The sequence below is a fragment of the Halomonas sp. CSM-2 genome, assembly GCF_002119345.1.
Lineage (GTDB): Bacteria > Pseudomonadota > Gammaproteobacteria > Pseudomonadales > Halomonadaceae > Vreelandella > Vreelandella janggokensis.
Genome location: NZ_NBYR01000012.1, coordinates 57,672 through 115,342 on the forward strand (window position 1 = coordinate 57,672; position 57,671 = coordinate 115,342).

The following is a 57,671-nucleotide window of genomic DNA, read 5'->3' on the forward strand; positions in this document are numbered from 1 at the left end:
GTGCGAGTCAGCAATCACTTTTTTGAGGGCACCTTCAAGCTCGCGCACGTTCGATCGAATCTTCTGGGCAATAAAGAACGCCGCATCATGGGGCAAGTCGACTTTGGCCTGATCCGCTTTTTTCATCAAAATAGCCACACGGGTTTCCAACTCAGGCGGCTCAATAGCGACAGTAAGGCCCCACCCAAAGCGTGATTTCAGGCGTTCTTCGACACCACTGATTTCCTTGGGGTAGCGATCCGACGTCAGAATCATTTGCTGACCGCCTTCCAATAACGCATTAAAGGTATGGAAGAACTCTTCCTGAGAGCGCTCTTTACCGGCAAAAAATTGAATATCATCAATGAGTAACGCATCAACACTACGGTAAAAACGCTTGAAGTCATTGATGGCATTGAGCTGTAGTGCCTTCACCATATCGGCCACGAAACGCTCTGAGTGAAGGTAGACCACACGCGCATTTTCACGGCGCAACGCCAGACCATTACCAACGGCATGCATCAAGTGGGTTTTACCCAGACCAACACCGCCATACAAGAATAGCGGGTTATAGGCCCCACCCGGATTTTCGGAAACCTGGCGAGAAGCCGCGCGCGCGAGCTGGTTGGATTTACCTTCCACGAAAGTATCAAAAGTAAAGTTAGGATTTAGCCCGCTGGTATGCTTGAGCCCACCCTCAACCTGAACCTGGCGCTCGTTCGAACGCCGGTCTGAACCACTTCCCTCCTCGCGTAGCTGATCGATTTCACGCTCGTCAGCAATATCGCCCCGTGGCGGCGTATGAACAGCCGCCGACGCACGCGGTGCCGGAGAGGCCGAGACCGGATTACCCAGATCACGGGGTTGGGGGGCAGGTGCTGCTGGCCGTCGACTACCTACCGTGAGGCTAACCTTGGGAGGTTTCGAAGGGGCAAGCTCGCGCATCAGTTCGCTAATCCGCTTGGCGTACTTGTCACTCACCCAATCGCGCACAAAGCGGTTAGGCGCCAACAAGCGCAGCTCGTTAGCCTCACTATCTTCAGCCTGCAGTGGACGTATCCACGTGTTGAACTGCTGCGAACTCAGCTCGTCCTGCAGGTAATCCAGGCACTGTTGCCAAAGCGCGAGTGACACACATCTCACCATCGGTTGAAAAAGGCCGACCATTGTAGCGTCCAACGGCGTGGTTATCCACACAGGACTGGGGCGTTTTAATAAGCTGTGGAAAACTTTTCAGGTGTCGAATTGATAGATATTCCAAGTGCTGATCGACAGCTTACTGTTCATTATCGCTGGGCATTAACTCACAGTTAATCAACCACTTATCATCGTCTTTTCCGCAACTTATACACAACCTCATCTAGCTTTTATATAGTTGAATTTAAAGAAAAATATAAAGTTGTTAACAAAATGTATCCCCACTATTAGCCACAAGGCAGCAGAAGACCAATGGCTGGACGCCGGTGCACTTCCCGGCAAGCACCATTGCGTGCTCCCTGACAGGCACCTGCGTGGACAGGCGGTATTTTTTACAAGGAAAAAATTGCACGTAACCCGGGAAGCCTCTACAATTTCCGGTCTTGAATTGAATCTCCCGGCTAGTTCCTCACTGGACCGGGTCTTTTGGAATTTATTTTCCGTCCTAACCACGTGGGAATAACGAGTTATGAAACGCACTTTTCAACCTAGCGTTCTCAAGCGCAAGCGCGCGCATGGCTTCCGTGCTCGTATGGCAACCAAAAATGGCCGCGCCATTATTTCGCGTCGCCGCGCCAAAGGCCGTAAGCGTCTGAGCGCCTGATCTCGGATTGCGTGTGCCACATCAAGGGTTTCCCCGGTGTTTTCGGTTACTTAACGCCGGGGATTACCGCTACGTTTTTGAGCAAGCAGATCTCAAGGTACATGGTAAAGGGATTATGGCGTTAGCACGCCGGAATACCCTCGGGCATCCCCGCCTTGGCCTCGTGGTCAGCAAAAAAAATGTGAAGCTCGCCGTTGATCGAAATCGCTTCAAAAGACTCGTTCGAGAGTCAGTCAGGCTACGTCAAGACCAGCTTCCCGCAGTGGATATTGTGGTACTTGCTCGGCGTGGCGTTCAGGACATGGACAATGACGTTTTATATCGTCAGCTCCATGGCATGTGGAAACGGCTTCGGCGCGACAGCCAGGCAGACAAGGCGCTACCTGCAAGCTCAAAGCACATTACTTGATGGGCACCTCATCGCTCGACCTCGGCCTGCCGCCTGGCAGGCTTTCGTGTGTCATGGGTCGAGTAATTGATACTGCGTCATTAGCATGTTCACCACCCAGCGGGCAGAACCCTCATGGACGTAAAACGACTTATATTACTGATTCCACTTGCCATTCTGGCCTATCTACTGGTTGTACAGTGGAATCAGGATTACGGACAGACGTCTTATCAACCGTCGTCCGAGGTATCGCAAGATCAAACACGCGATAACAACGCATCGTCGGGAAGTGGCGGTACGTCTGGCAATGACGACGCGGAAAACTTGTCGGTTCCCGGAGATAGCACTGCCGCTTCGCAGGACGCGCTAAACAGCGACGAAAGTGATAGCGACAGCCGTGACTTCATCGCGGTGACCACCGACGTGCTGGATGTTCGTATTGATCCACACGGTGGCGATATCGTGTATGCCGCCTTGCCGCAGCATAAACAGGCGCTCGAGTCGGATCGCAGCTATATTCTGCTTTCCGACAATCAAACGCGCAGTTACGTCGCACGCTCGGGCTTGCAACTTAACGGGGAAGCAAATCGCATTGCCTTTACCCCTGAGAAAAGCGAATACCTGCTGGGTGATGACGAAGAACAGCTTGAGGTCAACCTCACCGCCGAGATAAACGGCATTGAGGTCATCAAGCGGCTGACCTTCGAACGCGGCAATTATGCTGTTGACGTCAATTACTACTTGGCCAATAACACCGATGAGCCCGTTAGCGCTCGTTTTATCGGCCAGCTCGCTCGGGATAACAGCCCTGACCCGTCAAGCGGCGTCAGTATGGGCATGAATTCCTACCTGGGTGCGGCGTTTTCGACGCCTGAAGAGACCTACGGAAAGATTGATTTTGACGATATACAAGGCGGCAACTTCAATAATCGAGAGGCACAAGGCGGTTGGATTGCCATCATCCAGCACTACTTTGTCTCGGCCTGGGCGCCTTCCCAGGATCAGCAGAACCTTTACTACGTCTCGACAGACTCGCGCGACCGCAATGTCGTCGCCTTTGCTGGCCCCACCAGTGAGCTGGCGCCGGAAGAAGAAGCTTCCTTGGGCGCCACTCTCTATATGGGTCCCAAGGTCCAGGATCATCTTGAGGAAGTAGCGCCTAACCTTCGCCTGACGGTCGACTATGGCTGGCTGTGGTTCCTGGCAAACCCGCTCTTCTGGCTGCTTGACAAGATTCACGACATTGTCGGCAACTGGGGTTGGTCAATCGTCCTGTTGACGGTGTTGGTGAAAACCATTCTGTTCCCACTTTCTGCCAAGGCTTACAAGTCGATGGCACGGATGCGCAAGCTTGGCCCCGAGATGCAGCGTCTCAAGGAGATGTACGGCGATGACCGCCAGAAAATGTCTCAAGAGATGATGAAGTTCTACCAGAAGGAGAAGATCAATCCTCTGGGTGGCTGCTTGCCGATTCTGGTACAGATGCCCGTCTTTATCGCCTTGTACTGGATGTTGCTGGAATCCGTTGAACTGAGACACGCTCCCTTCATCTTCTGGGTGCAGGATCTGTCGGTGAAAGACCCGTACTTCATACTGCCGATTCTGATGGGCCTTTCGATGTTCGTGCAGCAACAGCTTAACCCCACGCCGCCTGATCCCATGCAGGCGAAGATCATGAAGATGCTACCCATCATCTTTACGTTCTTCTTCCTGTGGTTCCCGGCGGGCCTGGTGATCTACTGGGTGGTCAACAACATTATCTCAGTGGCGCAGCAGTACTTTATTACGCGCAAAATCGAGCAGGACCCAAGTATCGGCAAAGGCATGAAAACCAAAAAATAAAGCCGATACCTTGAACACCCAGACCCCCGCCCTTGCGGGGGTCTGGTGTTTCAGGGGGCAAAAACTCACACTACGCTCACTTGCCACCTGCACCTAAAAGAGAAACGCCATGGCAGACCGACTCTATACCCAAGACACCATCGCCGCCCTGGCCACGCCTCCCGGTCGTGGTGGCGTCGGTATTATTCGTGTTTCTGGCCCAGCCTGCCGCGACATTGCCGTCGCCATGCTAGGCCACTGCCCAGACCCCCGCTACGCACACTATGGCGCTTTCATGGGCGCAGAAAGCAGTATCGATGAGGGGATCGCTATACTGTTCCCGGACCCTCACTCGTTCACCGGTGAAGATGTGCTCGAACTGCAAGGCCATGGCGGACCGGTGATCATGGATATGCTGCTTGAGCGCTGCGTCCAGTTAGGCGCCCGTCTGGCAAGGCCAGGAGAGTTTTCTGAGCGTGCTTTTCTGAATGACAAGCTTGATCTGGCCCAGGCCGAGGCCATTGCCGACCTGATAGATGCCACCTCCCGCTCGGCCGCCGAAAACGCGGTGCGTTCGCTGCAGGGCGAGTTTTCCAATCGGGTAGCCGCGCTGGTAGAGCGGCTTATCGAACTGCGCGTCTACGTCGAGGCGGCGATTGATTTTCCCGAGGAAGAAATCGACTTTCTGGCTGATGGCCACGTGGCGAGCCTGCTGGACGAGGTAAACCGTGAGCTTATCGACGTTCGGTCTGCTGCTGGCCAGGGCGCCTTGATGCGTGAGGGCATGAGCGTTGTCATTGCCGGGCGTCCCAACGCGGGTAAGTCGAGCTTGCTCAACGCCCTGACCGAGCAGGACACCGCCATCGTCACGGATATTGCCGGTACCACGCGGGATGTGCTGCGCGAACATATCCACATCGACGGGATGCCGCTGCATGTGATTGATACCGCAGGGCTGCGCGATACGCCGGATGCCGTTGAGCAGATCGGCGTCGCACGGGCCTGGGCAGAGATCGAAGGCGCCGACCGCGTGCTGCTCCTGGTCGATGCGTCAACGACCGATGAAACCGACCCCATGGCAATCTGGCCTGAATTTGTCGCCCGGCTGCCGGACCAGCAGCGCCTGACGCTGGTACGTAATAAAATCGACACCAGCGCCGAACAGGCCGGCATAGACTTATCCACAACCCCACCCACGGTGCGTCTTTCTGCAAAGACAGGGATGGGTGTGGATAACTTGAAAGCGCACCTGAAAGATATCATGGGCTTTTCAGCGACCACCGAGGGGCGTTTTTCGGCCCGCCGCCGCCACCTGGATGCGCTTGACCGGGCAATGAACGCCCTTGAAACCGGCCGCCGACAGCTCGAAGGCAATGGCGCCGGTGAATTGCTGGCGGAAGATCTACGCGATGCGCAGCAGGCGCTAGGTGAAATCACCGGTGAATTCAGCGCCGATGATCTGCTGGGTGAAATTTTCGGTAGCTTCTGTATCGGCAAATAAGCTCTCCCAGACAGCGCTACTCCCCTACCAACCAAGACGCGCAATAGCGGCTCTGTGTGCCCAGCAGTGGTGTCAGCTGGGCCATCGCGCCGGCCAGGCGTTCGTCCAACCCCCAGGGCGGGTTGATCACCAACATTCCACTTCCGTACATACCGCGCTCCTGGGTGTCCGCGTCTCGCAGGCACAATTCGCTACGCCAGATTTTACGGATGCCGCTGCGCTCAAGCGCTTCCAAAAGCACCTTGTGGTTGTTGGCTGGCAGCAATGGATACCAGATCAACACCACCGCGTGACGCGCTTTCGCAAGCGCCACATTAAGGGTATCCGCCACCAACTGATACTCGTCTTTACGCTCGTAGCTTGGGTCAATCAGCACACAGACACGAGGCGTTGCAACAGGCAGACGCTGGCATAATCCCTGCAAGCCATCGCCATGAATGCGTTCTACGCTTTCTGCTAGCGCCTGATCATCGAAATGCTGGTGCTCGCCAGGGTGCAACTCAAACCCGTACAACCGCTCCCTGGCACGAAGCGCCTGGCTGATCCACCAGGGAGAGCCGGGGTAATGGGCCAATTCGTTGGGATGGCGCTGCGCACGGGACAGGGCATCCAGCCAGCTGCACAGCAGCGGGTCGGACACCGATTGAGCTGCTTCCCAGAGAGGCCAGACACCATCCCGATACTCCTTTAAGCGCTGGGTTTCTTCGCTCGACAACGGGTAAAATCCGCGACCCGCGTGGGTATCGATATATGTCACCGGTGAAGGTTTGCGCAGCAGATACTCGATGGTTGCAAATAACGTCAAATGCTTATGTACATCGGCAAAATTGCCAGCATGATATGCGTGTTGATATGACAACATGATAATTCGACAACTCATAAAAAAGCCCGCCATATCAGCATAGCGGGCATTGGGAAGGCTTCACAGCAACATTGCTTAGCCGCCTTGGCGTTGACCTTCTCCGGTGGGCGTTAAGGTAATTTCGACACGGCGATTCTGGCTGCGTCCGCTTTCAGTCTCATTACTGGCCACCGGCTGGGATTCACCATAGCCTCGAGTACTTAGACGCATTGAGGACACGCCATTCTGGTTCAAGTAGCTACCTACTGCCTGAGCCCGGCGCTCAGACAGTCGCTGATTATAGGCTTCGTCACCGGTGCTATCAGTATGGCCCGCAATGTTGATCCGGGTGTCAGCATATTCACTGACCACATTGGCCACTTCGTTTAACGAGCTGCGGGCCTGGCTGGTCAATTCAGCGGAATCAAAACCGAAAGTCACGCTGCTGGGCATATTCAGCACGATATCGTCGCCGCGGCGATCAATTTCAATGCGCGAACCTTCCAGGTTTTGGCGCAGTTGCTGCTCCTGGCGGTCCATATAAGCCCCTATGCCAGCACCCGCTGCGGCACCTACCGCCGCCCCAATCAGCGCCCGATCTCGGCGGCTGGTGCTACCATCCCCGGACAGCGCACCGGCAGCCGCGCCTACAACGGCACCAATACCTGTGCCGGTTGCCGTCGATGAGCGCTGAGTTTGACCGCCGCCGTAAGGGTCCGAGGTTGCACAACCGGCAACCAGCACAGCGGCCGCTAACGGGGTCAGTAGTCGAGAAATACGCATCGCTCACTCCTTAACATTGTCATCTACTTATGAAGTTACTCGTCGCTTATCAAAGCCAGCAACTCGTTCAAGAATAATAGACCTTGAGGCGATGCTTGCAGTCTTTTGGGCATTTCCATCAAAAGTCCTTTTTTCTCGGCATTGTGTAAACGCGCCAACAACACCTCAACCGGCAACCCCGTATGCGCTGACCACATGGAAACAGGAACCCCTTGGGTCAGACGCAGCGCATTCATCGAGAACTCCAGCGGCAGTTCGTTTGCAGCAATAGGCTGCTTGCCTGCAATAAAACCGCGCGGATCATTTACGCGTCTTAAATAGGCATCTGGCTGACGCGTTTTCCAACGCCGCTCAATATGCCATTGCCCCTGTGTATCAACATGACTCAACTTCCCGTGAGCGCCCGCCCCGATGCCCAGGTAATCGCCAAATTGCCAATAATTGAGATTATGCAGGCTCTGTCGATCAAGGCGCGCGTAAGCGGAAATTTCATAACGTTCCAGTCCCGCCTGCTGTAAACGTGAATGGCCCTGATCCTGAATGTCCCAAAGGGTTTCTTCATGAGGCAAGGTCGGTGGATGGACATAAAACGCCGTGTTGGGCTCTAGTGTCAATTGGTACCAGGACAAGTGTTCAGGTGATAACGCCAGCGCTTGCTCAATATCCGCCATCGCCAGTTGAGACGTCTGCTGCGGCAGGCCGTGCATAAGGTCAATATTGAGGTTATCAAAACCCGCCTGACGTGCCTGCCTGACGGCACTGACGGCCTCTTCACCACCGTGAATTCGACCCAATGCCGCCAGCTGTTCTGAATGAAAGCTTTGCACCCCGAGCGAAAGCCGGTTGATACCGGCATCTCGGTAACCGGTAAAGCGGCTTTGCTCAGTCGTACCCGGGTTGGCCTCAAGGGTGATTTCAATCGTCTCTGAAAATGGTAAGCGAGCACTCACTTCGCTTAAAAGGCGTCCATAGAAACCTGGCGAAAGCAGGCTTGGGGTTCCTCCGCCGATAAATATGCTCTGTATGGTTCGCCCCGCCGCCAGCTCAAGATCGCCATCAATATCCTGTAACAACGCCTTCAGGTAAGCGGCTTCTGGTAATTCGTTACGCTTGGGCTCATGGGAATTAAAGTCACAATATGGGCATTTTCGCACGCACCACGGCGTATGGATATACAGCGATAACGGTGGCAACGGCTCAGCCATGGGCCACCTTCAACACGTCGACTAACCCGCTCAGAGCACGACCACGGTGGCTCAAGCGATTTTTCGTTTCGCTGGGTAATTCCGCCACGCTTGAACTCTGATCGGGCAGCCAGAATAGTGGGTCATAGCCAAAGCCGCCCTCACCGCGCGGGTGTGCCAGCACTTCGCCTTCCCAGCTACGCTGCACAATAACGGGCACCGGGTCTTCAGGGTGTCGCAGGTAAACCAGAACACACCAATAACGTGCCGATCGCTGCCCTTCCGGGCAATCCTGCAAGGCTTCAAGCAACTTGGCATTATTACGCTGGTCGCTTTTGGGTTCGCCTGCATAACGGGCGGAATAGATGCCCGGTGCGCCCTGTAACGCATCAACCTCTAGACCTGAGTCATCGGCAAGGGCCGGTAATCCACTTTGGCGGCTCGCTTCACGAGCTTTAATAAGCGCGTTTTCCACAAAGGTCACGCCCGTCTCCGCCACGTCGTGGACACCGTAATCAGCCTGGGTACGCACATCGAACCCAAGTGGCGCTAATAATTCATTGAATTCTTTCAATTTACCAACGTTTCCGCTGGCAAGCACAAGCGTTTGAGTACTGGTCATCCGGCGAGCTCCTAGGGTGAACTACCAGTCTACGCATGCCCCTTGTTCGAAAAAAGCAATCCAAATGTAACGCGATGTATTTCCATCAAAAATTTTTCAAAGATTATGAAAATAATAAACCAATATATTCATATACTTATTCTTAAATCACCAATTAATTTCATCTTATTTGATGATTTTCTAGTAACATACGTTTACATTTAAAAACTATTAGACAACAATAAAATGGCTACCTGCTAATGCGTGATTTCTATGAGGGTCCTCCAATGCCGCAGGAAAAGGCTACAGATACGGTATTTGTCGTTACCGAAAAAAGCCCACAATCACAACTATTTGCTGAATATCTAGGGACTCATACCGAGTGCCAAGTGCATATCCAGTCACCTAATGAACGGATCACGGCCCCGTCATCGGGTAACACCCTGATGTTGATCGATAGCGATCACATAAGCGTTGATACCCTGCCAGACTGGCAGCATCAGCTCCCTGAGACGCTCAATAACGCGCCATTAGCTGCCTTTAACATCCGTGATATGGATCATGCACTTGAAGCGTTGTCCTGCGCGCAGTTGAAAGGGGTTTTCTATCGCCATGAAAGCCTGGATGTCATCTGCAAGGGCATTCATGCGCTGCTCGAGGGCGAGCTATGGATGTCCCGGGAGCTCATGACGCGGTTGATCCTGTTTTATCGCAAATATCAAAACAACGCTTTCAGGCCCGCCTGCGGTCTCACAAACCGTGAAATGGAAATTATCTCGCTGTTGAGTGCCGGGGCTTCCAACCATCAGATTGCTGAAAAACTGTTTCTTAGCGAACACACCGTTAAGTCTCATCTCTACAACATTTTTCGCAAAATCAACGTGCACAACCGTATCCAGGCACTGAATTGGATCCATCAGAATTTGGGCCCCATCCTGCCCAACATTGAAACCGCACGTAGTTTGCAGCGTCGCCACTAGTGCATGGCAAAGGGGATTGACGATGAAAGCAGTGCGCTATAAGACCGCCATCATCTGTTATTTCTTGCTATGGGCAAGTGCGACGACTCACGCCGAAGAAATGACAGAGACCGTATCACCCACTGCCAATGGGCAAGCGGCACTTGCCGAAGAACAAGCCGCAGTCGACGCTATCAACCAGCTTGCTGGCCCAGATGGCGCTAAAGCAGAACAACCCAGCAACGGCAGCGAATTAACCGGCATCATGGTGGACCGCACCATCACGATGGCGGGTAAAACCTTCTACCGCGCTTTCAGCCAGCGCGCCATGGGTAACCCGATTATTGGCAACGCCACTATCACCATCCAGGAACGCCCCGACGCCCGTTGGGGAAGCCAAGTATGGATCATGGAAGGCAATCAGATGCATTTCCGTACCCAACTCTCTCCCAGAATCAGTGAGGCTGATCGCACAGCGGGGGAAGCCGTACAAATCGTGGAAGAAGCTCTACTTCGTCAACAACTGACCTCAGCGCTATCTTCCAACAAAGACTTAGGAAGTGAGGAGTTACGATAATGAAAACACAGGCCATTCGCACCGCAGGTATCGGCTCAGCGCTGCTGGTCGGACTGTTAACGCTGCCAGTCCACGCTGGGGAAATGATTTACGAGCCGCTGAACCCTTCCTTTGGCGGGGATCCTTTTATGGGCAGCTACATGCTCAACAAAGCCCAGTCCCAGGATACCAATACCGATCCAAACACCCGGGATATTGAGCGTCTTTCATCCACCGAGCGACTAATTCAAAGCCTGGAGAGTCGCTTGATTTCACAGCTGTTGACCGATGTCGGCTCAGGCGACATCAGCGAAGGGGGCTTCGACAGCGATGAATTCAGCGTGGTAGTTCGCGATGAGGGCGGGGAACTGGTAGTACGCGTCGTCGATAAGCTGACAGGGGACGTGACCAATATCAGCGTTGGGGGTTTATTTAACCCATGAGATAGCCCATCCATCAACGCAAAGTTGTACGAACTAAAAAACCAAACGTCATAAATGATGGATAAGTCAGGGGATCATCATGAAGATTGTAGCTACATTTTTAATTGCAGGTTTGCTCAGCGGCTGCGCGGGAATGGTCGCCAATTCCGAAAATTTGGAAGGGACCCAAGCGACATTAACGCCGCGGGGAGCCACCTACCAGGATCTTGTCTCGCTACCGCCACCAGCAGGCAAAATTTTTGTCTCGGTATATGATTTCCGCGATCAAACCGGGCAGTATCGGCCTGCGCCCGCCAGTACCTTTTCCACGGCAGTGACCCAAGGTGCCGCTGCGATGTTAACCGGCGCCCTGGCAGATTCTGGTTGGTTCATCCCACTGGAGCGGGTGGGCCTGCAAAATCTGTTAACAGAGCGACGTATTATTCGTGCTGAGTTCGAGCGCTTTAATCAACCCGATACTCTCCCCTCATTACGTGCTGCTTCGGTCATGCTGGAAGGTGGTATCATTGCTTACGAATCTAATATACGAACCGGCGGTGCGGGGGCAGAATATTTTGGGATTGGGGCGTCGGGGGAATACCAGGTTGACCAAGTAACGGTTAACTTGCGAGCGGTGGAAATTTCTACGGGTGAAGTACTTGCCAACGTAACGACAACAAAGACCATCTACTCGAAAGAACTGCGCGCTGGCGTTTATCGTTTTATTGATTTTAGACGCCTTTTGGAAGCAGAAGCAGGCATCACTACCAACGAGCCAGTCCAGATGGCGGTAATGTCCTCTATTGAATCAGCGGTTATCCACTTAATTGCTCGGGGCGTAGAAAACAACCTTTGGAACCTCAGCAACGACGTTAACTTTGCAGACACGGTTCTTGCTGATTACTTGAATGCCCCCATACCCCAGTTGTAATTGGTCAAATAATGGGAAAACATAAATTATAAAATTAACAACTTATTAAGGCCATGCATACTGCATGGCTTTTTTATTTTAATACTAGAGCCCAAAAAAAGTATTAAGAATATAGTACCATAAAAGACGAATATAATTAAAAAAATCGTCTTACAAACCCTAAAACTTACGATAGCGAAGCCCGCCAAATAGTCCAAACTCAACACATAGAATACATTTGGATACAAAATGTTTCAGAGGGCTTCATCATGAAACGGCAGCGCGTCAATAAAGCATCAATGGGGATTTCCCCAGCCAAACATTCAATGTTGTTGGCAACACTATTGGCCGCCAGCATATTTACTGCCGCACCAGTTAATGCTGACGACAGTCGCATCGAGCAGTTCTTTAACCAGGTTGATATCAATAACTATCGGGGCAACTACAGCATTATTGACCAGATAGGTAATAACAATAGTGCCACGGTAAACCAATCTTACTCAGCTAGTTACCAACGCGGTAATTTTTCCAAGATATTTCAGTTCGGTAACTTTAATACCGCCAATATCGCCCAAAAGGGTGGCAACAATTTTGGTGTGATATTGCAAAAAGGCAATGCCCATGAAGCCAGCATTACCCAAGCAGGTGATGCACGGGAACTTCTAAAAGCAAATGTCTCCCAGTCTGGCAGTAATAGTTATATACAGATTTCACAATCGGGGAGTGGCTACCGCAGCATTAACGTAGAGCAAAATGCTTTCTCGGGAAATGCGCGTCCAGTCACCGTCGAAACCTACTGAGCAACACTGGTTGCCTCAGTAATAACTAAAGCAAGTAAATCGTAAAGGGGAAACACCATGAAAACTCAAATGACTGCTATCGCCGCCGCTATCGCGCTTGCCATGAGTGCATCTGCCCTGGCGCAAACATCACCAGGACCTGAATTCAACGGTTCACGCAATACCATTGATGGTATGGCTGGCCCATCCTATGACGGCAGCGGCCTGGGCAATGACTCTTTAATCGACCAGACCGGCGATTTCAACTCAACCAACGTTGTTCAGTGGGGCACGCAAGATTCCCGCATCAAGCAAATCGGTGATTTTAATACCGCCAACGTAGAGCAGGACGATGTGGTGGGTGGTTCAGGAGTGGGTGAAAACTATTCATTAATCGAGCAGCGCGATAAAGGAAACCGCGCAGACGTCTCACAAGTTGGTGACGAAAACGACTCCATTATTGACCAACGTGGTGGTAAATTCGGCGGCAGCTGGGCCTTCAACTACGCTAATGTCGTCCAAGATGGCGAGCTGAATGATTCATGGGTTGAGCAGGATGGCTACCGCAACAGCTCCAGTGTGGTACAAGACGGCGAGCTAAACGACAGCTACGTTAAGGCTGTAGGTGATTTCAACAAGACCTACACCACACAGACTGGTGACGAACTGGATAGCGATATTATCCTGTCAGGCAACGGTAACTACACTGCTGTTGAGCAAACCGGCTATGGCCACGATTCGTTCGTTCGCTCCGTCGGTAACTACAATTACAATAGCGTCAATCAGAGCGGTGCAATGGGAGATCCTTCTCAGCAAAACTTCTCTCAAATCCGCACTACTGGCTCTTTCAACTATAACTATGTTCAACAAGGCAACTAAGCGCTCATAACGCTGCCTTGATCAAAACCGCCTCTTCTCAGAGGCGGTTTTTTATTATCTGATCGACACCGTTAGCGTACCGCCCTTGCCCTGAGTAGACGAACGCGAGCGGTTGCTACCTTTCTGAATATCCACTTCCAGGCGATCACCATCGCTTAACAACTTGACCGTGCCTTCCAGTGCGGTGCCTTCAAAATTGAATTCCGCCGGTACCGTGCCGTTTTCCTCGATATGTTCGGTAGTTTCACCCTCGTGGGTAATGCGCCAATGGGCGGAGAACGCCGCGCCTTCCGACCCTTCCATGGTAATACGAATCGGATTCATCGATGGTTCCTCAAGCGATTGAGCGCTTAGCGGTAGGTGAAGGGTTAACCCCATTGCCAATAGCGTGGCGCCTGGCCACGTCCAGAGTCGTTTCATAATGGCCTCTACAACGCAAAGAGCCGCTTTTATCAGCGGCTCTTTGAGTATAGCGGAGTTTTCGTTACTTGCTGTTACATTAAGGCAAAGGCTTTCTCGGCAGCATCCAGGGTTTTTTGAATATCTTCTGGCGTATGGGCGCTGGACATGAAGCCCGCTTCGAACGCCGAGGGCGCCAGATACACGCCTTGGTCGATCATCGCGCCGAAGAAGCGGCGAAACGCTTCGGGGTCACAGGCGGTCGCCTGGGCAAAGTTATCCACACGGCGTTGGCCGGTAAAAAAGATCCCGAACATGCCGCCTGCCGATTGGGTCATCATTGGCACATTGGCGGCGTTGGCGCGTTCCTGCAGACCGGTGCACAAGGTTTCAACACGTTGAGTCAGGGCATCATGGAAGCCGGGTACCTGAAGCTTGGTCAGAAGCGCGATACCAGCCGCCATGGCCAGCGGATTGCCGGAGAGTGTACCCGCCTGGTAAATCGGCCCCATCGGCGAAATGTTCTGCATGATCTCGCGTTTGCCGCCGAAGGCACCGACCGGCATACCGCCACCCACGATCTTGCCAAGGCAGGTGAGGTCGGGGGTCACACCGTAATGAGCCTGAGCACCGCCAAGGGCAACCCGAAAGCCGGTCATCACTTCATCAAAAATCAGGATACTGTCGTGCTCGTTACACACGCGGCGCAGCGTCTCGAGAAAGCCTGGCTGCGGCGGAATGCAGTTCATGTTGCCGGAGACCGGCTCGACGATGATACAGGCAATCTGATCGCCCATTTCTTCAAAGCATGCCTCAACACCTTCGGGGTCGTTATACGACAAGGTAATGGTATGTTCGGCAAGCGACGCCGGTACGCCGGGTGAGCTCGGCTCGCCATGCGTCAATGCCCCGGACCCGGCTTTAACCAGCAGCGAATCGGAATGCCCATGGTAGTTGCCTTCAAATTTGACGATCTTGTCTCGCCCGGTGGCGCCGCGTGCCAGACGGATGGCCGACATTGTGGCTTCGGTGCCAGAGCTGGTCATACGCACCATTTCCATCGACGGAATCATTTCGCAGATCAGATCCGCCATGGTGGTTTCAACCGCCGTGGGGGTACCAAACGATAACCCGTTATCCAACCTGGCACGGACCGCCGCAAGCACATCCTGGTCTGCATGCCCGGTAATCATCGGCCCCCATGAACCCACGTAGTCGACGTAGCGATTGCCTTCAACATCGAACAGATAAGCGCCTTGCGCGCGCTCCATGAATACCGGCGGGCGATGCAGCCCCTTGAAGGCCCGCACCGGGGAGTTAACGCCACCAGGAATATGGCGGCTGGCAAGTTCAAACAATTCAGCGGAAGTCGTCATGGCGTCCTCTTCATTAATTGCGTGGCGTCATCAAATCAAAAACGTGAAGCGCGCGGGGTACGATTGGGTAAAAACTGTCCGCTTGGCGTCTCATAGCCATGTGACAAGCTTTGCCAGGTATAGTGCTGAGCTTGCTCACACGCAGTAAGTAAGCGCTCACCTACAGCCAGGCGCGCAGCAATCGCGGATGCCAGCGTGCACCCTGAACCATGAAATTGTTCAGGTAGACGCGGCCATGGCCACTGCCGGGTATTATCCGGTGAATGCAGCGTCAGTAGCACCTGATCGTCATTGCCGGGTAGCGGATCATCGGTTGCTGACACCAGCACCGCCTGACAACCCAGCGAAAGCAAGGCCACCGCCCTGGCCGTATCGTCATCCGTTGACTGACACTCAGGCGTGAGTGCTGCCAACTCGGCCCGGTTGGGCGTCAGGATATCGACCAGAGGAAGCAGCCGCTCGATATACTGTTGACGCAATTCGGGGGTCGAGAGTTCAGCACCGCCACCGGCTTTGAGCACCGGGTCGGCCACCACCGGCACACCGGGGAAACGCCGGATAATCGATATCGCCGCCTCAAGGGTTGACTCGCTGCTAATCAAGCCAAGCTTGATGGCCGCCACCGGCAGAGTCGCGATCTCATCGACCATCTGGTTGATGAGATAAGCATCCGTGGGCACCACCCGCACTACGTTATGGCAGTTTTGAATGGTCAGCGCGGTGGGCACGGTCACCGCCCAGCCGCCGCAGGCAGCAATGGATTCGCTGTCGGCGATCAACCCGGCTCCGCCGGTCGGGTCATGCCCGGCCAGTACTAATACAACAGGAGGTAATGGTTGTCGCATCAGAACGGTTTCACCACCGCCAGCAAGATAATGCCGATCAGGCCAATCACCGGTAACTCGTTAAACCAGCGGAAAAATACATGACTTTTCGTGCAACGTGCCTGGCTGAACTGCTTGAAGTAAATCAGGCAGACGTGATGGTAGGCAATTAACAGCGCAATCAGCAGCAGTTTTACATGCATCCATCCCTGGCTGAGCCAGGCGGGTGCCAGATACAAAAGCCAGCCACCGAAAATCAGCACGGCAATCATCGACGGCATCATGATGCCCCGATAAAGCTTACGTTCCATGGTCGTAAAATACGTCATCGCTTGCTGATCATCCGCATCGCGTGCCTGGGCATGGTAGACAAACAGCCTGGGTAAATAAAACATGGCCGCAAACCAGGTTACCATCGCGATTAGATGAATCGCTTTGATCCATAAATACATTGTCACTCCTTAGGCCAAGGCTCTTTGTGAGATGAATCATTATCGCGAGGATCGCTGTAATGGTAATAACGCTCGATAGCGCCCCGGGTGATGATACCTGAAATACGCTGTTGTTTCGGCCGATTACCGTGAACCACATAAAGCGCGTCCAGAGCGTCATTCTGCAACGTCAAAAAGGCTTCGGAAAGGGTCGCCTGTAGCGCGATGGGTGCCATTTCAAGCCGCTCCCCAGGTACTTCCAATAAATCGATCAATCCTTCAGTTGAGGCGTTATCGCTTGACGACTCATCGTGTTCAATCATCCAACGCGCCAGGGCAGCGGCTTTTAGCCCAAGAACCGGCTTATCAGAACTGGATCGTTCGATCACCAGCCATATCGGGTTATTTTCCAGTAAGCGGCGCGCCTGATCGGGCGTTATCATCCGCGATGTGCGAACCAGATGACGCTCCATCACCGCTGGCACCGACACCCTGGATAGCGCTTGCATCAGCGGTTGCTGTAGCGGGTGCAGCCCATAGCGCACGCTGCTGATAAAAAACCCTTCGCAACCGGTTAATTGACGCGACGTCAAGCAGGCAACCACCACTGCCAACATTCCCGGCAACATGATACCTGGCGTATGGGTTAACTCCAGCAGAGCCATAAGCGCTGCCAGCGGTGCTTGCAAGACGGCTCCCATCATCGCGGCCATTCCCAACATGGCATAAATGCCCGGGTCAGCGGCTTTGGCTTCCCATACCCAGCCCCCCAAGTGGCCACTCAGGGCGCCTGTGGCGGCTCCTATCACCAATACCGGGCCGATGACCCCGATAGGTACCCCGCCGGCAACCGTCAGGGCCGTCACGGCAAGCTTTACCGCAATCAACGCCAGAAGCACCTGAACCGCCAACTGGTTATTGAGCGCGGCGGCCACACTGTCGTAGCCAATCCCTTGCACCTCAGGAAACCAGAAGGCGGCCACACCGGTTATAAGCGCAACAACACCCAGGCGGCCCCACAAGGGCCACTGCTGAAAACGCTCCAAACGCGATAAATGAATGAACCCGCCCGCCAACAAACCAATCACCAGGCCCGTCATCACCACCCAGGGCAGGTTCATTAATGAACCAAGGGCAACGTCGGGGATATGGAACGCCGGTTGATTGCCGTAAACCACTTGCGCCACCAGCGCCCCCATCATGGACGCCAATATAACGGGCATAAAGCTCATCATCGTGTACTCCATCATCACCACTTCCATGGCGAAGATGACACCGGCAATCGGGGTGTTAAACGAGGCTGAAATTCCCGCGGCGGTGCCGCAGGCAACCAGTACCCGTAAACTGTTGTTGGGTAGACGCATCCGCTGACCAAGGCCGCTCGATGCCGCCGCCCCAAGATGAATGGCAGGCCCTTCGCGACCCGCCGAGAGGCCTCCCAGTACGGCCACGACACCCACCCACCATTGGTTGAGCCAGTTACGCAGCGGGAAACGGCCTTGGTGGTAGGTCAAGCGTTCGATGACATGGGCCACGCCAAGCTTGCGGGCCGTGGCTTTCTGGCGGTAAAGCAAGGCGCCGATCAGGCCAACAGCGATAAACGGAAGCGCCACCCGCCCCCAGGGTGCCAGTGACTCAAACGCTTCAGGATTGCCCTCGGGCATATAAAGCAACGCCCCCGCAGAGAGTAGCAAGCGAAACACGACCATCAAGGCACCGGTAATCAGCCCCGACACCAAGCCCAATACGCATAGCTGCGGCAGCGCATCGACATTGGCCAACTGGCGCCGAAAACTGTCCAGGGTGAAATCAGATCGAGAAAAAAGCGCCACAGGCAACCATCCTTGCTCTTGTGTCTATACACTCTTGTGTATCATAGCTGGATACGCATAAACAGCTTGGTATCCTATGCTTAAGCCGTTGGCGATTCGTTTTGCGCTCAAAAACTGCAAGGAGTCATTGTGATTAAGGTAGGCATTGTTGGCGGCACAGGCTACACAGGCGTTGAACTGCTTCGGCTTCTTGCCATGCACCCTCACGTCGAAGTAACAGCCATCACGTCACGTTCAGAAGCGGGCGTGAGAGTCAGCGACATGTACCCAAATCTGCGCGGGCACTACGACACGCTGGCGTTTAGCGAGCCCGACGCCAAACAGCTTGGTCGTCTGGATGCGGTGTTTTTTGCCACGCCCCACGGGGTTGCTCACGCACTGGCCAGTGAACTGCTGGATCAAGGTACCCGCGTGATTGACCTCTCCGCGGATTTTCGCCTACGTGACGCCGACGAATGGGCGCAATGGTATGGTCAGCCCCACGGAGCACCTGCCTTGCTTGGCGAAGCGGTTTATGGCCTGCCGGAAATGCACCGTGAACAGATTAAAACGGCGCGCCTTGTCGCTGTGCCAGGGTGCTACCCCACTGCCGTTCAGTTGGGTTATCTGCCATTGCTGGAGGCCGGTTTGGTCGATGCCGGCCGGCTGATCGCCGACTGCAAATCAGGCGTCACGGGTGCCGGTCGCGGGGCTAAAGTCGGTTCGCTATTGGCCGAAGCCAGCGAATCCATGAAAGCGTACGGTGCTTCCGGGCATCGCCACTTGCCCGAAATCCGCCAAGGGCTGACAGACATTCAAGCCGGTGCAGTGAGCCTGACTTTCGTACCGCACCTGACGCCCATGATTCGCGGTATTCACGCCACCCTGTATTCGACGCTCATTGAAGCACCCGGTGACCTTCAGACACTGTTTGAACGTCGCTACGCAGGCGAACCCTGCGTTGACGTCATGCCCCCTGGCAGTCACCCGGAAACACGCAGTGTGAAAGGCACCAATACGTGCCGTATTGCAGTTCACCGCCCGGAGAATAGCGACACGGTAGTGGTGCTATCGGTGATCGATAACCTGGTGAAAGGGGCTTCGGGGCAAGCCGTTCAAAATCTCAATCTGATGTTTGGCTATGACGAAGCCACCGGCCTCAGTGCCCCGGCGGTTATGCCCTAGCCTCCATTGGGTCGGTAATAGTTGACCCTTTTGCTAGGTTTTACTCATAATTAGTATCCATGCAGTCTATTCGCTTCGGGGCGAGCGTCTGTCACTAAAACGACACTCGCCCCATTCGCTCACGGGAGGTAGCCATGAGCAGCGCAGAATCCTTTGTTCCAACGCCACTGTTGTTGTCCGATAGTGCTCAAAAACGCATCAACGCCTTGATGGCAGAGGAAAACAACTCAACGCTTAAACTACGCGTTTATGTCACCGGCGGTGGCTGTTCAGGCTTTCAATACGGCTTCGATTTTGCCGATAACGTTGCCGATGACGACACGGTTATCGAATTTGGTGACGCCGCTCTGGTGGTTGATCCCCTCTCCTACCAATACCTGGTGGGCTCAACCGTTGACTACGAAGAAGGCCTTGCAGGGGCGCGTTTTCGAGTTCAAAACCCCAATGCCACCACTACATGTGGTTGCGGGGCTTCATTTATGGTGTAGCGGTTTCCCTTGAATATCGAACTGCGTCGACCCAGCGTTTATCGCAATTCCCACCCGTGACTTGACGCCCTGATGGTTTCTCGCCAAGGTTATTAGGTCAATAACAGGCTTAAGTACCAGTCGCAAAGCGGTGCACACTGCTTTGCTGGCACTTTGCCATACAAACCACGGGGAAAACCTATGAAATCGCTGCTATCAAGCACCGTACTTTCTTTATCCGCCCTGACGCTTGCGTTGGGCGGCGCTTCTGCTCAGGCGCAAGAGACGCCTAGCGTCAATGTCGCTACCGACCCAAGTTTCGTACCGTTTGAGATGATGGATGAAGACACCGGCGAGATGGTTGGCTTCGACATCGATATCATCAACGAAGTGGCCGACCGGGCAGGCTTTGACGTCAATCTCACCACCATGGACTTTTCAGGCATTATTCCTGCGGTGCAAACCGGCAATCAGGAGATCGCCATTGCCGGGATCACCATTACCGAAGAACGGGCGGAGATCGTTGACTTCTCTGACCCCTACTACGATTCAGGCCTGAGAATCATCGTTCGCGCCGATAGCGACGTTGAAGACATTGATGACCTGGAAGGCATGTCCATCGCCACCAAAACAGGCTCCACCAGCTACGATTTTCTGGAAGAAAAGTTTGGTGACGACGCCGACTATACGCCCTACCCCGGCACTTCCGACATGTACATGGCCCTGCTGGGCCGCAACGTCGATGCTGTCTTCTACGACGCACCCAACGTGGCTTATTTCTCGCAAACCCGCGGTGAAGGCCGTACTAAAGTGGTGGGTCCCCTCTACGAAGGCCAGCAATATGGCATCGTCTTCAACAAAGGCAGCGAGTGGGTAGAACCTACCAACGAAGCCTTGGCTGAAATGCGCGAAGACGGCACCTACGATGAAATCTATGAAAAATGGTTTGGTGAAGCGCCCAGCGACGAATAATTATCGCTGAACGTTATTTGACCATTTCATCAGGGCCGGGCGGCATCGCCCCCGGCCCTGTTCGTTTGTCTTCTCATCTCTCAGGAGAACGCGCGTGGAACCGAGCTTTGAGTTTAATTGGGAAGCGACCATTAACTCGATTCCCCATTTGCTACCGGGGATCCCCTACACCCTGCTGATTTCCTTTGGCGGACTCGCCATCGGTTTTTTTATCGGCATCTTTTTTGGCCTCCTGCGCATAAGTCCCCTCCGCTGGCTGCGCTGGCCCGCCATCGTCTACGTCGAGGTCTTTCGCGGCACGCCGATTCTGGTTCAGGTGCTGTTTATCTTCTACGGCCTGCCTCAGTTGTTGGGAAGCCCTATCAATGCGCTCGTTGCAGGTATTGCGGCCATAGCGGTGAACTCGGGGGCTTATATTTCCGAAATCGTGCGGGGCGGTGTTCAATCCATTGAACGTGGCCAGCGGGAAGCCTCCCTGTCGCTGGGTCTTTCACGTACCCAGTCGTTTCGTTACGTTATCTGGCCTCAGGCATTTCGCCGGATGATCCCGCCCCTGGGTAATCAAAGTATCATCAGCATCAAGGATACCTCTTTATTTTCGGTAATCGGGGTGGGTGAGCTGGTTCGTCAAGGCCAGGTTTATATCGCCAGCACCTTTACCGCGATGGAAGTCTATCTGATGGTGGCCATCATGTACCTGGCTATCACCTGGACCCTTTCAATCATCTTGCGACAGCTTGAAAACAAAGGCTTGGTAGGCCAATAAGGAGACGCACAATGAACGACAAAGCTCAGCAGATTGTGCGTATGCAGCAGCTCAATAAACACTTTGGTAGCCTGCACGTACTCAAAGACATAGATATGCACATCACACCTGGCGAAGTGGTCGTGGTGATCGGTGCAAGTGGGTCGGGTAAATCCACCCTGATCCGCTGTATCAACGGACTGGAAGAATTCCAGACCGGTTCGCTGGAAGTTGACGGTAACGAGTTGCTACCTAACGGCAAGAGTAGCCAGGCACTGCAAACCATCCGTACCGAAGTCGGCATGGTGTTTCAGCAATTCAACCTGTTTCCTCATTTAAGCGTTATCGACAATATCACCCTCGCTCCCATGAAAGTACGTGGCTGGAACCGTTCAGACGCCCTGGAAGCTGCCAAGCGTCTGCTTGACCGCGTTGGGATCTCCGACCAGGCGGATAAGTATCCCAGCCAGCTGTCTGGCGGTCAGCAGCAGCGTGTGGCACTCGCACGTGCACTTGCCATGGAACCGCGATTAATGCTGTTTGACGAGCCTACGTCGGCGCTGGACCCCGAAATGATTGGCGAGGTACTGGATGCCATGCGAGAGCTCGCTAAAGAGGGCATGACCATGGTGATCGTCACCCATGAAATGGGCTTTGCGCGTGAAGTCGCCGACCGTGTGGTGTTCATTCACCAGGGGGAAATCACCGAAGAGGGGCCTCCCGAACAGCTATTCGATGCGCCTCGACACGAACGTACGCAATCGTTTTTAGCCCGGGTACTCAAGCACTGATTTAGCCAAAAAATACGCTTGGTAACCGACATTTGATGGCCTGTGATCACCACAGGCCATTTTTTTTGCCTGTGGATAATTTATTTCTATAGGTTGTCACAACCTGCTTTTAACCTGCATCACGCCGCCTTCGAACTCGATAGCAGCGTATTTCCTTCCCTTGTTCACAGTCACGGTAACAACCCTGGTATACACGAGTGGAAAAACCGTGTCTCATCACAGCGGTGGATAAAACAAGCTTTCATCCACAGGCCCAACACGGTTTCTACTCAGTTAATCCGCCGTTTAATCATGTAGAAGTCAACAACATAACGTATTGATAAAAAAGATATAAAATCGCTTATCAACAGATTTTGTCCACACCAGTAGTAACAACATCAATAGAACTTCTCTTATATAATATTTATGTTGTTATTAGTAAGCGCTGCTGAACAAACGGGGTGTGGAAAAAACTGACGGTTACCCACAAGGGGTTTATACTGGCGGGCTTATTGAATTAAGGTGCGCATGCACCGACTCAACTCATCCGTGCCTGATGGCACAAGACGAGGTGTCTCTTGAATTACCCTGACCGCTTTGATGTCATTGTCATCGGCGGTGGCCATGCGGGAACTGAAGCCGCATTGGCCTCTGCTCGCATGGGCTGTCAAACCCTGTTGCTTACGCACAACATCGAAACGCTCGGCCAAATGTCGTGTAATCCGGCAATTGGCGGGATCGGCAAGAGCCATCTCGTCAAGGAAATTGACGCGTTAGGCGGCGCCATGGGTCTTGCCACAGACGCAGGTGGCATCCAGTTTCGTGTCTTGAACGCACGTAAGGGGCCTGCTGTTCGAGCGACCCGCGCCCAGGCTGACCGCGTACGCTACAAAGCAGCCATTCGTGGCATGCTTGAAAACCAGCCAAATCTGACGATTTTCCAGCAGGCCGCGGGCGATCTGATTGTGGATAACGACACCGTGCGGGGCGTGGTGACGGAAACCGGTATCCGGTTTCACAGTGAATCCGTCGTGCTCTCGACCGGTACTTTTCTCGGCGGTGTGATCCACATCGGACTTGATCAAACTCGCGGTGGCCGAGCAGGCGATGCGCCCTCCAATGCATTGGCTGAGCGACTGCGTGCCCTGCCGTTCCGGGTTGATCGTCTGAAAACCGGTACACCCCCACGCATTGATGCCAAAACCGTTGATTTCTCTCAACTTGAAGAACAACCTGGTGACACGCCAACGCCGGTGATGTCCTATCTGGGCTCAAGGGAAATGCACCCCGAACAGATGAGCTGTCACATTGGGCACACCAACGAGCGCACCCATGAGATCATCATGGCGAACCTCGAACGTTCACCAATGTATTCGGGCGTGATCGAGGGCATCGGGCCACGCTATTGCCCTTCGATTGAAGACAAGGTCCATCGCTTTGCCGATAAATCGAGCCACCAGATATTTATCGAACCCGAAGGCCTGGATACCAATGAGCTGTATCCCAACGGAATTTCCACTTCATTGCCGTTCGATATACAGCTTCAGGTCGTACGCTCGATCAAGGGAATGGAAAACGCGCATATCACCCGGCCAGGCTACGCAATCGAGTACGATTTCTTTGATCCACGGGATTTGCAGCACTCCCTGGAAACCAAATTTATCCACAACCTGTTTTTTGCCGGACAAATCAACGGCACTACCGGTTACGAAGAAGCCGGGGCTCAGGGCTTGCTCGCTGGACTGAACGCGGCACGCCGTGCCAGGCAGTTGGAAGCGTGGTATCCACGCCGTGACGAAGCTTACCTTGGGGTACTGGTCGATGATCTGATCACCATGGGTACCAAGGAGCCCTACCGCATGTTCACGTCACGCGCGGAATACCGTCTGTTGCTGCGTGAAGACAACGCCGATCTCCGGCTCACTGAAAAAGGTCGCGAATTGGGGCTGGTGGATGACATGCGCTGGGCAGCGTTCAGTAAAAAGCGCGATGCCATCGAGCACGAGTCGGCTCGGCTTGCCAGTACCTGGGTTCAGCCGAAAAGCCCGGCCGCCGCTGTTATCGCCGAGCACACCGGCCAGGCGTTGAACCGCGAGTACCGGTTGAGCGATCTGCTGAAACGCCCGGAACTGAGCTATGCGACCTTGACCCATCTTCCCGGTCTGGAAGCTTCTCCGGTGACCGACGAGGCCGTGGCTGAACAAGTGCAGATTCAGGCAAAATATCAGGGGTATATCGATCGTCAGCAGGACGAGATTGATAAACTCAAACGCCATGAGGCGATGCCCCTACCTGCTGATCTGGATTATCACCGCGTTGAAGGCCTATCCAATGAAATTCGCCAAAAACTCAGCGAAGCACGGCCTGAAACTCTCGCCCAGGCGGCGCGTATTTCGGGCGTGACGCCTGCGGCCGTATCGATATTGCTGATTCAACTCAAGAAACGTCGGCTGATATCGACACCCGAGGTGGCCAACGGATGAGCGGCGTATCAACGCTGTTTTCCGATTTACCCAGCCAGGTCGAAACGCGGCTGGATGAAGGTCTCAGCGCATTAGGCACCCCAATAACAGCCCAGCAGCGTGATCAACTGCTGGGCCTGCTTGCGCTATTGCACAAGTGGAACCGGGCTTATAATCTCACCGCAGTACGCGATGTTAACGACATGGTATCGCGCCACGTGCTGGATAGTGCAGCCGTGCTGCCGTTTGTCGAAGGGCCCAAGCTTCTTGATGTTGGTGCAGGTCCCGGGTTGCCGGGGCTGGTCCTGGCCATTCTCAAGCCCGAGCTATCCGTGACCCTTCTGGACAGCAACGGCAAGAAAGTCCGCTTTCAGCGCCAGGCGGTGATGGAGCTCGGATTGTCGAACGTGACCCCCGTTCAAGCGCGGGTAGAGCAGTTTGCTGACAGCGTCTTTGATCAAGTGATTTCGCGGGCATTTGCCAGTTTGGTGGATTTTGTCAATCTGACGCGAAAACTTCCGACGGCGGAAGGACAGTGGCTGGCGATGAAAGGCCCTGGTGCCAATGAAGAATTGCGTGATCTGCCGGGTGATGTTCAGCTTTATACAAGACACGCGTTACATGTCCCCTTTGAGACGGCCGAGCGACAGCTGTTGATTCTGACCCCACAAGGAGTTGAGTAAGTGAGCCAGATCATTGCCCTAACCAACCAGAAAGGCGGCGTGGGCAAGTCCACTTCAGCCGTGAACCTGGCTGCTAGCCTCGCTGGACTCGACCGTCGGGTGCTGCTGGTGGACCTTGATCCGCAAGGCCACGCCAGTATGGGCAGTGGTATCGACAAGCACAGCTTGGATAAGAGCGTTTTGGACGTTCTTCTGGGTGAGGCGACGGCCGCTGATACTATCGTTCGCAAGCTGCCAGTCAAATACGATGTGCTACCCAGCAACGGTGATTTGACCGCGGCAGAAGTGGAACTGATGCATGCCGATCAGCGTGAAAGCGGCTTAAGCAACGCCCTTGCCAGCGTCTTCGCCGAATACGACGTGGTGCTGATTGACTGCCCTCCATCGCTCAACATGCTGACCGTCAATGCGCTGACGGCCGCTCACGGGGTGCTGATTCCGCTACAGTGTGAATTCTACGCGTTGGAAGGGCTGTCGGCGCTGCTCGATACGGTTGAGCAAATCAAGCAAAGCATCAATCCCGATCTGGCGATTTCCGGTATTCTGCGCACCATGTACGACAAGCGGACCAGCCTGACCCGTGAAGTCGACAAGCAGTTGCGCGACTATTTCGGTGATGCCCTGCTGAAAACCACGATTCCGCGTAACGTCAAAGTGGCAGAGGCGCCCAGTCACGGCCTGCCGGTCACCCAGTATGCGCGCTTCTCGCGCGGTAGCCAGGCCTACCGTGTATTAGCAAAAGAGCTAATTCGTCGACTCGCGCTATAATCACCACGACGGATTTATTTTTCACGAGGGAATGCCCATGACGCGTAAACCCGCGCTAGGACGTGGCTTGGATGCTCTGATTGGTGCTGGTGCCCGCCGCCGCGACAGTCTGGAGTTTGCCGCAGGCTCATCCCCGGCGCCAGATAATGATGGCATTGCAGAAGATATTGCCCCACAGACCCAGGAGCGTCTTGAACGCTTACCGCTTGGTCAGTTGTCACGGGGAAAATATCAACCGCGGCGGGATATTCAGCCTGAAGCGCTTGAAGAGTTGGCCGATTCGATACGTGCGCAGGGGGTCATGCAACCCATTGTCGTGCGGCCAATCGGTCAGGACCGCTACGAGATCGTGGCCGGTGAACGCCGCTGGCGGGCAGCCCAGCTAGCCGAATTGGACGTTATCCCGGCGGTCATCCGTGACGTTAGCGACGAAGTCGCCCTGGCGCTGGCACTGATCGAAAACATTCAGCGCGAGAACCTCAATGCCATTGAAGAAGCGCTGGCATTGAAACGGTTAGGCGACGAGTTTGAAATGACCCAGCAGCAGATGGCCGATGCGGTAGGCAAATCGCGTACCCAGGTGGCCAATCTGTTACGTCTGCTGGCGCTGGATAATGAGGTACAGACGCTGCTCGAACGCGGTGATCTGGATATGGGGCATGCGCGCGCCCTGCTGACACTGAACAGCGCCCAACAGCGCCAGGTTGCCCACGAAGTGGTCAACAATGACCTGACTGTTCGCGCCACGGAAGCCTTGGTCAAGAAAGTACAAAGCCAACCGGTAGCGCCGACACCACGGCGTCAGGCAAAAAGCTCCGACGTGGCGCGTCTGGAAACTCAACTGGGGGAACTGCTTGGTGCTCCCGTGTCAATTGACCATGGTCAGAGAGGTAAAGGTAAATTAACGATACGTTATACAAGTCTTGAAGAATTGGATGGCATCTTAAATCATATTAAATAGCAAGCTATCAAATGTCGTGCGAGAAGTAGGCATGTTTTCTCTCTTTGGTCGCAATTAGGCCCCTTAACAGGTAAATTCGGTGCAAGTTCGGTTGAAGGTGTGGTAGCGCTTCCCTATAATCGCGCAAGATTTGTGCAGGATAAGTTGGTTGTCGAGGTATTAGCTTGTCGAGCAGTGGGTTTTCATTAATGAGGCTGGGTATTTTCCCAAGTGCTATGCAGCGATACGAAACCCAGCGGCGACGTCTAGATTTTAAGCGGCTATTTCAGGCCCAGCTAGCTGCTACCATGTTCATGACGATGCTAGCCGCATTATGGGTTGGGATAGACGCTGCGTTATCTGCATTGGTAGGCGGAATGAATAGCCTTCTCCCATCAATGTACTTTGTGTGGCGTGGGCTGCGTCAGCAGAGAGGAAAACAACAACGTAGCGTGTTGAATTTTTATCAAGCAGCAATGGGTAAGTTTGGTTTGACGGTGGCGCTTTTTGCGCTGGTTTTTGTACTAGTGCCCCCTTCAAACCCCGCTTTTTTCTTTGTCGCCTATGTGGTGGCCCAACTCATGCACTGGCTAACACCATGGCTGGTACACGAAGGGTCGACCCCCTAAACCTGAGGAAGCAGTATGGCAGTGGATAATGAAGTATCGGCCATTTATTACATACAGCATCACCTCCAGAACCTAACCTTTGGAAAGCATCCAGAGAACGGTTGGTCGCTTGCGTCCACCTCTGAAGAAGCTACCGAAATGGGGTTTTGGGCAATCCATTTGGATACCATGGGTTGGTCCATCGCCATGGGGTTGTTATTTATCTGGGCTTTCCACAAAGCCGGTAAAATAGCCACCACAGGGGTACCCGGTGGGCTACAAAACGCAGTGGAAATGGTCATTGAGTTTATCGAAAACCTGACGCATGCCACCTTCCATGGGAGAAATAAGCATATTGCTCCCATCGCTTTGACGCTGTTCGTATGGATACTTCTTATGAACAGTTTGAAAATTATTCCAGTCGACTACTTCCCTGAATTGTTCGCCAAGCTTGGCGTCGACTACATGAAAATTGTACCTACTACCGATGTGAACGCTACGCTGGGAATGGCACTTGGTGTGTTCTTGATGATTATTTACTACAGCATCAAGATAAAGGGGGTGGGCGGCTTTGCTAAAGAGCTGTCGTTGACTCCCTTCAACCACTGGTCTCTCATCCCATTCAACCTAGTACTGGAACTTGTAGGCTTGATTGTTAAGCCGATCAGCCTGGGGCTGCGTCTTTTCGGCAATATGTTTGCCGGGGAAGTGATTTTTATCCTCATCGCCCTCCTGCCGTTCTGGGCAATCTGGCTGTTAGATGTGCCGTGGGCCATCTTCCATATTTTAGTGGTCTCGTTGCAGGCATTTATTTTCACGACATTATCCATCGTGTATTTAAGCGCAGCCCACGAGCATCATTAATCAAGCGCAACTTTTTGCACAATACCCTTAACCTAAACCCTTGAAATTAACGTACTATCAGGAGCTTTATCATGGAAACTGTCTACATCGCTGCCGCCATCATCATCAGCGTTAGTGCTCTGGCAACTGGCTTAGGCTTCGCTATGCTAGGTGGTAAACTGCTTGAGTCCACAGCACGCCAGCCAGAACTGGGCGATCAGTTGCAAACCAAAACCTTCATCATGGCCGGTCTGCTTGACGCCGTTCCGATGATCGGTGTTGGTATCGCTATGTACCTGATCTTCGTTGTTGCCGGTTAATGACAGCTTAGCCGAGCGGTTTCCCGCTCGGTTCTGTTTCACTCCGGTCGCCACGAACCTGTCAGAGGTACATCCCTGTGAATATCAACATGACGCTAATTGGGCAGACGATCGCATTCGCGGTCTTTGTCTGGTTTTGCATAAAGTATGTGTGGCCGCCGATCAGCAACGCGCTCCATGAGCGTCAGAAGAAAATTGCTGATGGCCTGGACGCAGCCAGCCGTGCTTCTCGCGATCTCGAAGTCGCCCAGGAGAAAGCCGAGCAGACCCTGCGTGAGAGCAAGGAACAGGCTTCTCAAATTCTCGAGCAGGCCAACAAGCGTTCTGCTCAGATCGTTGAAGAAGCTCGCGATCAGGCCCGCGCCGAAGGCGAACGTCTGGTGGCAAGCGCACGTTCCGAGATTGAGCAAGAAGTGAACCGTGCTAAAGAGGATCTTCGTGCCCAAGTCTCTCACCTTGCCATCATCGGTGCTGAGCGCGTCTTGGAAGCGTCGGTCGACGAACAAGCCCATCGCAAGTTACTCGATGAGCTGGCTGCTGAACTGTAAGGAGGTGAATCATGGCGGAATTACTGACCGTCGCTCGTCCTTACGCTAAGGCGGCGTTTGAATACGCGCGTGATCATGAGGCGCTGGATAGTTGGTCAAAAGCGCTTGCATCTTTGAGTCAAGCCGTCACAGACAGTGATGTGCATCGGTTTCTGGGTAATCCGAAACTACTGGCCGAACAGAAAGCTGAGTTGCTGGCGGGCGTCTTGCCCGATCAAGGCGATGATGCTCAACGGCGGTTTCTGGACACTCTGGCAGATGAAGGCCGACTTAATGCCTTGCCATCAATGGCTGATCAGTTCGAGCGCCTGCGCGCCGATCATGAACAGCGGCTTGATGTCTTGGTGTTATCGGCCTACAAGCTCGATAGCAAGCAGAAAACCAAGCTAAAGAACGCGCTCAAGAAACGTCTGAATCGCGAAATCTCCATTACCACTCAGGTGGATAAAACGCTGATTGGTGGCGTCATCCTGCGTGCCGGCGATACCGTCATTGACGGCTCGGTACGTGGACGATTGAACCGCCTTTCCGACGCGTTAACCGCTTGAGTCTGAGGGACATGGCATGCAGCAATTGAATCCTTCCGAGATCAGCGACATCATCAAGCAGCGAATCGAGAAGCTTGACGTCGCATCTGAAGCCCGTAATCAGGGCACCATCGTCAGTGTTTCCGACGGTATCGTGAAAGTTCACGGCCTCGAAGACGCGATGTTCGGTGAAATGATCGAATTCCCCAACAGCGTTTTTGGCATGGTACTCAACCTGGAGCGTGACTCCGTGGGTGCCGTGGTGCTGGGTGACTACCTGTTGCTTGAAGAGGGCATGACCGCCAAGTGTACCGGTCGTATTCTTGAAGTACCGGTAGGCCCCGAGCTGATTGGTCGTGTTGTCGATGCGTTGGGTAATCCCATCGACGGCAAAGGCGATATCAATGCCAAGCTGACCGATGCAGTAGAAAAGGTCGCCCCGGGTGTTATCACCCGCCAGTCAGTCGATGAGCCGATTCAAACCGGCCTGAAGTCGATTGACTCCATGGTGCCGATCGGCCGTGGTCAGCGTGAGCTGATCATCGGTGACCGTCAGATTGGTAAATCCGCCATTGCCATTGATGCCATCATCAACCAGAAAGGCAAGGGCGTGACCTGTGTTTACGTCGCCATTGGTCAGAAGCAGTCGACCATTGCCAACGTGGTACGCAAGCTCGAAGAGCACGGCGCGATGGAACATACCATCATCGTCGCTGCTGGCGCTGCCGACCCAGCACCCATGCAGTTCCTGGCGGCCTATTCCGGCTGTACCATGGGCGAATATTTCCGTGACCGCGGCGAAGACGCAATGATTGTCTATGACGATCTTTCCAAGCAGGCCGTGGCTTATCGTCAGGTATCGCTGTTGCTGCGTCGTCCGCCGGGTCGTGAAGCCTACCCAGGTGACGTTTTCTATCTCCACTCGCGTCTGCTTGAGCGGGCTGCTCGAGTGAACGTTGACTACGTTGAGAAGTTTACGGGCGGCGAAGTGAAAGGCAAGACCGGTTCCTTGACCGCGCTGCCGATCATCGAAACCCAGGGTGGCGACGTGTCTGCGTTCGTTCCGACCAACGTGATCTCGATCACTGACGGTCAGATCTTCCTTGAGACCAACCTGTTCAACTCGGGTATCCGGCCGGCAATCAACGCGGGTCTTTCGGTATCGCGTGTTGGTGGTTCGGCGCAGACCAAGATTATCAAGAAGCTCGGCGGTAGCGTGCGCCTTGCGCTGGCTCAGTATCGCGAACTGGCGGCATTCTCGCAGTTTGCGTCTGACCTGGACGAAGCCACCCGCAAGCAACTTGAACATGGTCAGCGCGTCACCGAGCTGATGAAGCAACACCAATACTCGCCGATGTCGGTAGCCGAGATGGCGCTTACGCTTTACGCCGCCAACGAAGGTCACCTGGATGATGTCGAAGTCAATAAAGTGCTGGACTTCGAGCGTGCCCTGCACGACTACATGAAGGCTGAGCACAGCGACTTGCTCGACAAGATCAACCAGACCGGCGACTACAACGAAGAGATCCAAGGCGGCTTGAAGTCGGGTCTCGAGAAGTTCAAGGCGACTCAGAGCTGGTAATGTCTGGCCCGTCTGAATTGGGCGGGTTTGCATGCTTTCTGAGAGCCACGAACGAAGGGTAGATCGCTATGGCAGCTGCAAAAGAGATACGCACCCAGATCGGGAGCATTAAAAATACGCAGAAAATCACCAGCGCCATGGAAATGGTCGCTGCGTCGAAAATGCGTAAAGCGCAAGAGCGGATGAAGGCTAGTCAGCCTTACGCCAGGCAGATTCGCAACGTGGTCAGCCACCTTGCCGACGCCAACCCCGAGTACAAGCACGACTATATGGTCGAGCGTAAAGAGGTGAAGCGCGTTGGTTATATTGTGGTCTCCACCGACCGTGGTTTGTGCGGCGGCCTGAACCATAACCTGTTCAAGGCCGTGGTGAAGGATGCCAAGGCCTGGCATCAGGAAGGCGCTGGACTGGACTTCTGCGCGCTTGGCGCGAAGGCCAGTGGCTTTTTTCGCAACTATGGGGGCAACCTGGTTGCCGCCAAGAGCGGGCTAGGCGAAGCGCCATCGGTCGAAGGTCTGATTGGCAGTATCAAGGTCATGCTCGAAGCGTACGATGAAGGCAATATCGACCGCTTGTACGTGGTGCATAACGAGTTTATCAACACCATGACGCAACAGCCGGTGGTACGTCAGCTTCTTCCGCTGTCGACCGATATTGGTGAAGACGCAGAGCAAGACGACGAAAACGCCCGTCCCGGAAGCTGGGACTACCTGTATGAGCCGGATGCCAAGGCGTTATTGGATAGCCTGCTGGTTCGTTTCATTGAATCGCAGGTGTATCAGGCGGTTGTGGAAAACGTGGCGTGCGAGCAAGCCGCCCGGATGATCGCCATGAAGAGTGCAACCGATAACGCGGGCAATCTGATTGACGATCTGGAAATGGTTTATAACAAGGCCCGCCAGGCCGCCATTACCCAGGAAATTTCCGAGATCGTCGGCGGCGCTGCCGCCGTATAACGCCTAGGGAGCCGACGCTTTAGCGGCTCCCGGCAGACAGGTTTCATTTGCAGGTTTTTGAGAGGAACCAAGATGAGCGGACGTATCGTACAAATCATCGGCGCGGTGATTGACGTAGAGTTTCCGCGGGACTCTGTGCCCAAGGTCTACGACGCGCTGAAGGTCTCTGATGTAGAGACCATCCTCGAAGTCCAGCAGCAGCTGGGCGACGGCGTGGTGCGCACCATCGCCATGGGCTCCACTGAGGGCTTGAAGCGTGGCATGGACGTGGCCGACACAGGTGCTGCGATTTCGGTCCCCGTGGGTAAAGCCACGCTGGGCCGTATCATGAACGTGCTCGGCGAGCCGATTGATGAAGCAGGTGAAATCGGCGAAGACGAGCGCATGCCGATTCACCGCAAGGCACCTGGCTATGCCGACCAGGCAGCGTCTGAAGAGCTGCTGGAAACCGGGATCAAGGTTATCGACCTGGTCTGCCCGTTTGCCAAGGGTGGTAAGGTCGGCCTGTTCGGCGGTGCCGGTGTCGGTAAAACCGTCAACATGATGGAGCTTATCCGCAACATCGCCACCGAACACAGCGGCTACTCGGTATTCGCGGGTGTCGGTGAGCGTACGCGTGAGGGTAACGACTTCTATCACGAAATGACCGAATCCAACGTTATCGACAAGGTATCGCTGGTCTACGGTCAGATGAACGAGCCGCCGGGCAACCGTCTGCGCGTGGCGTTGACCGGCCTGACCATTGCGGAAAAATTCCGTGACGAAGGTCGCGACGTTCTGCTGTTCGTCGATAACATCTACCGCTATACCCTGGCGGGTACCGAAGTATCGGCCCTGCTGGGTCGTATGCCGTCAGCGGTGGGTTATCAGCCGACGCTGGCCGAAGAGATGGGCGTTCTGCAGGAACGTATCACCTCGACGAAGACAGGCTCGATCACCTCCGTACAGGCCGTTTATGTACCGGCGGATGACTTGACCGATCCGTCGCCGGCCACCACCTTCTCGCATCTGGACGCTACCGTGGTATTGGCGCGTTCGATTGCCGAGTTGGGTATCTATCCGGCCATCGATCCGCTCGATTCCACGTCGCGTCAGTTGGATCCGTTGGTGGTTGGTCAAGAACATTACGACACCGCACGCGGCGTTCAGGGTGTTCTGCAGCGTTACAAGGAACTCAAGGATATCATCGCGATCCTGGGCATGGATGAGCTGTCTGACGAAGACAAGCTGGCCGTCGCCCGCGCGCGTAAAATCCAGCGCTTCCTGTCGCAGCCGTTCTTCGTGGCCGAGGTATTCACCGGTGCACCGGGCAAATACGTGTCGCTGAAAGACACCATCCGTGGCTTCCAGGGCATCCTCGAAGGCGAGTACGATGACCTGCCGGAACAGGCCTTCTACATGGTCGGCTCCATCGACGAAGCAGTCGAGAAAGCCAACCAGATGAAGAAGTAATCCCGTCCATTAGGGGGATTCGCTATGGCGAATAGCTTCACTTGCAATATCGTCAGCGCTGAAGCGTCCATCTACTCGGGAACGGTCGAGATGGTGGTTGCCTCTGGCAGCACGGGCGATCTGGGTATTCTACCCGGTCACGCGCCGTTGCTGACGGAACTCAAGCCAGGGCCGGTACGGGTGATTCACGATGGTGGCGAAGAAGAACATTTCTTCGTGACTGGCGGCTTCATGGAAGTCCAGCCAGATATCGTGACCGTGTTGGCCGATGCTGCATCGCGTGCCAGCGACCTCAATGAGGCGGCTGCCGAAGAAGCGCGTCAGCAAGCGCTGAAAGCCTTTAACGACAAGACGTCCGAGCTCGACTATACGCGGGCTGCTGCGGAGCTTGCCGAAGCCGTTGCCCAGTTGCGAACGATCCAGCAACTGCGCAAAAAAGCGGGTAAAGGCTAAAACCGTCACGCTTGGCGTGAAATACAACGCCCCTTGAACCCGTCATTAGGGTTCAAGGGGCGTTTTTTTTGTCTGGTAGTATATAAAACAGAAACGGAATGGCAGCCATAATGCAGGAATGATGAATATCCGCCGCGTAGCCTTCGCAAGCGTATAAGGAGAATGTCGTGTCATTGAACGATGAAACGCTGCAAGCCATAAAAATTGAGCTGCTTGACGAGCTTGAAAAGGACGCACCGAACACGGCACTGTTTGCTGAACGTCTGAGTGAGATCCGGTCGGCGGATATTGGCGAAATCCTCGAAGATCTGATCGAGGAGGACGACGCCTTGGACGAGGCGTTGGCGTTACTCGATGTTTTGTCCACCGAACGCGCCGCCAATGTCTTGGGTTATTTACCCGGCGAAAGCCAGCTAGAGGTCATCGGCAGTCTCTCGGATGCCTATGCACTCAAGCTGTTGGAAGAAATGGGCTCCGATGAGCGGGCCGATTTGTTCAACCTGCTCGATGAAGACCGCCGTGAAGCCTTGTTGCGTCGCATGGCCCACAGGGAGCGTGAAGACCTCAAGCGATTGGCCAGCTACGAGGAGGGCACTGCCGGGGCGATCATGACCTCGGATTACGTTGCGATTGCCAGTGGCATGACCGTCTCTCAGGCGATGATGCGGGTACGCCAGACCGCGCCTGACGCTGAAACGGTCTATCAGCTCTATGTGCTGGACAGCGAAGGTCAGTTGATAGGCACCATGTCGTTGCGCCAATTGATGGTTGCCCGCCCGGGCGCGCTGGTCGACAACATCATGATCAAGGATGTGATCAGTACTCCTGTGGATAAAGGGCAGGAAGACGTCGCCAAGATCGTGGCGCGCTATGATCTGCTGGCCCTGCCGGTGATCGATGCTGATGGTCGGATGGTGGGGATCGTCACCCATGATGACGCCATGGACGTGGCCGAGTCGGAAGCCACAGAAGATATCCACAAGGGGATGTCGATCGGTCAGTTGGAGGACGGCGTTAGCCGGGTACCGCTTTGGACGCTATATCGCAAGCGGGTGTTCTGGCTGGTGTTGCTGGTGTTCGCCAATCTGTTCTCCGGCGCGGGCATTGCCTATTTTGAAGACACCATTGCGGCGCAGGTTGCCCTGGTATTCTTTTTGCCGCTGCTGATCGGCAGCGGTGGTAACGCAGGGGCTCAGGCCGCCACCTTGATGGTGCGCGGGATGGCCACCGGTGATGTCAGCGTCAAAGACTGGGGAAAAATGCTTGGCCGTGAGCTGTTGGTGGCCGGTTCGCTGGGAGTCACCATGGCGATTGCGGTAGCACCTATCGGGGTGATTCGTGGTGGTGAGGCGGTGGCGATCATCGTCGCACTCAGCATGGTGACCATCGTCATGTTCGGCAGCCTCATCGGCATGTGCCTGCCGTTCGTGCTGGAACGCTTCAAGGTGGACCCTGCGACGGCATCGGCGCCGCTGGTGACAACGCTGATTGATGCCTCCGGGGTGTTGATTTACTTCAGTATTGCAACCGCTGTTCTCACCCCGCTCTAAAAGGCGGTATGGCTAGCGCATGCTGTAGCTAGCCGCGCGGGTGATGAACAACACTTCAACATTACCCAGCCATTCGATATCGCTGGCCAGTGCTTTCAACTGGCTGGCAAGGCATTGGGGCGGTTGGTGAACGGCGTCGCTGATAATCAGCGACACTGAGATTTTATCGTTAAGGTAGTGAAGCTGTAGCTCATTGAGCGTCCGCCATACCGGGTGCTTGTACCACCGCGCATCCAGGGCTGCCTCTACTTCGGGGCGCAAGGGCAGGCCTGGAAGGCGGCTTGGGTCGCCTTCTCCAGCGTCGTCTTCCGGGTCGATATGAAATATGACGTCGGTTAATGCAGGAAACTGATGGCGCAGACGACGACTGACCTCATTGCCGATTTCATGGGCTTCCGAGACGGTGATCTTGGGGCCGACCACAATGTGCAAATCGACCATTACCCAGCCAGCGGATTGGCGGGTACGCAGGTCATGGACACTGTCCACGCCAGGCACTCCGCAGGCTACGTCATGCATCTGCTGTTGGGCGTCTTCGGGTAGGGCGGTATCGACCAGCTCGCGAGCCGACTCCCATAGCAAGTCCCAGCCGACTTTACCGACCAGCAAGCCAACGATAATGGCGGCCACGGCGTCCAGCCAACCCAGGCCAAACTGGGCGCCGAGCAGGGCAACCAATACCACTGCAGTGGAGAGGGCATCGCTACGCGAGTGCCAGGCGTTGGCTTCCAGCAGTTTGGAACCGACCCGTTTGGCGATTTGCATGGTGTAGCGGTAGATCCACTCTTTACTGAGCAACGCAATAACCGTCACCACAATGGCGAACACGCCTGGCGCGTTAATATCGGCGCCGCTGAACAAACGATCCAGACTTGACCAGGCAATACCCCCCGCAACGAAAATCAGCACACTTCCCAGCAGCAGCGTGGTAAGGGTTTCGATCCGGCCATGGCCATAATGGTGGTCTTTATCGGGCTCCTGGCGACCGTAATGAATCGCTGCCAGGACAAAACCGTCAGTGACTAAATCAGATAATGAATGAATGCCGTCAGCAATCAACGCGGCGGAACCGACCATCAACCCGACGGCGACTTTAATGATGCTCAGAAGCCCATCCAGCCAGGCACCAATATAGGTGACACGCTTTGCTTCGCGGCTTTGTAACTGAGAATCTTGAATAACCGATGAGTCGACGCGCTGAGTCATGAGGTACCTTGCAGGGACGCCCCTTGGCGAATAGGTGCCTTATTGTAGCGCACTCACCTGCGTGCTCTATAGTCCCAAGCGGTTGAAGAATGCTAATGGCGGACAAGTTTGGCCAGGATGTGTATCCTTAAGCGCCAATATGTCCCCCTCAACCGAGAGCAGATGAGGATAAGCAATGGATTGGCTTCAGGTGGTGGTATTAGCCCTGGTGCAGGGAGTGTCCGAGTTTTTGCCGGTGTCCAGTTCTGCTCATTTGATTTTGGTGCCTGTGCTCACCGAGTGGCAAGATCAGGGCTTGGCTTTCGATGTGGCGCTGCACTTGGGCAGTCTGTTAGCAGTTGTGGTCTATTTTCGTGCTGAGCTGTGGCAGATGATGACGAGCTGCGTTTCCGCGTTGAAAGGCCAACGTGTCGATCGCGATGCACGTCTGGCCGGTTGGGTGATTATCGCTACGCTACCGGTATGCACCGTGGGTTTTTTAATGCGGGATGTGGTGTCGGAGTATATGCGTTCGCCACTGATTATCGGCGTCAGCTTGATCGTTTTTGGCCTCTGGCTGGGCTATGCCGATTGGCAAAAACGTGGGGTGCGTAGCGAATATCAGCTAACGTTGACAGATACACTATGGATTGGCGGGGCTCAGGCCCTGGCGCTAATTCCCGGCACGTCGCGCTCAGGCGTTACCATGACCGCCGCGCTGATGCTGGGAATGAGCCGCGAAGGTGCGGCACGCTTTTCCTTTTTACTTTCCATTCCGGTCATTGTGCTAGCGGGCGGGTTAGAAGCGATAGAGCTTATTGGCCAACCCAACCCGGTCGACGTACCCGCAATGCTTGTGGGAACGCTACTTTCCGGTTTGAGCGCCTATGCGTGTATTCATTTTTTCCTGGCGCTGATCAAACGGTTGGGGATGCAGCCTTTTGTGTTATATCGCGTTCTTTTTGGCGCTTGGCTGCTATGGTTTTTTCATGGTTAGGGCGGAGTAACAACGATGCGACAGGGTCGTCATTTGTGGTGCTATTGCGGCGTGGTCGTGCTGCTAACGATAGCGTTGATAGGCTGCTCGGAAACCGATCGGCCGCTGGAATCGCCAGTTAAACTGGAAGGCAATATATTCGGTACTTTCTATCAAGTGACGATGGCCGATTCGCTCACCCAGGGACAAGTCAACACGATTGAAGCGGGTATCGAGCAGGAACTGGAAAGCGTCGATCAATCGATGTCGACCTACCGCGACGACGCCGAGCTGATGGCCTTCAATCGATCGCCACTAGGCGAGTGGCAGCCGTTGTCAGACGGACTCATCGACGTATTGGCGATAAGCCAGTCAATTGCCGAATCAAGCGATGGCGCTTTCGATATTACCATCGGAGACCTGGTCAATCTGTGGAGTTTTGGCCCTGAGGCTCGACCTGAAGAAGTACCATCAGCTCAAGAGCTTAGTGATCGATTGGCGCGGGTAGGCTTCGACGCCATTGAACTGGATACGCAGGCGCTTGAGGCGCGGCGTATCCGTGACGTGTTCGTTGATCTGTCGGCCATTGCCAAAGGTCACGCCACCGACCGCGTCGCCGCCTATCTGGATCAGCAAGGGGTCGAGAATTATTTGGTCAATCTGGGTGGGGATTTGATTACCCGCGGCGTTCGAGATGTAGATGAACAGACCGCGTGGCGCGTCGGCATTGAAGTGCCAGAGAACGGACAACAGCGCGCCCAGCATGTACTGCCGCTTGATTCGATCTCGGTGGCGACATCAGGCGACTATCGGAATTACTTTGAGGCTGACGGCCAGCGCTATTCGCACACGATTGACCCGCGCACTGGTCAGCCGATCACCCACGACCTGGCCTCGGTGTCGGTCTTTCATCCCTCCAACGCCTGGGCCGATGGTTGGGCCACTGCGCTGATGGTGGCAGGGGATGAAGAAGGCATGTCGATGGCCCGCGACCATGACCTGAATGTACTGATGCTGGTACGCGAGGGAGGCCAATGGCGAAGCCTGGCCAGCCCCGCCTTTGCCCAGCACTTCGGGGATGAGCTCGTTGAATCGTTAGAGATAGAGGTTGCGTCTGCCCGCGCGGACGACCGTAAAACCGCGACAGGTAATTAACATGCAAGAACTCGATATTGTCATTCTCGCGGCCGGTAAAGGCACGCGAATGCGTTCTCAGATCCCCAAAGTGTTGCATACGCTGGCGGGTAAGCCGATGGTTCAGCATGTGCTGGATACGGCCGCCGGCCTATGTCCATCGCGCATTCATGTCGTGATTGGCCATGGTGCCGACCAACTGCGCGAAGCACTGGTTGATTATCCCGTGACGTTTGCTGTTCAGGCCGAGCAAAAAGGCACTGGGCATGCGGTCGCCCAAGCGCTACCGCAGTTGGGCAGCGGTAAAGTACTGGTGCTGTACGGTGATGTCCCATTGATCCACCGTGATTCGCTGGCGGCGTTACTGGCCCAGGTGGATGATCAGCATATGGGGCTTTTAACCGTCATGTTAGAAGACCCCGCTGGCTATGGGCGTATTGTGCGCAATTCAGAAGGCGAGGCCGTAGCGATCGTCGAGCAGAAAGACGCCAGCCCGGAGCAACTCGCCATTACCGAGTGCAACACGGGCATGATGGCGATGACCAGTGCGCAATTGAAACGCTGGATGCCTCGACTCTCGGCAGATAATGCTCAGGGCGAGTATTACCTGACCGATGTGATTGCCATGGCTAAAAGCGACGGCATCACGGTTTGCACCGCCCAACCTTCCACCGCCACAGAGGTCGAAGGCGTCAACAACCGCGCCCAGATGGCGCGCCTGGAACGTGCCTACCAGGCCCAAGTCGCCGAGAAACTCATGGAACAGGGGGTAGCGTTGGCTGACCCGGCACGACTTGATGTGCGCGGCAGCCTCACCTGTGGCCATGATGTGTTTATCGACGTGGGCTGTGTGTTTGAAGGCGAGGTCGAATTAGGTGAGGGTGTGCGTATTGGGCCCTACTGCGTGATTAAAAATAGTACGATCGGAGCCGAGAGCCGCGTGGATTCGCATAGTGTCATCGACCACACGGTGGCCGCTGGACTTAATCAGATTGGCCCCTTTGCCCGATTGCGTGGGGGTACCCGGTTAGCGGTCAAGGCGAAAGTCGGTAATTTTGTCGAGACAAAAAATGCCGATGTCGGTGAAGGTAGTAAAATTAATCACTTGAGCTACGTGGGAGATGCGCGTCTGGGGCGTGGTGTCAATGTCGGCGCGGGCACGATTACCTGTAATTACGATGGAGCTAACAAACACCTTACCGACATTGGCAATTATGCCTTTATTGGTTCCAACACGGCTCTGGTGGCACCGGTGAGTATTGGGGAAGGCGCCACGGTGGGGGCTGGCTCGACTATCGCCAAGGACGTCAGCGATAATGCGCTGGCCGTATCGCGGGGGCGTCAACTCGAGAAAAGTGACTGGCAGCGTCCACTCAAGCATCACGACTGAAAAGGGGAAGGCCTATGTGTGGCATCGTCGGCGCCGTTGCCCAGCGCAACGTCCAGGATATCTTGTTGGAAGGGTTAAGACGTCTCGAATACCGTGGTTACGACTCGGCCGGCATGACGGTTTACGATGGTTGTTCGCTGACCCGCCACCGGGCGATAGGCAAGGTAGCCGCGCTTTCAAGCAAGCTGGATGAAGCGGCTTTACCCGGGAAATCAGGGATTGCTCATACGCGTTGGGCCACTCACGGAAAACCCTCTGAGGCCAACGCACACCCTCATCAAAGCGGTGACCAGGTTGCCGTTGTACACAATGGCATTATCGAAAATTACGAAGCTATCAAAGATCGGCTTCAAACCAGCGGCTACCGTTTTACGTCTGAAACCGATACCGAGGTTATTGCTCACTTACTCGCCGAGAAGCTGGATAGCGGCCTTAGTTTATTTGATGCCACCCAGCAGATCGTCAACGGCTTGGGCGGCGCTTATGCGCTGGGCGTGATGAGTGCTAACGCGCCAGGTGTTGTCGTCGGCGCACGGCAGGGAAGCCCTCTGGTGGTTGGCGTCGGTATTGACGAGGCATTTTTGGCCTCCGATCCGCTGGCGCTGTTGCAGGTTACCGACCGATTCATTTATTTGGAGGAAGGTGATCTGGTAGAGCTGCGTGAGCAGGGCGCTATTCGTATCGTTGACCGCCACGGAAAAGCGGTTGAACGACCGGTTCAAACATTTGAGCATGGTGATGGTGCGGCAAGTAAAGGTAACTACCGTCATTTCATGCTCAAAGAAATCTTTGAGCAGCCCGAGGTGATTCGGGCCGCGCTTGAAGGGCGTTTAAGCGAAGATCACGTATTGGTTGAAAGCTTTGGCCCCGATGCTCCGGCTATTTTTCAAGCCACTCGGCAAATCCATATTATTGCCTGTGGCACCAGTTATCATGCTGGTCTGGTGGCACGCTATTGGTTAGAGCGTTATGCCGGTATCCCCGTACAGGTGGAAGTGGCATCCGAGTATCGATACCGCTATCCCGTGGTGCCCGAGGGCACACTGTTTGTCACGCTTTCTCAGTCCGGTGAAACCGCCGATACCCTGGCGGCGCTGCGCTATGCAAAACAACTGGATTACGTGGGTACCCTGGCCATTTGCAACGTGCCGGGTAGCTCATTGGTGCGCGAATCGGATGTGACCCTGATGACCCGGGCTGGGCCTGAAATCGGTGTCGCATCGACCAAAGCGTTTACTACCCAGCTTGTCGGTTTGATGTTGCTGACATTGTCAATCAGCAGGGTACATGGCCGCGATGATCATCACGCCGATATTGTCTCGGCATTAAAAGCCTTACCCGCACTTTGCCAGCAAGTTCTGGCGTTAGATCCGGCAATCGAATTGCTGTCGGAGGCGTTTGCTGAAAAGCATCATGCGTTATTTCTGGGACGCGGCGCGCATTTTCCGGTGGCGCTGGAAGGTGCACTCAAGCTTAAGGAAATTTCCTATATCCATGCGGAAGCCTACCCGGCCGGTGAGCTGAAGCATGGACCGCTGGCACTGGTGGATGCTGATATGCCGGTGATTTCGGTGGCCCCTAACGACGAGTTGCTTGAAAAACTCAAGTCGAATCTACAAGAGGTGCGCGCGCGCGGAGGAGAACTGTTTGTGTTTGCCGATGAGCAGGTCGGAATCGAAGAACGTGATGATATTCGGGTATTACGCTTGCCTCATATCCACGAAGCACTGACCCCGTTGCTGTACACCTTGCCGTTGCAACTGTTGAGCTATCATGTCGCGGTACTTAAAGGTACTGACGTGGATCAGCCGCGTAATCTGGCGAAAAGTGTCACGGTAGAGTAGTGCCTGACAAAGGGGTAACAACAAGTGTGAGATTCTAATAAAGTTGGTAACAACTTAAAATTGTTGGTAACTATCGAATAAAGTTGGTAACTGGCGAGCGATGTGGCACAGTAAGGCTATTCTCCTCAGGAGTCATAGGGAATGGCCGACTACAAACTCGACAATCGCACCCAGAAATGGATCAAAGAACAACGCGGCAAAGGTAGCGGGAAAGACTATCACCCATGGCTGACGGTCAGAGATCTATCCTCCAAGGGTCGTTCCCACCGGGTGATTGGCCACCTTACAGGACGAACCCACCATTTCTTCTCCGATATGGAGCTGGCGGCTTTCCTACTACTTGAATGGAACCCTGCCGTCACCGACATTCGGGAGCAATTTCCTCTTCGAATAGAAGACACTTTATCACTGGCTGAGCTAGCCAATATCCGCCATCCTGAAGCAGGCGGATACCCCCAAATCATGTCCAGCGATTTTGTTGTTGACCTTTCTGCACCAACAGGGCCACAGAAAATTGCCATTCAGGTGAAAGTCTCATCCGACCTTATGGATCCGAGAACCGTCGAAAAGCTCGAAATTGAGCGCCGGTATTGGAAACTGAAAGGTATGCCCTGGTACCTGATAACCGAGAAGCAGATGCCTCACACTGTAATGGAGAACCTGGATTTACTTTACTCTGCCAGGGTTCAAAGTGAGAGAATGGAGGTTTTATTTAAGAGCCTTCCCACCTACGTCGAGGTATTGGCAGACAATCCAAATACTAGGCTCCCAGATATCGCAATGCTGGTTGACCAATCCTACTCACTTGAGCCTGGGACATCTCTGGCCCGGATACGAGCGCTATCCGCGTTAAGGGCACTGACGTTTGATATATCAATTCCCTGGACCAGGCTGGTAGCACAAGACTTACAGGTGGTTGAGGATATCGCACTGCTGAGGGCAAGTTATGCTGCTAATCAATGATGTCTTTCAGGTAGGGCAGGAGCGGTATCGAATATTAGCACTAGCGGGACAACAGGCTATCTGGATTGATATTGATTCAGATAAAGCCTGGCCCGAGGTGGTCAAAACTATTCAGATTGAACAGTGGACGTTTGATGAAACACTTCGCCGGACAGAAGATCCCTACCAGGATCTCGCATCCTTGTCCGTGGAACAGGGAAATAAAAACCAGAAAATCCGCGATCAACGGTATGAATTAATTGCCCCTCTGCTGGCTGATGAGGAAATTTATTACCGTAGTGGCAGGGGACGGTTAGTTCAATCGCGTAGCGAAGAAACCGGTAAACCGAGGAAGTCGCTCTACAAAAATCTTCGGCAGTACTGGCAGCGGGGCGCAACACCGAATGCGCTGCTACCTGATTATCGAAAATCCGGGGGAAAAGGTCAGAAAAAAACCTCTAGCAATAAATTGGGGCGCCCAAGAAGCACTTCGCCGGGTACCGGAATCTCGATAGATCCGTCCATTGAGAAGATGTTTCGTATCGTCATTGACCGGTACTACGCTAACGACAAGGGGTACTCGATGCCCTATGTCTATCGACGATTTATCGACATGTTTGAGGTGACAAACCCCAAAGTGTCCCGCGAGGACTACCCAACAATCATCCAGCTTAGATATTTTTACGAACGTGAGTATACAAAGGCTGACCGCATTCGCCTGAGATCAAACAGAATCTCTTATCAAAAAGACATCAGGCCGTTGATTGGGACCGCTACAGCAGGGGTTCTGGGGCCGGGTTCAAGGTATGAAATCGACGCGACCATTGCCGATATTTACTTGTTGTCTGCTGATCGGCAACGAATCATTGGTCGCCCCACTCTGTACGTGGTGGTCGATGTTTTTAGCCGAATGGTGACTGGCTTATATATAGGCTTGGAAAATCCATCTTATGTTACGGCCATGAGCGCGTTGGTCACGTCTATGTCAGACAAGTCCGAACTATGTGCTCGTTATGACCTTGAGATTACCCCGGAGCAGTGGCCAACCGTTGGGGTACCTGATGCGATCCTTGCGGACCGGGGGGAACTACTCGGGCACCAGATTGAGTCTCTGGAAAAAGCATTCGGTGTGCGCATTGAAATTACGCCACCTTACCGGGGCGATGCAAAAGGGATTGTTGAGCGTTATTTCCGAACCCTTCAGGCGGAATTCAAACCCTTTGTGCCTGGTGTGGTGACAGCCACAAAAGTCAGAAAGCAGGGCGGAAAAGACTACCGGCTGGATGCAACGCTGACTCTAGATGATTTCACCCGCATTATGCTCGCCTCTATCCTTCACCGGAACCAATACGCGGTACTGTCGAAGTACGACCGTGACCCGGATATGCCAAACGATATGGCGTTAACCCCGCTCAATATCTGGAATTGGGGCATACAATATCGAACTGGTCGATTGAAGAATGTATCAGAAGAAGCTCTACGCATTGCTTTGTTGCCGCGTAAAAAAGTCTATCTTTCTGATCTGGGCGTTAGCTGTTTTGGCGCTTACTATACATCGAAGGAGCTATTGGGATCCGGTTGGCTGCATCGTAATGGAGATCGCAGAGAAACCGACCTGCAAGCAGCCTATGACCCGGCCGTGGCTGACCATATCTATTTGTTCCCCGAAAAAGGCAGTTCGGAATACTGGGTGTGCTCTCTGACAGATCGCTCCCGCCAGTATCGCGGCAAGTCGATGTGGGAGCTATGGTCTAGCCAGGAAGAGCAGCGAAAAGCTAACAGTGCTGCGAAAGTAACCGAGACAACAAGCAAGCGAGACCTCGAAAACCTGGTCAGTAAAACGCTAAAAGACGCTGAGCGATCACGCCCAGCCGCACACAAACAATCCAAATCCGAAACTGTTAGAGGTATAAGTGATAATCGTAAGCAAGAGCGTGATGTTCAGAGAGCCCAACAAACAAAAGCCCGGCAGCCTGACAACAGTAAATCGAAATCTGAGGTAACCTACCTGCATGGCAAACCGGACGATGGTGCTTTTCCGGATTTTCTGGACGAGCTGTTTGGAGACGATGAATGACACTACCCTCAGGCATGGTGAATGCCGTTTATCATGAGACGGGAGTATCAGCTTATCAAGGGAACCCATTGATTGAAGCGCTACCACCGTTTCTTGAGCGCAAGCAGCTCAAAGCGGGACTCGGTGGAAACATAGAGCTCCGTCCCTCAGACAGATACCTGGACGGCCAAACACGAGTTCATATCATCTCCCAGCTACTGGACGGTTTCTTTCAGCCGTTAGCACGCCATATCGAGCTGGAATCCAAAATCTCGATCATGCTGCGCCAGGGATACGTTGGCCGAAACCTAGCAACTGGCGATCTCTCGGCCCATTTACAGAACGGCTACGAGCGCATTAAGAACGGAGACCTGAAGGCATTTCGGTTTGAACATGTCGAATCGACTGCGAAAAGCCTCGCATTTATTGGGTGCTCTGGTTCCGGGAAAACCAGCTCGCTGAACCGTATTCTGGCAACGTATCCGCGGTTGATTCACCACCCCGAACACAATTTCACACAGATTGTTTTTCTGAAAATTGATTGTCCCCACGACGGTTCCCTCAAGAGCCTGTGTCATAATTTTTTTCGGGAAATCGATTCCATCCTTGCGACCAATTATGTCCGGCGCTACGGTGAAAAACGCCACGGCGTAGAGACAATGATTGCGCTGATGTCGCAACTGGCAAACACCTACGCCATTGGCTTACTGGTTATTGATGAAATTCAGCACTTGAGCGTTCGTGCCTCCGGCGGAGCGGAAAAGATGCTGAACTTCTTCGTAACCCTGGTAAATGAGATCTCTGTACCAGTGGTTATGGTCGGAACACCAAAGGCCCGTCCGGTCTTTGAAACAGACCTCCGGTCTGCACGGCGCGGGGCTGGGTTTGGATCAATATTATGGGAACCCTTGAGCCAACCTGCAGCTGAAGAAAACGTGCTCCGAACCGAATGGGGCGCGTTCACGCAAAAGCTCTGGAAGTACCAGTGGCTAACCAAAGCCAGTGACACTATTCCGGATGATTTGAGGATTCTGTGGTTCGATCTGTCTCAAGGCATCATGGATGTTGTCATCAAGCTGTTTGTATTGTCCCAAATTCGAGCGGTAGTAACAGGAGCGGAGCGAATCACCCCAAATATCATGAACGCGGTTTATCGCGACGAACTGAAACCGATTCATCCAATGATGGAGGCACTACGCTCTGGTGATCCAAGAAAAATAGCCCGATACTCAGACCTCACGATCCCGGATGTTGATAAAAAAATCTTGGAGCTCAGTAACCTTCTGGAATCCAGCAAAGACCAGATTCGCAAATCCTTCCAGTACGGCGGCAATGACCAGGCAATCCGGATGCATAACATGCTGGTTGATATGGGCTACGAATCAGAACTGTTGGAACCATTAATTCAAAGAGCGTTTGAGGAACACGCCGACTTAAAGCTAAAAGACCTGATGCCCATCATCCTGAACTGGTATCAGTCTTCAGAGCAATCACCACCGGCGAAGAGAAAGCAAAAAACCAAATCGATCAACGTAAAGGAGTGGCATACGCTCGATTCAGACGATTTGCGTTTTATGCACTCCCAGGCAGCGAACGAAGAGCAGATGCTGGATGCAGCAAATCAATCGGGTCTAGTGTTTAACAAAGACCAGTGGCTTGGTTATGGTGAATAGGCATCAGATGCCATGCTGAACTTTCCGATTCCATACTCTGAAGAGTTGGTATACAGCACAGTGGCCAGGTTAGGAATTCGGGAAGGGATTATTAGCCCAAAGGAATTGCTGGATGAAATCTATGGCAACCGGAAAGTCATCGCAACGCTGGATTTGCCAAACCAACTGCAAAGAGTTTCGCGCTGGTTACCGTCTGACTATACCGTTGAAACGATTGCTTACCGCCATACTTTATTCCCCTTGTATGCCCCATTTATCCCTGAAGAACGCCGTAAACGATGCTTGATATGGATGGCTGGCGAGTCCAGGGGTGCAGTACACCTGGCGATGGGCGTAACGGCATCGCTAGTGAAAGTGCCGGTCTATGTTCGGTATTGTCCAGGATGCCTGAGAGAGCAGGTACTTACTTTTGGCGAGTATTTTTGGCAGAGGGAATGGCAAATAGCCGGAGTGGAGTGCTGTGAAAGGCACGGAGAACTACTGAGTACGGCTATCACCCGTCCGTTGAACGATCGCCATCATTATCACGAGGCTTCGCCCGATACATGCCCGTTATTCCCTCAAAAACCAGTTTGTAACCAATCAGCGATGGTTCTGACACAGGCTCGACACCTGTTGGGGCAAAAGCCAGCGACCTCTCCCAGTTATGAGCAGTGGTCTGCCCACTATCACTGGCTGGCTCAGCAGCATGGTTGCATTCGCCGCCAGGCTCACATTAACCATGTTGCGATTGCTGAGGCTGTGTCAGCCAAGTGGTCTGCAAAGTTTTTGCAACGATACGGTTTGGGAATAGACCACAAGTCGGATGATCTATGGCTGCGAGCAATCTTCCGGAAACACAGGAAATCCTTCAACTACCTTCAGCACATTATTGTTCATCACGCACTGTTGCCAGAGAGCTGGTGCATTACCGAAATGATTGACCATGTTAGGGAGCTATCCATCCCATCATTATCAGGTCGAACAGGTAGAACAAGCTTTGAGCCTAAGTTTGATTTAACAAAAGATCAGCAAGACTGGATGAAAATGCTGGAAAAATGGCCACCGAAAACAGCCAGGGCAGCTAACCCGCCGCTATATGCAAGGTTGTACCGGTATGACAGGCTTTGGCTGATAAAGGTAAATCAAGCTCAACCGCGTGCAGATGTTGTAAAAAGAAAACTGAGGGTTGATTGGCAGCGGAGAGATCTGCATTATCTGTTTAAGCTACGGGAAATTCTACGATTTTTTCGCGTGAACCCACGTGGCCCACGGCATTCACAAACTTATTTGCTGAAACTACTGGGTAAAAGCTCCACGCTGGAAAAGAAACTCAACCGGTTGCCGAGAACCAGGCGGTTGCTGAAGCGCTATTCTGAAAGCGTTTGCCAGTACCAGATGCGGCGGCTGCGAAACGCATGGCAGGAACTGCGACAGGACTTTGAGCACCCACCTCGTTGGCGACTAATCCGTATCGCTGGGCTCAGTGAAACACGGCTTACCCATGAAGCACGGGATTACCTGAATGGCCTCGAAGAAAACGACGACAACGCCACCCATCAAGGGAATCGAGGATAACAGCCGAGTTAAAGAAATCGGTTCAATATATCGGCGCCTGGGAAGCTCAGACTGGCGCATTAACATCAAGCTAGACCCGGGCCAGAGAAAAAAGAACTTCACTCTTTCACAGCTAGGCCTGATGCCAAGGAGACGTCTCCTGAATGCGACAGTGAGCGGAGACCTTAAGCCAGCAGGGTACGAAAAGAGAATACAGGCACACAATGCTTCTGCTTGGTTACATTGCCGGATAGGCGACTGTCCGATCAAAAACGTCCGTGAACAAGAAGACTGGCAACAGTGGTGTTTTAACTTTGAATCTGGCGGTACTCGTTTTTTCTTGCCCCAAATAGAATTGGCCCGAGTTTTATTTTTCCACTATTCCTACATGACTCGATTAGCCATGATACCGAACGGGTTAGACGAAGAATTCGATATTCAGCCGGGCGATGAGCCAGGTAAAAGCGAAATTCATATTTTACCGACCAGTACACTACCCCTGTATCCTCGTAGTAACACAGCACAGCGTAGAGTGCTCGCCTGGATTCTTTTGGATAATGAGGTTCGGCGATCTTTCAGAAGTATTGCTCAATATCAGTTGACCGAAGGGAAGGACATGAATGGCTACCGCCATTGGCAGTTTCGGTTTGATCCTCCCCCGCTAGAAGATGTGAAGTTTTCGGTTCGGGGACAGTACCACCAGGAATCCGAGGTCTTTTTCGTGTATGAAATTGATAGTATTGAAAACCTGAGGGCCAGTAGCTCGAAACAGGTTGAGTTTTATGATCCGAAATTTGCTGAGCAACAAGCAGGAAAAAGTGGGAGCACTCAGGAAGCGGTCGTTCCCTCCGATCAGCTACACATTAACGATGACGAGCTTCCAGCGACGGATTCAGGCGAATATCAGCTTCAGGTACCACCAGTGATATTGTCGTTTTCCAAGCCTGTTTACACTACTCGAAAATCCTCTGGTTATCGGAAGAAATCCGGGTCAAGAAAAGGCTCGGGAGAACAAGTTGAACCGAGTGATGCTCAATCCGAAGTTAGCACTGATGAACCGGCCATTCGAGGGGAGAAGCCTGGAGGTGTGTTTGATGGCATTGATGATCAGAGCGACGATACCAACCTGTATCAACATAGGTTCGAAGCGTTCATAAGTATGGTCGAGTTACTGAAGACTAAAGGGTGTGAGGTTATAGCCGGAGATATTCGGAAATTACCGGTGCTTGAGGGCCATTCCAAATATCGGCTTCCTGACGGCAATCCAAGATGTCTGCTTTATCGACTACTTAGCTATGGAAATCAGAATTATGCACTTCTGGAAGTGGATACTAGCGACAAGGAGAAGAGACTGTCGACGCTTCTTCTGAAACAGCCAACCGACCCTTATGATTGGAATTCGATGGTTGAAAAGCTGAGTCAAATGTTGGTCAAAAAATCGTTACGATGGCCGACAAAAAAGCTGGATAAGGAGTTTCCCAATGGTTACAAACGGATATCTCACCAGCGAACTTCATTACATAACAAGTTGTTTTTGGAATCGGATTCAGTGAAGCTCTGGGCTTATAGGGTACTTGCTACTTTTTTCTGACTATCTGCGCGCCCTTTTGCGGAAAATTAGTACAACTTACTGCACTAGGCTTACAGAGGGTTAATGGCGCTACTATGAGAATTAGCGGCTCTATACGTCAACTACTCTGTCTAAGCACGTTATGCATCACTTCATAATCAATGTTTGAGCGCTTTTTTTCCGTCAATTCGTCGGCATTGTTGATGATACCCAGCAAGTAGCTTATGTTCGTTTCTTTTTCATTAAGCGAAGTAAATGCCTGCAAGTAAGGTAAGTGGTCGGCGTCCCAGCCAAGTTTGATCGGTTCATCGATAATATTGACCTGGGTGCCGTTGGGTATTTGTTCGAATACGGCTTCAATATCGTCGGGGTGCATACGGATACAACCTCGACTGGCGCGCATACCAATGCCATCTGGTTGGTTCGTGCCGTGGATTAAATAGCCAGGGATATCCAATAAGATGGCGTGCTGACCTAGGGGGTTGTCAGGCCCTGGTGGAACGACGTCGGGCGGTGGGTCACCGCGTTCAGCCGCTTCCTGGCGAACTGACTCAGGAGGATACCAAGCGGGATCTTCAAGGCGCATGGTGGTTTTGGTAATACCCAATGGTGTATCGAATCCATCGCGGCCGATGCCAATGGGATAGGTCTCGACGCGAGGGGTTTCTCCATCTTTCGCCTCGGGATAGTAGTAAAGCCTCAGCTCTGCGATATTGATGACCACGCCTGTACGCTCCACATCCGGGAGAATGTGCTGCGCTGGAATCTGAACCTGCGTTCCTTTCCCAGGAACCCAAAGGCTAGTTTTGGGGTTGGCCCGACGAATTTCCTCATAGCCGATACCGTGTGCGTGGGCAATATCGAGCAGGGTATCTTCTTCGTCTTCCACTTGGACGGTATAGGCCTCGCCCACGATATTACCGGTTTCAGGCAAAGGGTAATGCCCTATTGGGAGTGACGTCTCGGCAAGAGCCGAAAATGAAGCAAGCCACAATGTCATTATGAATGCGCTGCGAAGCAGACGACCACCGCATGTTAGTTTTATTACGCAAAAGCTCATAAGAAACTTTACTCACTATAGGACTAATACACTCATTAGGCATGAACAACATTAACTGTACATGAAGTGTGGGTAATAGCGGCCTTGGGCGTTGAATGATGCGGTTTAATTGATGGTTTCGATCTGTCGGCTGAAAAATGGAGGCTGCCTCATATTAACTTCATCCCTGAATGACACACTGACGGTAGAATTCACTTCGATGCCCATTAGGAGTACGTATGCGGATATTATTGGTCGAGGATGACGCGCCGGTAGCGGCTGGCATCGAAGCAGGATTGACGCTGAGCGACTTTGTAGTTGATACCGTCACTACACTCGATGCTGCGAAAGGTGCATTGGCCACGATTAACTACGATGCTGTCATTCTCGACCGCCGTCTTCCCGATGGTGACGGATTGACGTTATTGCAGCAGTGGCGACGTTCGAGAGTGGCAACGCCAGTATTGATGCTAACGGCACGAGATGCGGTGGCGAGCCGCGTCGAGGGCCTTCAGGGAGGCGCTGACGATTATTTGGTCAAGCCGTTTGATCTTGACGAGTTAACGGCTAGGCTTCAGTCACTTCTACGACGGACTGTAGGGCAAGTGGATAACGTCATTCGTCACGGTAATCTGGCATTAGACCCTGTTACACGTAGCGTCACGTTTAATGGGGACCCCGTTGTACTATTGCGCCGCGAGTTGATGTTGCTGGAAGCATTGATTCGAGCGCGTGGGCGGATTTTGAGCGCCGATCAATTGAAGGACTGCCTTTACAGTATTGATGATGAGATCGAAAGCAATGCGCTTAATGTGCACATCTATCAACTGCGTCGCAAGCTGGGACGTAACGTGATCGAAACCGTGCGGGGTTTGGGTTATCGACTTGGTACGCAGAACAGCGATAGAACCTCATGAATCTGCGCTTACGTCTGGTTGCCACACTGGGAATTACGCTCGTGCTGCTTTGGAGTATCACGGCCTTATGGTCAATGCGCGACTTGTCGACACAGCTGGAAGAGTCTCTCGATCAGCGTTTGGCGCAATCAGCGCGAATGGTGTCAGGCCTGTTGGATCGCGTGCCCACAGCGTCGTGGAACAGTGCAGAAGACGAAACATCAACGATTCCATCGCTGGAGGGTATCGCCTGCCGGGTATCATCGCTTCGGGGTCAAGTGGTAGCGGGTACACATCCAGAAATGAACGACGTGCTTGCCGTCGAGGCCGAAGGGTATCGTTATCGCGAGCACAACGGGCAGCGCTGGCGTGTTTATACGCTCGTTGATGATGATAAACGTATTACGGTAGCCGATCGTCTAAATGAGAGGGAAGCACTGCTGCAGCAGGTTCGCCGTGCGGCACTCTACCCGTTTCTACTCGCGCTGATGGGCAGTCTTGTTGCGTTATGGTGGGGCGTGACACGGGGGCTTGCACCGCTTTCCAGGTTACAGCAGCGACTTATGTCGCGGAACCACGACGACCTCTCTCCGCTGCCTGTTCAAGGGCTGCCAGGAGAAATTCGCCCGCTGATCGACAGTTTCAATACGTTGCTGGATCGCACGCGGCGCATGCTTGAATTAGAACAGCGTTTTACCGACGACGCCGCCCACGAACTTCGGACACCGTTAACCGCCGTCCGTACGCATCTACAAGTCGCGAGGCGCGTCGACGGCCATCAGCAGGACGAAGCGATGCAACAGGCGGAAGCTGGCGTCGACCGACTAACGAAAACGCTGGGTCAGCTATTGCTATTAGCGCGAATGGAAAGTGAGGACATCACTCATAACCGTCGCCCTGAAACGACCCCTCTTGGGGAGGCACTGGTGACGGCGATGACAGAAGCCGGTAGCCGTGATTTTTGTCATTATCCTGAAGGCGTTAACCAAGTGCAGGTCGCCTTATCTGAGTCGCTTCTCGTAACGGTTCTACGCAATTTGCTCGAAAATGCGATGCGTCACGGTACGCAAGGTGCCCCGATAGCGATTTCCGTACAGGAAGCAAAGGGAATGGTCGTCATCAATATCACCAACCAAGGGGAAGCTATCTCCTCTGAACGGCTCACCCGCTTAACAGAGCGATTTCATCGAGGCAAGCACCCCCAAGGTAGTGGACTCGGACTCTCTATCGTCGACGCAATCGTCACCCGCATTGGCGGTCACATGGAGCTCGCGTCTGGCAATGGTGTTGGGCTACGGGTAATGCTTCAATTGCCCTTGGGTTGAACCCGTTTAGGTCAAGGGGTATCACTTCCCATTATGGCTCGAAGCTTATCTGGTGTGGGAGCCCCCATCACACTGTGTACATCGCCACTGTCATCCTGATAAAAGGTCGCTGGCGTTGCATGGAGCTGACCATCGCGCATAAGCTGGGAGTTTTCATCGACCCACTCTTCGCTTTGTTCATCGCCCTCGGTATCCGGCATAGCACCGTTGCGGTAATGCTCAGCCAGCGCTTCGCCAGGGTTCTTCGCATTAAGTATCGCGGCTGCTTTTTCAGGGCTGTCTGCTTTGAGAATACCTACCATCAAATGGCGAACCTGAACGTCGCCATTTTCAACCCAGGGTTGGGCCTTCTCCCAGAGTTGGCGGCAATAAGGACAGTTAGGGTCACTAAAGGTATATATGATTCGGGGTGCCTCTTTATCGCCATCCCGCACCCAGTGTTGATCAGCCATTTCTTGCCATAGCTCAGCATTTCTTGGGCCGTTGACGAGCTGCTCTAGCCGCTCAGCTGAAACGTCCTGCCCCTCCGCATCAATCAGCGTACCTACCACAGCATGGTCACCTCCCGAAGTAAGGTATGCCGCGACAGACTGACCACGAGCGCTGGCGGCATATCCAGTCAGTCCGTCAGGCGCATCAAATTCACCATGAATCGTGAGGCCTTGCTGTTCGAGTTCTTGAATAGGGGCAGGCCACTCATCGGCAGTCGCATGCAGGCTTATTGCCAGCGCGATGCCAGCGCCAAGTATTAGTGTGAGGCGGAACGTCGTCATGCGGGGGTAGATAGCGGGCATGTTGAGTTATCTCCGTAGTGAGTCAGTTAGGGGCTGAAGCGTTCAAGACTGCGGTCAAGCGTGGCGCGAGACAGCTCACCAAAATGGGTGTCGACAAGCGTGCCATCGGCGTTGTAGTAAAGCGTTGTGGGCATGGCCATAGCGCCCACGTCATGGCCAAACGCATTGCTTCGATCAAGGTAAACATTATCGAGCGCGAGTGACTCTTGTTGTAAAAAGGCGTTAACGGTGCCGAGGTTCTCGCCCTGATTAACGAAAACGAACGTCACATCGTCCCTCTCTTGTTGTGCCTGCTCAAACATGGGCATTTCGCGGCGGCACGGCGGGCACCAGCTGGCCCAAAGATTGACTACCATGGGGCGATCAGCTTCGCTTTGCACAGCGGGTAGCGTTATTTGGTTGTGTTCAAGCGTGGTTAACGGCGTAGGGGGAATGCTAGCGCCTTGAGGTGACATGACTGCCAGTGCTACCGCCGTCAGCGACCAGGCCAGTGCTCCAGACACGACGGCAATTCCGAGAGGTATACGCTCAAGAGGTTGGTGCCATAGCCGCCAGACAAGATAAATTGAGGCGACGACAAGGCCAGCTACCGGCTCGAATCCGCGATCGCGTATGTCGAACCAAGACCAGAACGTGTCGTAGCTTTCCACATATTGGACGACGAAAACGAGTCGCGCCCCGAGCACGCCCAGGAGCAACGCATTGAAGACGCTATCGCCGACGCTGACCTGTCGGCGGTGTCCCAGCCAGCTACCGACCATCAGTGCGATGACGATTGAGAACACCAATAAAAGCAGCCCCACACTCACGCCTAACGGACCAATGGCGAGGCTCCGATCCAGAGGGTTCATGAGCTCCCCCCATTCGCATTGGGACGGGCCTTTTTGGCTTGTTCAAAGCGATCGAGGAAGGCGTCGGCGTCGAGCTCGCCGATAATCCGTGCGCTACGACGCTCCTGCCCGTCAGGGCCAAACCACATGAGCGTCGGCGGTCCCACTACTCCGAAGTGTTCCATTATTTCCTTATCAGACGCGTCGTAATCGGTCACATCGATACTCAACCGTTGCACATCCTCCAGTTTGGCTTGGACGCTTGAGTCAGCGAAAACTTCCTGTTCGATCACCTCGCAGGAGATGCACCAGTCAGCCGTAAATTCGACGAGCGTCATCTGGCCACTATCCATGGTCTGGTCAATACGGGCATTAAGCGTGGCCAAGTCGTCGACATCATCAAAGGTAATCGGTTGTTCAGTATGTGGTGTCGAGTCAGCTGGATTTGAGCCTCCATTTGTGGAGGTAAAAACCGCTAGCGGTCGCCAGGGATCAGAGCCACCGCCGGCAGCGCCGATTAACATTAGCGCGCTCCATAGGGCGATAATCGCCGCACTGGCGGTGAGGACTTGAGGAGTGAAGCCACTATGGTCGTGGTGACGAGCAAGCGCCGTGAGAGCTATCGCAAAGCTAAGTGCGAGGGCACCCCAAAGGCCGAGAACGATGGCATCAGGTAGGACGCGCGCCACAAACCAAATTGCCATCCCCAGTAATACAAAGCCGAAAAGCGCCCTGATGCGGACCATCCAGGCACCTGGCTTAGGTAGCAGCTGGCTACCCACGGTGCCGATCAGAATGAGGGGTAGACCCATCCCGAGTCCAAGCAACAACAGTGCGGCACCGCCCAACCAGGGGTTGCCACTATCGGCAATGAACAGTAGCGCTCCCGCTAGCGGCGCGGTCATGCAGGGGCCCACTAATAGAGCAGAGAGCACGCCCATAGTGGCAACGCCTTTCAAGCGCCCACCGCGTTGATGCGACATACTTGCATCAAGGCGTTGGCGAAGCGCTCTCGGTAGCTCTAACTCGAACAGGCCAAACATGGCCAAGGCGAGAACGATAAACAGAAGCGAAAATAGGCCGATAAACCAGACGTTCTGAAATAGCATCTGTAGATTGGCACCAGCCATGGCAGCGGCTACGCCGAGCAATGCATAGGTGATCGCCATGGGCAGGACGAAGGCAGTAGACATCACAAAGCCTGCCACTCGGGGGCTCTCTCCCACTTCTCGCTGACCTACAATCAGGCTCGACAGGATCGGTATCATCGGCAACACACAGGGCGTGAATGTCAGTAATAATCCCATTCCAAAAAATGCCGCCAGCGTCCAGACCCAATTACTTCCGGCCAGTTGTGCCGCCAGTTGCTGGTCTTCAGCCATCGTATTTTCTGGACCTGAAGTGGGGATTGATTCAGGTGGGGATTTGTTCGTGGCTTCCGATGGCTCGTCCGTTTTGGATACGTCCTGGCCAGCCGTCGCTAAATCAAAAGTCTTTTCCTGAGGTGGATAGCAAAGGCCCGCATCGGCGCAGCCCTGCCAGCGAAGCGTGATCGTTTCAGCGTCGTCAGGCTGAGTGGTCATACTCACCGAATGACGATAGACCTCAGAGCGCCCAAAATACTCGTCTTCAATGGTTTCGCCATCAGGGATATTCAGCGATAGCTCACGTCCTTCAGCTTCAGCAGAAAAACGATGGCGGTAAAGGTAGTAGTCGGGCTCGATTTGCCAATCAATCTCCAGCGAATCGCCATCATGACGAAGTGTTGGCTTGAAGGCTTGCTCGGGGGGAAGAACATTATCCTGCTGACTAAAAAAAGATTGTGCGGTGGCTGCTGTGGCAACGCTCAGCAAGCCCAGCAATAACACCCATTGCACTAGCCTAAAGCAATCGGCCGCTTGTATCGGCCTGTTTATCGCTTGCATTTCCAGCACTCCTCATTCGATGCTGGATAGAATGGACTACGAGGATTAACTGAAAATGAAGCTTTGTCTGCACTAGTGGCGTATTGAGTGACACCAACCCAAACGCTATGTAGCTCGGGTGGTGATCGCCCGTGCCAAGAACCAACCCAGCACCATGGTCACAAGCATAGCGAACAGCGGTGCGGAAAGCCCAACGATGGAGGTGAAAGCTGGGCCCGGACAGTAGCCAGAAAGTCCCCACCCGATCCCAAACAGTGAGGCACCGACGATCAGGCGACTATCCAGATCCTGTCGAGTGGGCAACTGGAAACGCTCACCAAAGATTGGGTGTAAGCGACGCAGCACCAGTCGATAACCAATGAAATTAGTGGCGACTGCTCCACCTAGTACGAATATCAGGGTTGGATCCCAGGCACCAGCGATGTCCAGGAAACCTAGCACCCGTGCCGGATCCGTCATGCCGGAAATGGTCAGGCCAAG

At 53.7% G+C, this 57,671-nt stretch carries 56 protein-coding genes (2 of these 56 cut by a window edge); 40 read left to right on the forward strand and 16 right to left on the reverse strand.

Annotated features, from left to right (window positions below; translation table 11 throughout):
- Positions 1–1,113 carry the 5' portion of a chromosomal replication initiator protein DnaA gene (gene dnaA / locus B7L15_RS11785; protein WP_085919166.1) on the reverse strand. The gene continues 360 nt to the left of window position 1, outside the view, so 1,113 of the gene's 1,473 nt are visible here — the first part of the coding sequence; it begins with the start codon at positions 1,111–1,113; its stop codon lies beyond the left edge, outside the window.
- A gap of 532 nt (positions 1,114–1,645) precedes the next feature.
- Between dnaA and rpmH the strand changes: the two genes are divergently transcribed.
- The 4 genes from rpmH to mnmE all read left to right on the forward strand — a co-directional run bounded on the left by rpmH (position 1,646) and on the right by mnmE (position 5,490).
- Positions 1,646–1,780, forward strand: a complete 135-nt coding sequence (gene rpmH / locus B7L15_RS11790) for a 50S ribosomal protein L34 (RefSeq protein ID WP_066315595.1) — start codon at positions 1,646–1,648, stop codon at positions 1,778–1,780.
- Positions 1,781–1,793: 13 nt separating this feature from the next.
- Positions 1,794–2,189 (forward strand): ribonuclease P protein component, encoded by a 396-nt coding sequence (gene rnpA, locus B7L15_RS11795; RefSeq protein WP_085919167.1) that lies wholly within the window; start codon positions 1,794–1,796, stop codon positions 2,187–2,189.
- Positions 2,190–2,303: 114 nt separating this feature from the next.
- The gene (gene yidC / locus B7L15_RS11800; protein WP_085919168.1) at positions 2,304–4,010 is read left to right on the forward strand and encodes a membrane protein insertase YidC; all 1,707 of its coding nucleotides are present in this window, start codon (positions 2,304–2,306) and stop codon (positions 4,008–4,010) included.
- A 109-nt stretch (positions 4,011–4,119) separates the two neighbouring features.
- Positions 4,120–5,490, forward strand: coding sequence for a tRNA uridine-5-carboxymethylaminomethyl(34) synthesis GTPase MnmE (gene mnmE, locus B7L15_RS11805; protein ID WP_085919169.1), 1,371 nt, complete (start codon positions 4,120–4,122; stop codon positions 5,488–5,490).
- Positions 5,491–5,506: 16 nt separating this feature from the next.
- Here the strand turns inward: mnmE and B7L15_RS11810 are convergent, their stop codons facing one another.
- The 4 genes from B7L15_RS11810 to rdgB all read right to left on the reverse strand — a co-directional run bounded on the left by B7L15_RS11810 (position 5,507) and on the right by rdgB (position 8,920).
- Positions 5,507–6,352, reverse strand: coding sequence for a 23S rRNA (adenine(2030)-N(6))-methyltransferase RlmJ (locus B7L15_RS11810; RefSeq protein ID WP_085919170.1), 846 nt, complete (start codon positions 6,350–6,352; stop codon positions 5,507–5,509).
- Positions 6,353–6,427: 75 nt separating this feature from the next.
- Positions 6,428–7,114: an OmpA family protein gene (locus B7L15_RS11815; protein ID WP_085919171.1), complete on the reverse strand. Its 687-nt coding sequence runs from the start codon at positions 7,112–7,114 to the stop codon at positions 6,428–6,430.
- A 35-nt stretch (positions 7,115–7,149) separates the two neighbouring features.
- Positions 7,150–8,319, reverse strand: coding sequence for a radical SAM family heme chaperone HemW (gene hemW / locus B7L15_RS11820; RefSeq protein ID WP_085919172.1), 1,170 nt, complete (start codon positions 8,317–8,319; stop codon positions 7,150–7,152).
- Entirely contained in the window at positions 8,312–8,920 is a 609-nt protein-coding gene (rdgB, locus tag B7L15_RS11825) for an RdgB/HAM1 family non-canonical purine NTP pyrophosphatase (protein WP_085919173.1), read from the reverse strand. The genes hemW and rdgB overlap by 8 nt, the downstream gene beginning before the upstream one ends.
- 266 nt (positions 8,921–9,186) lie before the next feature.
- Between rdgB and B7L15_RS11830 the strand changes: the two genes are divergently transcribed.
- From B7L15_RS11830 to B7L15_RS11855, 6 genes are all read left to right on the forward strand, one after another.
- On the forward strand, positions 9,187–9,879 hold the full coding sequence (locus B7L15_RS11830) for a LuxR C-terminal-related transcriptional regulator (RefSeq protein WP_085919174.1): 693 nt from the start codon (positions 9,187–9,189) through the stop codon (positions 9,877–9,879).
- Positions 9,880–9,901: 22 nt separating this feature from the next.
- A complete protein-coding gene (locus B7L15_RS11835) occupies positions 9,902–10,435 on the forward strand; it encodes a CsgE family curli-type amyloid fiber assembly protein (RefSeq protein WP_085919175.1) in 534 nt (177 codons plus the stop codon).
- Positions 10,435–10,857 carry a curli assembly protein CsgF gene (locus B7L15_RS11840; RefSeq protein ID WP_085919176.1) on the forward strand — a complete coding sequence of 141 codons (423 nt, stop codon included), beginning with the start codon at positions 10,435–10,437 and terminating at the stop codon, positions 10,855–10,857. Before B7L15_RS11835 ends, B7L15_RS11840 begins: the two co-directional genes overlap by 1 nt.
- A gap of 79 nt (positions 10,858–10,936) precedes the next feature.
- Positions 10,937–11,767, forward strand: coding sequence for a CsgG/HfaB family protein (locus tag B7L15_RS11845; protein WP_085919177.1), 831 nt, complete (start codon positions 10,937–10,939; stop codon positions 11,765–11,767).
- 248 nt (positions 11,768–12,015) lie between these two features.
- A complete protein-coding gene (locus B7L15_RS11850; RefSeq protein ID WP_254902927.1) occupies positions 12,016–12,546 on the forward strand; it encodes a hypothetical protein in 531 nt (176 codons plus the stop codon).
- A 57-nt stretch (positions 12,547–12,603) separates the two neighbouring features.
- Positions 12,604–13,404: a hypothetical protein gene (locus B7L15_RS11855; RefSeq protein ID WP_085919178.1), complete on the forward strand. Its 801-nt coding sequence runs from the start codon at positions 12,604–12,606 to the stop codon at positions 13,402–13,404.
- Positions 13,405–13,458: 54 nt separating this feature from the next.
- Here the strand turns inward: B7L15_RS11855 and B7L15_RS11860 are convergent, their stop codons facing one another.
- The 5 genes from B7L15_RS11860 to B7L15_RS11880 form a co-directional block, all read right to left on the reverse strand.
- The gene (locus B7L15_RS11860) at positions 13,459–13,824 is read right to left on the reverse strand and encodes a hypothetical protein (protein WP_233337315.1); all 366 of its coding nucleotides are present in this window, start codon (positions 13,822–13,824) and stop codon (positions 13,459–13,461) included.
- 74 nt (positions 13,825–13,898) lie between these two features.
- Entirely contained in the window at positions 13,899–15,179 is a 1,281-nt protein-coding gene (gene hemL, locus B7L15_RS11865; RefSeq protein WP_085919179.1) for a glutamate-1-semialdehyde 2,1-aminomutase, read from the reverse strand.
- A 35-nt stretch (positions 15,180–15,214) separates the two neighbouring features.
- Positions 15,215–16,024, reverse strand: a complete 810-nt coding sequence (thiD, locus tag B7L15_RS11870; RefSeq protein ID WP_085919180.1) for a bifunctional hydroxymethylpyrimidine kinase/phosphomethylpyrimidine kinase — start codon at positions 16,022–16,024, stop codon at positions 15,215–15,217.
- Positions 16,024–16,455, reverse strand: a complete 432-nt coding sequence (gene hemJ, locus B7L15_RS11875) for a protoporphyrinogen oxidase HemJ (RefSeq protein WP_085919181.1) — start codon at positions 16,453–16,455, stop codon at positions 16,024–16,026. The genes thiD and hemJ overlap by 1 nt, the downstream gene beginning before the upstream one ends.
- 2 nt (positions 16,456–16,457) lie before the next feature.
- Positions 16,458–18,266: a chloride channel protein gene (locus B7L15_RS11880; RefSeq protein WP_085919182.1), complete on the reverse strand. Its 1,809-nt coding sequence runs from the start codon at positions 18,264–18,266 to the stop codon at positions 16,458–16,460.
- Between the two features lie 129 nt (positions 18,267–18,395).
- Between B7L15_RS11880 and argC the strand changes: the two genes are divergently transcribed.
- The 19 genes from argC to mgtE all read left to right on the forward strand — a co-directional run bounded on the left by argC (position 18,396) and on the right by mgtE (position 36,076).
- Positions 18,396–19,430: an N-acetyl-gamma-glutamyl-phosphate reductase gene (gene argC, locus B7L15_RS11885; protein ID WP_085919183.1), complete on the forward strand. Its 1,035-nt coding sequence runs from the start codon at positions 18,396–18,398 to the stop codon at positions 19,428–19,430.
- A 134-nt stretch (positions 19,431–19,564) separates the two neighbouring features.
- Positions 19,565–19,918, forward strand: a complete 354-nt coding sequence (gene erpA / locus B7L15_RS11890; protein ID WP_066315652.1) for an iron-sulfur cluster insertion protein ErpA — start codon at positions 19,565–19,567, stop codon at positions 19,916–19,918.
- Between the two features lie 180 nt (positions 19,919–20,098).
- Positions 20,099–20,869 carry a transporter substrate-binding domain-containing protein gene (locus tag B7L15_RS11895; RefSeq protein WP_085919184.1) on the forward strand — a complete coding sequence of 257 codons (771 nt, stop codon included), beginning with the start codon at positions 20,099–20,101 and terminating at the stop codon, positions 20,867–20,869.
- 94 nt (positions 20,870–20,963) lie between these two features.
- On the forward strand, positions 20,964–21,635 hold the full coding sequence (locus B7L15_RS11900; protein ID WP_085919185.1) for an amino acid ABC transporter permease: 672 nt from the start codon (positions 20,964–20,966) through the stop codon (positions 21,633–21,635).
- An 11-nt stretch (positions 21,636–21,646) separates the two neighbouring features.
- Complete coding sequence (locus tag B7L15_RS11905) at positions 21,647–22,405, forward strand: amino acid ABC transporter ATP-binding protein (RefSeq protein WP_085919186.1); 759 nt, start codon at positions 21,647–21,649, stop codon at positions 22,403–22,405.
- Between the two features lie 557 nt (positions 22,406–22,962).
- Positions 22,963–24,867, forward strand: coding sequence for a tRNA uridine-5-carboxymethylaminomethyl(34) synthesis enzyme MnmG (gene mnmG, locus B7L15_RS11910; protein WP_085919187.1), 1,905 nt, complete (start codon positions 22,963–22,965; stop codon positions 24,865–24,867).
- A complete protein-coding gene (gene rsmG, locus B7L15_RS11915) occupies positions 24,864–25,529 on the forward strand; it encodes a 16S rRNA (guanine(527)-N(7))-methyltransferase RsmG (protein WP_085919188.1) in 666 nt (221 codons plus the stop codon). Before mnmG ends, rsmG begins: the two co-directional genes overlap by 4 nt.
- Complete coding sequence (locus B7L15_RS11920) at positions 25,530–26,297, forward strand: ParA family protein (RefSeq protein WP_085919189.1); 768 nt, start codon at positions 25,530–25,532, stop codon at positions 26,295–26,297.
- Positions 26,298–26,334: 37 nt separating this feature from the next.
- Positions 26,335–27,258, forward strand: coding sequence for a ParB/RepB/Spo0J family partition protein (locus tag B7L15_RS11925; RefSeq protein ID WP_085919190.1), 924 nt, complete (start codon positions 26,335–26,337; stop codon positions 27,256–27,258).
- Between the two features lie 215 nt (positions 27,259–27,473).
- Positions 27,474–27,866, forward strand: coding sequence for an ATP synthase subunit I (locus B7L15_RS11930; RefSeq protein ID WP_085919191.1), 393 nt, complete (start codon positions 27,474–27,476; stop codon positions 27,864–27,866).
- 15 nt (positions 27,867–27,881) lie between these two features.
- Positions 27,882–28,709 carry a F0F1 ATP synthase subunit A gene (gene atpB, locus B7L15_RS11935; RefSeq protein WP_085919192.1) on the forward strand — a complete coding sequence of 276 codons (828 nt, stop codon included), beginning with the start codon at positions 27,882–27,884 and terminating at the stop codon, positions 28,707–28,709.
- 71 nt (positions 28,710–28,780) lie between these two features.
- A complete protein-coding gene (gene atpE, locus B7L15_RS11940; protein WP_085919193.1) occupies positions 28,781–29,008 on the forward strand; it encodes a F0F1 ATP synthase subunit C in 228 nt (75 codons plus the stop codon).
- Between the two features lie 77 nt (positions 29,009–29,085).
- On the forward strand, positions 29,086–29,556 hold the full coding sequence (locus tag B7L15_RS11945) for a F0F1 ATP synthase subunit B (protein ID WP_085919194.1): 471 nt from the start codon (positions 29,086–29,088) through the stop codon (positions 29,554–29,556).
- A gap of 11 nt (positions 29,557–29,567) precedes the next feature.
- Complete coding sequence (locus tag B7L15_RS11950) at positions 29,568–30,104, forward strand: F0F1 ATP synthase subunit delta (protein WP_085919195.1); 537 nt, start codon at positions 29,568–29,570, stop codon at positions 30,102–30,104.
- A 16-nt stretch (positions 30,105–30,120) separates the two neighbouring features.
- Positions 30,121–31,665, forward strand: a complete 1,545-nt coding sequence (gene atpA / locus B7L15_RS11955; protein WP_085919196.1) for a F0F1 ATP synthase subunit alpha — start codon at positions 30,121–30,123, stop codon at positions 31,663–31,665.
- A 68-nt stretch (positions 31,666–31,733) separates the two neighbouring features.
- The gene (atpG, locus tag B7L15_RS11960; RefSeq protein WP_066315682.1) at positions 31,734–32,621 is read left to right on the forward strand and encodes a F0F1 ATP synthase subunit gamma; all 888 of its coding nucleotides are present in this window, start codon (positions 31,734–31,736) and stop codon (positions 32,619–32,621) included.
- Between the two features lie 72 nt (positions 32,622–32,693).
- A complete protein-coding gene (atpD, locus tag B7L15_RS11965) occupies positions 32,694–34,073 on the forward strand; it encodes a F0F1 ATP synthase subunit beta (RefSeq protein ID WP_066315690.1) in 1,380 nt (459 codons plus the stop codon).
- Positions 34,074–34,097: 24 nt separating this feature from the next.
- A complete protein-coding gene (locus tag B7L15_RS11970) occupies positions 34,098–34,526 on the forward strand; it encodes a F0F1 ATP synthase subunit epsilon (RefSeq protein ID WP_066315695.1) in 429 nt (142 codons plus the stop codon).
- A gap of 167 nt (positions 34,527–34,693) precedes the next feature.
- On the forward strand, positions 34,694–36,076 hold the full coding sequence (mgtE, locus tag B7L15_RS11975) for a magnesium transporter (RefSeq protein ID WP_085919197.1): 1,383 nt from the start codon (positions 34,694–34,696) through the stop codon (positions 36,074–36,076).
- Between the two features lie 12 nt (positions 36,077–36,088).
- On the opposite strand, the gene B7L15_RS11980 is transcribed toward mgtE, so the two are convergent.
- Positions 36,089–37,282, reverse strand: a complete 1,194-nt coding sequence (locus B7L15_RS11980) for a cation diffusion facilitator family transporter (protein WP_085919198.1) — start codon at positions 37,280–37,282, stop codon at positions 36,089–36,091.
- A gap of 175 nt (positions 37,283–37,457) precedes the next feature.
- Between B7L15_RS11980 and B7L15_RS11985 the strand changes: the two genes are divergently transcribed.
- The 9 genes from B7L15_RS11985 (at position 37,458) to B7L15_RS12025 (ending at position 50,403) form a co-directional block, all read left to right on the forward strand.
- On the forward strand, positions 37,458–38,258 hold the full coding sequence (locus tag B7L15_RS11985; RefSeq protein ID WP_085919199.1) for an undecaprenyl-diphosphate phosphatase: 801 nt from the start codon (positions 37,458–37,460) through the stop codon (positions 38,256–38,258).
- A gap of 15 nt (positions 38,259–38,273) precedes the next feature.
- Positions 38,274–39,392, forward strand: a complete 1,119-nt coding sequence (locus B7L15_RS11990; protein ID WP_085919200.1) for an FAD:protein FMN transferase — start codon at positions 38,274–38,276, stop codon at positions 39,390–39,392.
- A 1-nt stretch (position 39,393) separates the two neighbouring features.
- A complete protein-coding gene (gene glmU, locus B7L15_RS11995) occupies positions 39,394–40,761 on the forward strand; it encodes a bifunctional UDP-N-acetylglucosamine diphosphorylase/glucosamine-1-phosphate N-acetyltransferase GlmU (protein WP_085919201.1) in 1,368 nt (455 codons plus the stop codon).
- A 14-nt stretch (positions 40,762–40,775) separates the two neighbouring features.
- On the forward strand, positions 40,776–42,605 hold the full coding sequence (glmS, locus tag B7L15_RS12000; protein ID WP_085919202.1) for a glutamine--fructose-6-phosphate transaminase (isomerizing): 1,830 nt from the start codon (positions 40,776–40,778) through the stop codon (positions 42,603–42,605).
- A gap of 141 nt (positions 42,606–42,746) precedes the next feature.
- The gene (locus tag B7L15_RS12005) at positions 42,747–43,568 is read left to right on the forward strand and encodes a TnsA endonuclease N-terminal domain-containing protein (protein WP_085919203.1); all 822 of its coding nucleotides are present in this window, start codon (positions 42,747–42,749) and stop codon (positions 43,566–43,568) included.
- A complete protein-coding gene (locus tag B7L15_RS12010) occupies positions 43,552–45,624 on the forward strand; it encodes an integrase catalytic domain-containing protein (RefSeq protein WP_085919204.1) in 2,073 nt (690 codons plus the stop codon). Before B7L15_RS12005 ends, B7L15_RS12010 begins: the two co-directional genes overlap by 17 nt.
- The gene (locus B7L15_RS12015) at positions 45,621–47,276 is read left to right on the forward strand and encodes an AAA family ATPase (protein WP_085919205.1); all 1,656 of its coding nucleotides are present in this window, start codon (positions 45,621–45,623) and stop codon (positions 47,274–47,276) included. The genes B7L15_RS12010 and B7L15_RS12015 overlap by 4 nt, the downstream gene beginning before the upstream one ends.
- A gap of 12 nt (positions 47,277–47,288) precedes the next feature.
- The gene (locus B7L15_RS12020) at positions 47,289–48,833 is read left to right on the forward strand and encodes a TnsD family Tn7-like transposition protein (RefSeq protein ID WP_085919206.1); all 1,545 of its coding nucleotides are present in this window, start codon (positions 47,289–47,291) and stop codon (positions 48,831–48,833) included.
- Entirely contained in the window at positions 48,781–50,403 is a 1,623-nt protein-coding gene (locus tag B7L15_RS12025) for a Tn7-like element transposition protein TnsE (RefSeq protein ID WP_085919207.1), read from the forward strand. Before B7L15_RS12020 ends, B7L15_RS12025 begins: the two co-directional genes overlap by 53 nt.
- Positions 50,404–50,500: 97 nt before the next feature.
- Here the strand turns inward: B7L15_RS12025 and B7L15_RS12030 are convergent, their stop codons facing one another.
- Positions 50,501–51,382 (reverse strand): L,D-transpeptidase family protein, encoded by an 882-nt coding sequence (locus tag B7L15_RS12030; RefSeq protein WP_254902928.1) that lies wholly within the window; start codon positions 51,380–51,382, stop codon positions 50,501–50,503.
- Positions 51,383–51,660: 278 nt separating this feature from the next.
- Between B7L15_RS12030 and B7L15_RS12035 the strand changes: the two genes are divergently transcribed.
- A complete protein-coding gene (locus B7L15_RS12035) occupies positions 51,661–52,338 on the forward strand; it encodes a response regulator (RefSeq protein ID WP_085919209.1) in 678 nt (225 codons plus the stop codon).
- On the forward strand, positions 52,335–53,642 hold the full coding sequence (locus B7L15_RS20095) for an ATP-binding protein (RefSeq protein WP_085919210.1): 1,308 nt from the start codon (positions 52,335–52,337) through the stop codon (positions 53,640–53,642). Before B7L15_RS12035 ends, B7L15_RS20095 begins: the two co-directional genes overlap by 4 nt.
- Positions 53,643–53,653: 11 nt before the next feature.
- Here B7L15_RS20095 and dsbG read toward each other — a convergent pair whose 3' ends face one another.
- The 4 genes from dsbG to B7L15_RS12060 form a co-directional block, all read right to left on the reverse strand.
- Complete coding sequence (gene dsbG / locus B7L15_RS12045) at positions 53,654–54,436, reverse strand: thiol:disulfide interchange protein DsbG (protein ID WP_254902929.1); 783 nt, start codon at positions 54,434–54,436, stop codon at positions 53,654–53,656.
- A 26-nt stretch (positions 54,437–54,462) separates the two neighbouring features.
- A complete protein-coding gene (locus B7L15_RS12050) occupies positions 54,463–55,287 on the reverse strand; it encodes a TlpA family protein disulfide reductase (protein WP_085919211.1) in 825 nt (274 codons plus the stop codon).
- Entirely contained in the window at positions 55,284–57,191 is a 1,908-nt protein-coding gene (dsbD, locus tag B7L15_RS12055; RefSeq protein ID WP_085919212.1) for a protein-disulfide reductase DsbD, read from the reverse strand. The genes B7L15_RS12050 and dsbD overlap by 4 nt, the downstream gene beginning before the upstream one ends.
- Before the next feature lie 105 nt (positions 57,192–57,296).
- Positions 57,297–57,671, reverse strand: partial view of a DUF6691 family protein gene (locus B7L15_RS12060; RefSeq protein WP_085919213.1) — the 3' portion only. It continues 42 nt past the right edge of the window; 375 of the gene's 417 nt are visible here — the last part of the coding sequence; its start codon lies off the right edge, out of view; it ends in the stop codon at positions 57,297–57,299.

Excerpts from the sequence above, each read along its gene's own strand:
- B7L15_RS11905 (WP_085919186.1), top strand. The coding sequence starts at position 21,647 with ATGAACGACAAAGCTCAGCAGATTGTGCGTATGCAGCAGCTCAATAAA.
- atpE (WP_085919193.1), top strand. The coding sequence starts at position 28,781 with ATGGAAACTGTCTACATCGCTGCCGCCATCATCATCAGCGTTAGTGCT.
- B7L15_RS11860 (WP_233337315.1), bottom strand. The coding sequence starts at position 13,824 with ATGAAACGACTCTGGACGTGGCCAGGCGCCACGCTATTGGCAATGGGG.
- B7L15_RS11950 (WP_085919195.1), top strand. The coding sequence starts at position 29,568 with ATGGCGGAATTACTGACCGTCGCTCGTCCTTACGCTAAGGCGGCGTTT.
- B7L15_RS11930 (WP_085919191.1), top strand. The coding sequence starts at position 27,474 with ATGCAGCGATACGAAACCCAGCGGCGACGTCTAGATTTTAAGCGGCTA.
- B7L15_RS11980 (WP_085919198.1), bottom strand. The coding sequence starts at position 37,282 with ATGACTCAGCGCGTCGACTCATCGGTTATTCAAGATTCTCAGTTACAA.
- atpA (WP_085919196.1), top strand. The coding sequence starts at position 30,121 with ATGCAGCAATTGAATCCTTCCGAGATCAGCGACATCATCAAGCAGCGA.
- thiD (WP_085919180.1), bottom strand. The coding sequence starts at position 16,024 with ATGCGACAACCATTACCTCCTGTTGTATTAGTACTGGCCGGGCATGAC.
- B7L15_RS12015 (WP_085919205.1), top strand. The coding sequence starts at position 45,621 with ATGACACTACCCTCAGGCATGGTGAATGCCGTTTATCATGAGACGGGA.
- dsbD (WP_085919212.1), bottom strand. The coding sequence starts at position 57,191 with ATGCAAGCGATAAACAGGCCGATACAAGCGGCCGATTGCTTTAGGCTA.
- B7L15_RS11835 (WP_085919175.1), top strand. The coding sequence starts at position 9,902 with ATGAAAGCAGTGCGCTATAAGACCGCCATCATCTGTTATTTCTTGCTA.
- glmU (WP_085919201.1), top strand. The coding sequence starts at position 39,394 with ATGCAAGAACTCGATATTGTCATTCTCGCGGCCGGTAAAGGCACGCGA.
- B7L15_RS11815 (WP_085919171.1), bottom strand. The coding sequence starts at position 7,114 with ATGCGTATTTCTCGACTACTGACCCCGTTAGCGGCCGCTGTGCTGGTT.
- dsbG (WP_254902929.1), bottom strand. The coding sequence starts at position 54,436 with ATGCCCGCTATCTACCCCCGCATGACGACGTTCCGCCTCACACTAATA.
- atpD (WP_066315690.1), top strand. The coding sequence starts at position 32,694 with ATGAGCGGACGTATCGTACAAATCATCGGCGCGGTGATTGACGTAGAG.
- B7L15_RS11925 (WP_085919190.1), top strand. The coding sequence starts at position 26,335 with ATGACGCGTAAACCCGCGCTAGGACGTGGCTTGGATGCTCTGATTGGT.
- B7L15_RS12030 (WP_254902928.1), bottom strand. The coding sequence starts at position 51,382 with ATGACATTGTGGCTTGCTTCATTTTCGGCTCTTGCCGAGACGTCACTC.
- B7L15_RS11810 (WP_085919170.1), bottom strand. The coding sequence starts at position 6,352 with ATGTTGTCATATCAACACGCATATCATGCTGGCAATTTTGCCGATGTA.
- B7L15_RS11855 (WP_085919178.1), top strand. The coding sequence starts at position 12,604 with ATGAAAACTCAAATGACTGCTATCGCCGCCGCTATCGCGCTTGCCATG.
- hemL (WP_085919179.1), bottom strand. The coding sequence starts at position 15,179 with ATGACGACTTCCGCTGAATTGTTTGAACTTGCCAGCCGCCATATTCCT.
- B7L15_RS12025 (WP_085919207.1), top strand. The coding sequence starts at position 48,781 with ATGGCCTCGAAGAAAACGACGACAACGCCACCCATCAAGGGAATCGAG.
- rdgB (WP_085919173.1), bottom strand. The coding sequence starts at position 8,920 with ATGACCAGTACTCAAACGCTTGTGCTTGCCAGCGGAAACGTTGGTAAA.
- rsmG (WP_085919188.1), top strand. The coding sequence starts at position 24,864 with ATGAGCGGCGTATCAACGCTGTTTTCCGATTTACCCAGCCAGGTCGAA.
- hemJ (WP_085919181.1), bottom strand. The coding sequence starts at position 16,455 with ATGTATTTATGGATCAAAGCGATTCATCTAATCGCGATGGTAACCTGG.
- B7L15_RS12050 (WP_085919211.1), bottom strand. The coding sequence starts at position 55,287 with ATGAACCCTCTGGATCGGAGCCTCGCCATTGGTCCGTTAGGCGTGAGT.
- B7L15_RS11990 (WP_085919200.1), top strand. The coding sequence starts at position 38,274 with ATGCGACAGGGTCGTCATTTGTGGTGCTATTGCGGCGTGGTCGTGCTG.
- glmS (WP_085919202.1), top strand. The coding sequence starts at position 40,776 with ATGTGTGGCATCGTCGGCGCCGTTGCCCAGCGCAACGTCCAGGATATC.
- B7L15_RS11970 (WP_066315695.1), top strand. The coding sequence starts at position 34,098 with ATGGCGAATAGCTTCACTTGCAATATCGTCAGCGCTGAAGCGTCCATC.
- erpA (WP_066315652.1), top strand. The coding sequence starts at position 19,565 with ATGAGCAGCGCAGAATCCTTTGTTCCAACGCCACTGTTGTTGTCCGAT.
- atpG (WP_066315682.1), top strand. The coding sequence starts at position 31,734 with ATGGCAGCTGCAAAAGAGATACGCACCCAGATCGGGAGCATTAAAAAT.
- mnmE (WP_085919169.1), top strand. The coding sequence starts at position 4,120 with ATGGCAGACCGACTCTATACCCAAGACACCATCGCCGCCCTGGCCACG.
- rpmH (WP_066315595.1), top strand. The coding sequence starts at position 1,646 with ATGAAACGCACTTTTCAACCTAGCGTTCTCAAGCGCAAGCGCGCGCAT.
- B7L15_RS11840 (WP_085919176.1), top strand. The coding sequence starts at position 10,435 with ATGAAAACACAGGCCATTCGCACCGCAGGTATCGGCTCAGCGCTGCTG.
- B7L15_RS12010 (WP_085919204.1), top strand. The coding sequence starts at position 43,552 with ATGCTGCTAATCAATGATGTCTTTCAGGTAGGGCAGGAGCGGTATCGA.
- B7L15_RS11850 (WP_254902927.1), top strand. The coding sequence starts at position 12,016 with ATGAAACGGCAGCGCGTCAATAAAGCATCAATGGGGATTTCCCCAGCC.
- hemW (WP_085919172.1), bottom strand. The coding sequence starts at position 8,319 with ATGGCTGAGCCGTTGCCACCGTTATCGCTGTATATCCATACGCCGTGG.
- B7L15_RS11985 (WP_085919199.1), top strand. The coding sequence starts at position 37,458 with ATGGATTGGCTTCAGGTGGTGGTATTAGCCCTGGTGCAGGGAGTGTCC.
- B7L15_RS11845 (WP_085919177.1), top strand. The coding sequence starts at position 10,937 with ATGAAGATTGTAGCTACATTTTTAATTGCAGGTTTGCTCAGCGGCTGC.
- yidC (WP_085919168.1), top strand. The coding sequence starts at position 2,304 with ATGGACGTAAAACGACTTATATTACTGATTCCACTTGCCATTCTGGCC.
- B7L15_RS20095 (WP_085919210.1), top strand. The coding sequence starts at position 52,335 with ATGAATCTGCGCTTACGTCTGGTTGCCACACTGGGAATTACGCTCGTG.
- B7L15_RS11830 (WP_085919174.1), top strand. The coding sequence starts at position 9,187 with ATGCCGCAGGAAAAGGCTACAGATACGGTATTTGTCGTTACCGAAAAA.
- B7L15_RS12020 (WP_085919206.1), top strand. The coding sequence starts at position 47,289 with ATGCTGAACTTTCCGATTCCATACTCTGAAGAGTTGGTATACAGCACA.
- B7L15_RS12035 (WP_085919209.1), top strand. The coding sequence starts at position 51,661 with ATGCGGATATTATTGGTCGAGGATGACGCGCCGGTAGCGGCTGGCATC.
- B7L15_RS11895 (WP_085919184.1), top strand. The coding sequence starts at position 20,099 with ATGAAATCGCTGCTATCAAGCACCGTACTTTCTTTATCCGCCCTGACG.
- B7L15_RS12005 (WP_085919203.1), top strand. The coding sequence starts at position 42,747 with ATGGCCGACTACAAACTCGACAATCGCACCCAGAAATGGATCAAAGAA.
- atpB (WP_085919192.1), top strand. The coding sequence starts at position 27,882 with ATGGCAGTGGATAATGAAGTATCGGCCATTTATTACATACAGCATCAC.